Genomic DNA, 53783 nt, shown 5'->3' with positions numbered 1-53783 from the left:
TTATCACAAGCCGGAGACTACACGGGCCCTTATGTTCCGCCAACCAACACGCCACCGGAACGCTCCACTGGCTTGTCAGAAGCAGAACTTGAAGCCATCGCAGGGACGAACGGTGAGTTGCAGATATTGACCGCCCAGCAGAGACTCAATCGGGACTTAGCTGATGCAGAAACGAGCCGCGTGAGAAAGCAGGAACGGCAGGAGCAAGAGCGGGTGGATCAAGCTCGCGTGGATGCGGAGAACGCACCAGCGCCAAAAGCCAAAGCGAAAGCGAAGCCACCGCGCAAGGTCCAGCAATTCGAAGGGCTTCCCAAGGACATTGTTTAACCACAGGAGCAAGCTATGGCGGCAGGAATTCAATGTTGGGATGCGTCGGGAAACCTAGTGGTGGACTTCACTACTAGGTTGGCGCGAGTTATCGGTTCATTTCGTTGCGACGGAACTAATCAGTCACACCCTGACGGTAGATTAGCCGCAGGAACCCCGTTTTACGCATTCCAACCGGAGAACATTTGGGGTTTTATCAACATGGATGTCAGTCGCCCAATTTTTGCAATCGATAACAACGGCATCTCTTGGTCGTATTCACCGGGCGCAGGTGGCCATAACACAAAGATTAAAGGCACTGTGTTTTACGGCGTGTGGTGATGCCTGCTGGATTCCAACTCGCAGTTCAACTTTATTAGATAGGAATACATATGAAACGACGTCTACTTTCTCGGGCAATGCAAGCGGCGTTGTTCTATGCACGCAAGCAGCGTGCGGAGCGTGCGGCCTTGGCAGAAGCAGCCAAGTAAGCAGCAGTTTATTTTCACCAACCAACAGGAGTTTGTATGAGATACGAAAGCAGCAATTACGAAGATTACGATTCGCACCCGTTTGAGACCGAAGACGACGCAGGGCAGCGCGTGGCGAACGAAGAGGCAAGGATCGAGCGCAAGCAGCGTGACGCGAGTGCGGAGATGGTGCGGGATTACCTTTCCGTTCAGCTTGAGAATAACGCATGGGCTGCCGCCGCCCATGCGCAAGGCATTGGCAGGGAGCCTCAACAGCACATGAGTCCGCTTGACCAAGCGCTGCGTCACCGTCGTCCATCGCGCCGTGACTATCGCTAACACCAATCGCGCAAACGACAAAGCCGCATCCGATGAAGGGTGCGGCTTTTTATTTGACCACAGGCTGCACAGGCCGACGCTGCGTGCGGGTGCCGTGTTGGTAGCGGCAGTGTGGTGAGCGCAGGTTGTGGGGCCGCACGTTGCGCGCACGCTGGCGATCCCAACGTAGGCGGCTACGGTAGGTCAACGATGCGGCAGTACTTGTACAGATTGCTCTTATCAATAAACTTTGCTTTCAAACTTCCTTCTGCCGGGTTGGGAGCCCAAACGCCCCGTACCTCGTCTTGATCTGCAAAAGATGGACCTTTAAGGAACGCTGGGTGGATACCAAGATTCGCACGGTTCCATTCTTCTGTCCGCTCGTTGTACGTCACTGGCCCTGCACCTACGCGCGATACAGTACAAAGGGCGGCGAGGGCGACGCCCAGCTCTCGAAAGAACGCTCCTACGTTCGTTATCTCTACGCATGTGTCCGCACCGTCAATCCGAGACATTGCCTTTCGGCTTTTCTCACGGGACGCGCACCACACGTAACAGTCCGGATGGTCGATTGGCCGGACGATGGATAACCCGCTAAAGGTAGCGCTTGCACCCTCGGCAACTTTGAAGACACCTAGTTGGGCCATCGCGTCGCCGCTCGCGGCACCACCGACAAACGTTTCTGGCTCGTCAAAGCTTGCGCGGATTTCCTTCTTGCCTTCCTCGGGATCGGAGATCCCCGGTCCGTGTTCCAACGATCGGAAGTCATGCAACGTTCCGACGCGTGTGTTACCCACCGTGACCAGCGTATCTGCCCAACGGCGCGAAAGGTACTTGTACATACGGGGTGGCAGCGCCATCGGTGCGCGCGCGATTTGGGGTGTGCTACTTGTGAGACGCGGTTGCCGCGAGAGACCGTTCATCAGATCGCATGCCATCTCGGAGGGAGTTTTGCGCCCATTCTGATTCTTTGTCATTGTTTGCTCAGGACCGGAGGCAGCGAAAAGTTACAACCAAGTTACTTCTGGCTTTTAAAGCAAAAAGCCCAACCGCGAACGGTTAGGCTAAGTGCTTGATTCTACTGCAATATCTTTGGTAGGCCGTACGGGATTCGAACCTGTGACCAACGGATTAAAAGTCCGCTGCTCTACCAGCTGAGCTAACGACCCAAAGAGCCGAAATTATAGTCACATCGACCGTAAGTTGTCAACGGAGTGCGAAAACGCAGCGCATCACGAACCAACAAAACAACCCAAAGAAAAAGCCCGTAGCAACCACGCTACGGGCTTTTTCAACGAGAGGCGCGGAGATCTGCTTCGCTTACTTCACTTGCGACATTTTGCTTTCAGCCGACTGCGCGGCTTCCGTTCCGCCGTACTGCGAGATGACCTGATCCAGCGTCTTTTTCGCAGCGGCTTTTTGACCTTGCTCGATCTGGTTGTTCGCGATTGCGAGCAGCGCGTCGGGCGCTCGCGGATGCGTCGGGAAATTCTTCACCAGATTTTGCCAGGTTGCCGTCGAACTCTTGTAATCGCGCAGAGCATACTGCGCGTTGCCGAGCCAATACTGCGCGGTCGGCTGGTACGGGCTCTGCGGATACTTCGCCACGAACGTCTTGAACGACGCAGCGGCGTTCTTGAAATCGCCGCTTCGGAACTGAGTCGATGCCGCGTTGAACGCTTCAGTCTCGCCAGGCTGCACCGTACCTTGCACGCCATCCACCGTCTGCTGCTGCGGCTCGAACTTTTTCAGCCGGCCGTCGAGGTCGGTGTAATAGTCCTTCTGCTGCTTCTGCAACGTGGTCAACTGGTTGGCCATGTCCTCGTTCTGTCCCCGAAGCGTGGCGACCTGCTGATTCAACTGGTCGAGACGATTCGATTGATCGAGGATCGTGCGCTGAGCGGCGGACAACTGGCTAGCCAGGCTGTCCGTTTTCGTGCGCAAATCGAGCACCGCTTTACGCGCTTCATTGTCATCGAACAATGCCGCATGCGCCGTTCCGCCGACCACAGCCGAACCTAGCAAACAAGCAACTGCGACCGCGCGCAGCGAGGGGAAGCGATACCACATACGGCGACTCACCCGTGACTGGTTACGTTACTGTTGATAAGCGAGGTCAGCGCGGCGATTCTGCGCCCACGACGACTCGTCATGACCGGTAGCCTGCGGCTTTTCTTTGCCCAGGCTCACGGCTTCCATCTGCGTGTCGGCTACACCCAGCAACGACATTGCGCGACGCACCGCTTCAGCACGCTTCTGGCCCAGCGCCAGGTTGTACTCGCTCGTGCCGCGTTCGTCGGTGTTGCCCTGGATCAGCACGTGGCGATCCGGATGGCTCTTCAGATACTGCGCGTGTTGTTGCAGCAGCGGCTGGTAGTCGTCACGAACTGCGTAGCTGTCGAAGTCGAAGTAAATGCTGCGCTTCGCCAGCGGGCTGTTCGGATCGTTCAGCGGGTCGACATTGACCTGTTGAACTGCGTTCGCGTCGGGTTGCGTGCCGATCGCGCCTTTGTTTGCGCCTTCATCCAGCTTAACGCCTGAATGACATGCCGCCAATGCACCGACCATCGCCACTGCAAAGCCGATACGAATTTTAGACATCATGGTTACTCTCCTTGTGTGTTGCTGCTTAAGTTATTGCGTGAGGTTATTGCATGAACGGACCCCAGGACGGCTCGCGTACGCTGCCCCCCTGAAGCGACAAGACTTGCCGCGTACGACCGTCGGTCGACACAGCCGCCAACACGCCACGCCCGTTCACCTGGGTGGCGTAGAGGATGTACTGACCATTCGCCGCAAAACTGGGCGATTCGTCCTGCGTCGTGTCGGTCAGGCCGGTCGCCGTGCCGGACGAGAGGTCCAGCAAATACAGCTTGAAGCCGCCACCAACACGCGAAATGTACGCAATCTGCTTGCCGTCCGGGCTCACTCGCGGGCTTGTATTGTAATTGCCCGAGAATGTGACGCGCTGTGCCGAGCCGGCGCTTTCGCCGTTCGCCGACATCTTGTAAATCTGAGGCGCGCCGCCGCGGTCGCTCGTGAAATAAATCGAATTGCCATCGGGAGAGTAAGCCGGCTCGGTATCGATCGAGCTGCCCTGCGTCAGGCGACGCAAACCGCTACCGTCTGCGTTCACCTGGAAAATCTGCGTGTTGCCGGTAGTCGACAAGGCGACCGCAAGCTTGCGGCCGTCCGGCGACCACGCCGGTGCACTGTTATTGCCTTTCTGGTTCGACACGATCACACGCTTGCCTGTCGGCAGGTCGTGGATATAAACAACCGGTTTTTTCTTTTCGAATGAGACATACGCGACCTTGGTGCCGTCAGGCGACCAGGCCGGCGAGATGATCGGCTCGGGGCTCGACAGCGCGATGCGCGCGTCCTGGCCGTCGGAGTCCGAAATCTGCAACTGGTAACGGCCGCCGGTCTTGATCACGTAAGACAGGCGCGTCGCGAACACACCGCGGTCGCCCAGCAATTTGGCGTAGATGTAGTCGGCGACCTTGTGTGCGCTCATGCGCAAACCACTTTCCGGGCTGACGAGGGACAAGCCGCCCAGGCTTTCCTGCTTGACCGTATCGTAGAGACGGAAGCGCACTTCATACTGGCCGTTTGGCAGGCGATTCACGCTGCCGGACACAAATGCGTCGGCGCCTTTGGCTTTCCAGCTGCCGAGATCGACGGAATCGGTCTCAGACACCGGCGTTGAGCCCGCATCGATATTCGTAAACTTGCCGCTGCGCGCCAAGTCCTGGCGAACAATCGCGCTGATCTGCTGCGGCGAATTCGCTTCGTTGGCAAACGTGGCGGTGGCAATAGGAAACTGGGTCGAACCCACGCCTGTCACGAGCACATTCAACTGCGCCTGAGCGGCGGTACCCGCAGCGATCAGGCAGGATGCAACAAGCGTTTTCAGGCCAAGCTTCGTCATCAAACTCATGTATCTGGTTCCAGAAAAAGCGATTTTTAAACTATCGACGGCTGCAGAACAGACCGCCGGACGCACAATTCGTTCCCGTTAAGGCCCAATGCGCGCTGTCGTTTTACCATGTCCGTTCAACCGCCCGCCGGACGCAATGTGATCGTAAACGACGAAGGCGCCTGGCCGTTGGTGTCTACGGGCATCGGGTCCGAGCGCTGAACTGCGCGCAAGGCGGCCTGATCCCACTGCTCGTTGCTGCTGGAGCGCTGGATGGTTGCCGACAGCAACGTGCCCGTCGGCGAACAGCGCACCGCGACCACCGTCTCGAGTCCGGCCGTTTCCCCCGCCCACACGATATTCGGACGCACCCGGCGCTGCACCTTCTCGGCATATCCCGCCGATGTCGCCGTGCCGCCTGCGCCGCTGCCGGTGCCGCCCTTGGCCAGTCCATTGCCGCTCGATTCCGTGCCGCCGCCAGCCTGTCCCTGCAATTGCGCGAGCCGGGCGCTACGTTCCTTGTCGAGCTTGGCCTTCGCTTGCGCGTCGGCCTGAGCCTTGGCTTTCGCCTTGGCATCCGCCAGAGCCTTGGCCTTGGCATCTTCCTGGGCTTTCGCGTCAGCTTCCTTCTGCTGTTCCGCGGCTTTCGCTGCGTCAGCTTCCTTCTCTTTGGCCTGTTGCGCCTTCTGCTGGTCAAGCTTTTGCTGAGCCAGCAGCTTCTGCTTGTCGGCCTGTTTCTGTTTGTCCTGTATCGCTTTTTGCGCCGCTAAGGCGGCTTGCTGCGCGGCTTGTTGCGCAGCAAGTTGCTGACGCTTGGCCTCCGCTTCCTGCTCGGCCTGTTGCTGCGCACGCTGCTGCTCGGCGAGTTGCGCGGCACGCGCCGCCGCTTCCTGCTGTTTACGTTTCTTTTCCTGCAACGCGATGTCAGCTTCCTCATCCTTCGCCGGCGGCGGCGCAGGCTGCACCTTGAGCGGCGGCGCGGGGGGCGGAACAGGGCGCGGCGTAGGCGCCGACAGATCCGGGATCTCGGTCCACAACTCGGCCTCGGCGCCCGCCGGCGTGTTGTTCTGCCAGTTGACGCCGTGGTACAGCAGGATACCGAGCAGCACATGCATCAGCGCGGCGAGCGCAAACGCCTTCCATGTCCCGCGTTCACGCGGCGGACGGATGGGGCGCGCGCTGGTCCGCGCGCCAGGGTGCCCGCTGGGCTGCCGTTTCATCATTGCGATTTGACTAACAATCCGACCCGTTTGACGCCTCGCGCCTTCATATCGGACATCACGTTCATGACGACTTCATATTTCACTGTCTTGTCGGCGGCAATCACGACGGGCTGATCGGGATGCGATTCCTGCCGGTTCAGCACAAACGAGTTGAGTTCCGTCTTCGTCATGTTTTGCTGTTGCGCTGCGCCGCCGTCTTCCTTGTAGCGCACGTTCATGCTGCCGTCCGCCTTGATATTGACCACGACCGGCGGCGTTTGATCCTGCGGTTGCGCGTTGCCGACCGTTGGCAGGTTGATGATGGAAGGCGAGACGAGCGGCGCGGTCACCATGAAAATGACGAGCAGCACGAGCATCACGTCGATGTAAGGCACGACGTTGATGTCGGACATGGCGCGCCGTGAACTGCCGCGCATGCTGGAACGCATTGGACCTCCGGCCATACTAGACTCCTTAGTGGGCCTGGCGCTGCAGGATATTCGAGAACTCTTCGATAAACGTTTCGAAGCGAATCGCGAGGCGGTCGATATCGTGTGCGTAGCGGTTGTACGCAACCACCGCCGGAATCGCGGCGAACAGGCCGATTGCCGTAGCGACAAGCGCCTCGGCAATACCCGGCGCCACGTTCGCAAGCGTTGCCTGCTGCACGTTAGCGAGGCCGCGGAACGAATTCATGATCCCCCAGACCGTACCAAACAAACCGATATACGGACTGACCGAACCCACCGACGCGAGAAACGCGAGGTTGACCTCGAGCACATCCATTTCACGCTGGAACGCGGCGCGCATGGCGCGGCGGGAACCGTCGAGAATGGCCGCCGGGTCGCTCATGCGGCGCTCCTTGCCTTTCAGGAACTCGCGCATGCCCGATTCGAAGATCCGTTCCAGTGCACCGATGGTGTGACGGTTATTGGCAGCACTCTGATAAAGCGCCTGCAGGTCGCCGCCCGACCAGAAATCGCGCTCGAAGCGCTCGGTCTGAGCACGCGCGCGCCGAATCGCAAACCACTTGCGAATGATGTAAGTCCACGACAACAACGACAGTATCAGCAACAGCGCCATGACGGCCTGCGCCAGCAGGCTTGCATGGATGACGAGAGAAACGATCGACAGGTCTTGTGTAGTGTTCATAAAAGTCCGCTGTTACGTCCCAAAGGGGCGTCCGAGGTGCAACTGGCCGGAAATTGTCAGGCTTTCGACAAACGACTGAAAGCGTGGACAGGTCCTGCCAACTTTTGCTCGGTACTTCTGTGCCTGCAGGCCTTGAGGCACGCAGGCTCGATTCGGTTCAGTTCAGGTCTTGATGGAGCCAAAGGGTCTTTGTCTACATGGGTTTTTCTGAACAAGATGATTTAAACGGTACTGGCGTCGCCATGGTTGACGTATTGCTTGACACAGATGCTTGCGGTCCGCGGCGCAACCCGGTAAGCACCGATGCGGGAATCCCGACCGGGCGGATGGTGCCGAGACTGACCGACGCCACCTTGATGTCGCCGGAAGCCAGCAAGACGCCGTCCCGCCACGCTTCCTGATGAAAATCCACCGACGCGCGGCCGAGACGCTCGATCCGGCTTACCACGTGAATGAGGTCATCAAGGCGTGCGGGCGCCGAATAGTCCAGCGCCGTGCGCTTGACGACGAACAATACGCCGTCCGACTCGGCCAGCGTGCGCTGGTCGATGCCGCACGCGCGCAACCATTCAGTGCGCGCCCGTTCGAAAAACTTCAGGTAGTTCGCGTAGAAGACGATGCCGCCGGCGTCGGTGTCCTCGTAATAGACCCGGAGCGGCCAATCGAAGGTCAAGAGGCCGTTCGCCTGCTGAGGCTCGCTGGTGGACATGTTCATCCGCGCATTTTACCGGAAGCGGCAAAACGTCCGCCGAATCGTGCTTTCAGTTGCGGCTTTCTGGCAACCATCGGCTGGACGCTCTGGCGTAGTCACCGGCCTGGATCAGCCGCGATGCACGGTCAACGGACCGAACGATTGCGCGACCGGCATCATCTCGATGGTGTTGATGTTTACGTGGGCAGGGCGCGTGGCGATCCAGTAGATGGAGTCGGCAATGTCCTCGGCCGTCAGCGGTTGCACGTCCTTATAGACGTTGGCGGCCTTTGTGTCGTCGCCCTTGAAGCGCACGTTCGAGAATTCCGTGCCGCCACACAGGCCGGGTTCGATATCGGTTACGCGCAAGGCCGTGCCGGTCAAATCCGCCCGCAGGTTCAGGCTGAACTGGCGCACGAACGCTTTGGTCGCGCCGTAAACGTTGCCGCCCGGGTAGGGGTAGGACGCTGCGATCGAACTCAGATTGAACACGTGCCCGCGGTTGCGTTCGACCATTCCAGGCAGCAACGCGTGCGTGACCGTGACGAGACCCTTGCAGTTGGTATCGATCATGTTGTTCCAGTCGTCGAGGCTCGCGCGATGCGCCGGTTCCAGGCCGAGCGCCAGGCCGGCATTGTTGACCAGCACGTCGATCTGCGAAAAAGCCTCCGGCAGCGCGGCGACGGCCGACTTGATGGCCGCTTCGTCGCGAACGTCGAGTTCAACGGGCAGCAGCGCGTCGCCGAGTTCTTGCGACAGCGCCAGCAGCCGGTCTTTGCGGCGCGCGGTTGCAATTACGCGATGGCCGCCTTTTACAAACGTGCGGGCGATAGCTGCGCCGAAGCCGGCGGAAGCGCCAGTGACAAATACGATCATGTGCGGATTCCGGTTGTAATGTTGCTCGTCAGGTTACGGAAAGGGGGCTTTCGCGCGGCGCCGGGGCGTGCGCGGCAAAGCCGGACAGCGTACTTCCATTGCTGCGATGCGGCAAGTTGTCAGCGTTTATTGCAATCTGCTCGGGAAGATCGGCTACGCGGCGCAAACACCGCTCCCGCTGCGCAATTTTAGCGCCTGGGCGACGCCCGCACGCAACGGCCGGCCGCACTTTACGGCCTCGTGGCGCTCTGTTTCAGGCGTTTGCCCGCTGTTGCCTATTCTCAAGCAGCCCATTAAACTAGGCCTCTCCAGCCCTGCGTAACTGGCGACAAGGATCCTCGGATCCAAGGTGGATTAACCCACCGGGAAGCGCAGGGTGTCGTTTTGCCGTTCGCCTGGGCAGCTGAGATCCGCACGCGTTCGTTGCGTTGCCGGTGGCTGTCCGTCTCGCGTCAACGGAGCTTCTCTCTTCCGCCTCGCTTGGACCCATCGTGCTTCGCGCCCTTGCGGCGCAGTGCATATGCGCACGCGCGATCCGGTCAACTGGCACCCATTCAACGGAAAACGTATGTTTGATAAAGCCCAAAGCACCATCGCCCAAGTCGATCCGGAATTGTTTGCGGCGATCGAGCAGGAAAACCGGCGGCAGGAAGATCACATCGAGCTGATCGCGTCGGAAAATTACACGAGCCCGGCCGTCATGGCCGCCCAGGGCTCGCAACTCACCAATAAATACGCGGAAGGCTACCCCGGCAAGCGCTATTACGGCGGCTGCGAGTACGTCGATATTGTCGAGCAACTGGCGATCGACCGCGTGAAGCAGTTGTTTGGCGCGGAAGCTGCCAACGTGCAGCCGAATTCCGGCTCGCAAGCCAACCAAGGCGTGTTCTTCGCCATGCTCAAACCGGGCGACACCATCATGGGCATGAGCCTGGCCGAAGGCGGCCACCTCACGCATGGCTCGCCCGTGAACATGTCGGGCAAGTGGTTCAACGTGGTGAGCTATGGCCTGAACGAAGCCGAAGATATCGACTACGACAAGACCGAAGAGCTGGCTAAAACGCACAAGCCGAAGCTGATCGTGGGCGGTGCTTCGGCGTTTGCACTGAAGATCGATTTCGAACGGTTGTCGAAGATCGCCAAGAGCGTCGGCGCGTATTTCATGGTCGACATGGCGCATTACGCCGGCCTGATCGCAGCCGGTGTTTATCCGAATCCGGTGCCGTTCGCGGATTTCGTCACGACCACGACGCACAAGAGCCTGCGTGGCCCGCGCGGCGGCGTGATCCTGATGAAAGCCGAGTACGAGAAGCAGATCAACTCGGCGATTTTCCCGGGCATTCAGGGCGGTCCGCTGATGCACGTGATTGCCGGTAAGGCCGTCGCGTTCAAGGAAGCGTTGTCGCCGGAATTCAAGGCCTATCAGCAACAGGTCGCGGACAACGCGCGCGTGCTGGCCGAAACGCTGGTGAAGCGCGGCTTGCGGATCGTCTCGGGTCGCACCGAGAGCCACGTGATGCTGGTCGACCTGCGCGCCAAGCACATCACCGGCAAGGCAGCGGAAGCCGCACTTGGCAAGGCTCATATCACAGTCAACAAGAACGCCATTCCGAACGATCCGGAAAAGCCGTTCGTCACCAGCGGCGTGCGTCTCGGCTCGCCGGCCATGACCACGCGCGGTTTTGGCGTGGCTGAGGCCGAGCAGGTGGGTAACCTGATTGCCGACGTGCTGGATGCGCCGGAAGACGAAGCGAACCTCGAGCGCGTACGCGCGAAGGTAGCCGCGTTGACCAAGCAGTTCCCGGTCTACGGCTAAGCCATGCGCTGCCCCTTCTGCCGTCACGAGGACACGCAAGTGGCGGATTCGCGCGTGTCGGAAGATGGGGCGGCGATTCGCCGGCGGCGGCGTTGCCCCGCGTGCGATAAGCGTTTCACCACGTATGAGCGGGTGGAACTGGCGTTGCCATCGGTCGTAAAGAAGGACGGCAGCCGCACCGAGTTCGATCGCGCGAAGATTGTGGCGAGCATGCAACTGGCGCTGCGCAAGCGCCCTGTTGCCGCCGACGCTATTGATGCCGCCGTTGCGCGCATCGAATATCAGTTGCTTGGCAGCGGCGAGCGCGAAGTTCGCAGCGACCGTCTGGGCGAGCTTGTGATGAACGAGTTGCGCCAACTCGACACCATTGCCTACGTGCGTTTTGCTTCGGTCTACAAACGCTTTGAAGACGTGTCCGAATTCGAAGACGTGCTCGAGGAATTCCGGCGCGCCGCGCCGCGCAAATCCAGTCCCCGCAAACGCTGAGCGTTTCTGCATTTTCCCGTCTTTTCTCGCTTGAACTTCGTGATCGTTTCGACAGTATGTCGAGGCTTTCGCACGTCCGATACTCGACCGATCGGCTAATGGCGGAGATCGAAAATTCTCTTTAGATTGAGTGCTCGCCTGGCTCGATCGATGAGGGATGCAGATGAATTTACGATGTTTGTCAGGCTTCACGCTGATCGAGCTCGCCGTCGTGCTTGCAGTGATCGCGATCGTGGCGACCTTCTCCACGCCTTCGTTTGTCGTGTGGCATAAACGCGATCAGATCGATGCGCGGGCGCGCACGATGATGTTCACGCTCATGCCGGCGCGCTCGCAAGCGATCGGGCGTGGCGCACGCGTGACCTTGTGCCGGATCGATGCCGCGCGTGCGTGTCTGACGGCGGGCAAGCCCTGCGCAATCACAACTGGTTTCGAGATTGTTGCGGATTTTCGTGGTCCCGTCGAACGGCCGAAAGTGGCCGAAATTCGTCTTTCCCTGGTCAAGCTGCGTGGAGCAAAACATCAGGCCGGCCTCCGAATACCCTACGCCTCGTCAGGAGGACCAAGGCGCATTTTGCAAAACGATTCGGTACCCATCGAGATCCTCGAATGTTCGACCCGATACGTCCCAATAGGGATTGAACGACGTCACGCAAACGAATCCGTTCTCGATAAGGCGCTCACACGTCAACTGCCAAGCGTCTTGGTCCGGAACGTAAAACACCAGCAAATCCTCGGGCGTCGGAGTCGGCGATACCGGGTGTTCGCGACACTGGGTGAACTCGAAGTGATAGTCCATTCCGGAACGTCCGAGCATCACCCCATCAAAGCCCTGGTGATCTTGAAATCGTGCCAGCACGACCAGGTTTAGGGCTACGCAATACATGCTCTCTAGCCGGGGAAGATCGCTGACAGGTCTGGCAATTCTGAGTTGTGCTTGCATCAGGTGGTGTTATCGCGATCGGTGGTTAAAGGCGTCCGAACATCTGACCTGCGAGAATACGTCAACCGAAAATGGTCGACAAATCTCGTCGCCTTGTCGAATGGCCGGTTGTGTTGGCCGGATTCTGCCTGTCGCGGCCGATCGCGTTCGCATCCATGTCAGCCGATGGACCGACTGTCCAAAGCGACTTTGCAGGCCGTTGTCATCCCATTGTATAAGCGCGCACGGCCGCGTGTATGACCCGGACGTGCGCCGTTTCCCTAGTGATATTTACTGGCAGGTTTTCCCGTGATCGGCGTGGAAACCCTTTGCTTTTGCATTTGCCTCAGTCATGTATGCGCCATTCTTCGTCTTGCCGTAGTACTTGTCTCCCGAGCAATGGTAGACCTTGGTGCTTGTGTTGACCCATACCTGCCCGAGGCCGCCGCCGGCTGCCGTCGGTTTGGCGCTGCTGGCGACGGTCGGCGCGACGGCAGAGGCAGCCGCTACGGGAGCGCTGGCAGCGCCCGATGCGCCGTACCAGGTCTTGACGCCTTTATGACCAGCGCACGCGCCCTTCTTTGAAGCGCCCGAATAGAACGTGCCGTCCTTACATAGGCCCGTTGACCCAGCTGGCGCGCTAGCCGGGACCTGCGCGTAGCCAGAAGTTGCAGCGAGCAAGCAGGCCGCCACTGCCATGGAAAGAAAGGGAGTTTTCATTGCTGATCCTGTAGGTGGGAGGCGACGTGGTGTCGGTCAGTGTCATGCGAGTGCAGGGCACTGACCGATATAACGCAATGCTCGCGCATCCCGCTGACCTGTTCAGGCTCACAGTATTGTCAATTTTTGCAAAGTCAAACCAGCCGCACACCTATTTCCGGGTCTGAACTCCTTGCTGAGTACGGCTTTGCAATTATCCCATTTTGGGATATACTACCAGCCATGCACATAATTTCGAAGCCACCGCTCATAGCGTTCTGGACGAAGCACCCGGACGCGAAGTCGCCGCTACAGGCTTGGCTCAGAGTCATGCAAAACAAGGATTTCGTCGACTTCAATGACGTGAAGGCGACGTTCGGAGCTGCTGACTATGTGAAGCCGCATACGGTCTTTGATATCGGCGGCAACAAGTATCGACTGATTACCGCGATCCACTACAACGTCCACAAGGTGTACGTACGGCACGTTTTGACCCATGCCGAGTACGACACCGGTAAATGGAGAAAGCAATGATTGACACAGCCGAACGTCTCCCCGCGCCGAAAGCCATCCTGCAAGCGTGGGCGCCGTTTAAGAAACTGATCGGAGTAACGTCCGTGCGCACCGAGGCGGACTATGTAAAAGCAATGGCGCTGATCGACGAGCTGCTGGATGAAGTTGGCGACGACGAAGCTCATCCCCTCGCCGAGGTGCTCGACCTCATCTCTACTCAGGCGAAAGCATATGAGTACGAGCACGTGCAGATCCCTGAATCCGAGCCACGTGAAGTGCTGCGGTTCCTGATGGATCAGCATGACCTCAAGCAAGGAGATCTCGCAGACGTGGCGCCTCAGAACCGGATCTCCGAGATCCTCAACGGCACGCGCCCCATCAGCAAAGAGATCGCTAAGGGTCTCGCCAAGCGTTTTCACGTGCACGCGGATCTTTTCCTATGAAGCGCCGAATTCGGGATAACGACGTCGCAAAGGCCGTAGCGCAGAAGATCGCGCACACAGGATGGCTCGGCCGGATGAAAGGCCAGCCGATTACATCGACATCGTGAGCGTTGCATTGAATGGCGACGCTCCGGGACTGGGGAAACGGAAGCGGGCACAGAACAAATCGACGAAGCCAAGCTGCTTCGCGATCCTGACGCAAAGGCCGCGCGCTTGCTGCAACTATACGAGCCGCACGTTGCGCCGCTCACCGCCTTTGTAGAGGAACTGCGCTTGGAGTTACCCGATGCCGCCATTCCCTACTTTGATCCTTGGGACGGTGGCGTCGAAAAATGGAACTTCGAGAAATGCGCGATGCGGCTCAGTACGTCCACAGACAGATCGCCATCGAGGTTGGCATCGATGTAGGCGAGAACAGCGTCGAATCGCCTTGCGTAGGCGGCCGGAGCAACAGCGTCAGTTTGCATGGTCTGGATCGTGCGGATTTCCGTCATGGTCGCCCATCGTTGGACGGCATACCTAGCCACGCTTGCTCGATTCTGCCATTGGAGCTTTCTATCACCCTCTCTCGGTTAACAACGCCTTCTGGCAGCATGGCGCCTGGCGGGGTGCCGGATTGACGGACCACTTAAGCGGACGACCTGCCATACCGAGCCTGCACCTCAATGACCAGCACCTGAGCATAGTCGACGTTCGAATGTTCACCTGAGAGTGTTGGCGAACGGCCGCAACTGGCCCCGCACGCAGCCTTTCGCAACCGGCACAAGACGGGCCAATCTGAGCATCCGGCCGATCCAACTAAATCGCGTCGCAAATCCGGCAAATCTCACGAATTCGGATCCGCGTCGTCTGGCGCATTGCCGAATTCGTCAGCAAGCCACTGATTAGGCTGGATGGCCGGTCTCAACAATTCCGTTCCCCTGCATTTCGCAGCTTCGACTTCAGTGCACGCGAGAGCACGTTGACGTCGCTTGGCGTACGTGGACGCCGTCGTGTCCGGCGGGCTGCCGGCAGCCGGGCCCGGCTAACGCAAGGCGCGTGCGGAGCAACGGTATGGCGGCGATTATCGCGACGTTCGCGATGCCGGTTTATCCGCAACAGGTGGCGAAGCGGCATAGGCTGGACGCGGTGACAGCGCTTTATCGCGCCGCTCAATATGCGGAAAACGCGCGAACGGCGTCGAGCGATGACGCGGTCTTCAGGCTGCACAGCGGTTTCGACCAGGCGCCCGCGTTGGGTACAGCAATTTACGTGTTGCGGATGCTCGGCGAATCGGAGCAGAACGGCGGGTATTCGATCGAAGTGGAGCCGGCCGACGCCGCGGACGCGTGCGGCATTTTTTCTCTGGGCGCAACTGGCGTCAGGTCGAATCGACTGGTGGAAAAGCCGGAGAAATTCACGCCGCCAAAAGTGGCGGCGTGCTGGAGCGGCAAATGACCAAACGCCACGAACTAACCAGTCAGATATCCGGATCGAGCGCAACGTCGGCTGACGACGATTTGTCCGGACTCGACTTCATCTGTTGCCACACGCGATACGCCTCCCAGCCCAGCAAGCCCAGACCGCCCCACTTGAGCAGGGGTTTCGCGCTCGCGAGCAGGCGCGAGCGCACGGGCTTGGCGAGCACGAGCGAAGCGAGGGAGCTGACAACAGGGTATTGCTTGAGCAGCAGGCCCAGTCCGCTGGCGCTATTGAACACGCCGCTCAGCCCGCTCATGAACCCGCTGCCACCCGATGCCCGGCCGCGCTTGCGACGCCCCGGCATCAGCAAATTCAGGACGCTGAAATGCGAGACCTTGTAGCGCAGATCGGCGCTGGCCTGCGCGAGTTCCATGCGCTCGACATCCGCCCGCGCGATCAGCAGTTCCTTGCGCAACGCGCGCATGTGGGGCGTGCTCAGCTTGTGCGCGGTCGCTCGCTTCTGAGCTTTGAAGGTGTCGTCGTAGTGACTCATGGCGTGGCGGGCTCTTGGAAAGTCGTCGATGAATACGGTTGTGTCGAACTGCACGGGCATCGTCACGAAGCGAGCCCGCAGCGCGCATCAGTCGCGTCAGTTGAACGTGTCGCGGTCCTTCTTGAATTCGGCGAGCGTGCTGTCGAAGACATTGGGCGCGTTGGCCAGTCCGGCACGCGCGCGAATGGCGCACAGCACGGCGACCAGCACATACGCGAGCGTGATCGCCGCGAGCGATTGCCACCGGTACGTATCCCAGAACGCGATTGCGATCAGCACCGTGAGCGTGATCAGCGCCATCATGGTGAGCATCATTGCCGCAAGGCCTAAGAAGAGCACGCCGATCAGCCGCTCCTTTTCCTCCGCGAGTTCGATGCCGATCAGTTCCAGACGCGTCTCGAAGATGGCGAACACGGAACTGACAATGCGGCGCAACGGCCCTTGCGTATCGTGCTGAGATTGCCTTTCTTTCGTCATGGCTTGAGCGCGAGGAGCGCGTTATTTTTGGCGCGATGGTTTCCGGCCGGGTCGCGTAGCCGCCCCGGCCGGTCTTTTAAGCTTAAGCGCCGGACAGGAAAACTCCGGCGGCTCCAGGCGCTCGGGGGTTTCACCGGCGGGTGCCGCATGCAACAGCGCGGCACCCACTCAGCAAACCCGGCGCCCGGGACTGGCGAGGATTAACGGCGATTGATCAACAAGCCGACAACGACCCCTAGACCTGCGGCAATCCCGATCGATGCCCATGGGCGTTCGTGCACGAAGTCGTCGGTGGCACGCGCGGCTTTTTTGCCTTTTTCGATCACCACGACTTGTGCGTCGGCAGCCTTCTCCTTCGCTTGTTTCAAGCGGGTCAGAGCGGTCTCGCGCAACTCGGATGCACGCTCGCCAGTGGCGCTTGCGGCCTGTTTCAACAGGTCTTCGGCGTCTGCGAGAACGGTTTTGATATCCGACATGAATCGCTCCTTATTGATTTCTGACATTGATGGCTCCACACGGGTGAGGCTACGCCAATCGTACCAAAGAAGCGGTCGCTAATTGGCGTCCATCCGGCCCCGAGATCAAAGCCTGCAGTTTTTGTTCCTGCCGTCGCGAATGCACGGCTGCAAACGTGCCGAGCCGGCTTGGCGAGCGGCCGATGAAACGCACGGAGTACAACGGCGCATTCAGCGAAGGCACGCCGGCCCACGAAGTTTCTGCCTAAAGCTGAAAAATTACAAAAGTGCATGACGATGTGACGGAATGTTCGTTCGTTGTGCGGGTCTAGTCCCTTATGCTTTAATTTTTGGCGCCCCAGGGCTTGGTGGCATGAATTGAACGGCCTGGCGGATACAGGAGCTGCAACACCCCTGCACCGTGTGACGAAAAACGCGGTGCATCACTTCGAGGACACACATCATGAGCTTGCGTTTAGGCGACACAGCACCCGATTTCGAACAGGATTCCAGCGTCGGCCGTATCAAGTTTCACCAATGGCTTGGCGACAGTTGGGGCGTGCTGTTTTCCCATCCGGCGGACTTCACGCCGGTCTGCACCACGGAATTGGGCCTGACCGCGAAGCTGGCAAGCGAGTTCGAGAAGCGCAATGTGAAGGCGATTGCGTTGTCGGTCGATAACGTGGAGTCGCACAAGGAGTGGATCAAGGACATCAACGAAACGCAGGCGGCGAATGTCGGTTTTCCGATTCTGGCCGACGGCGACCGCAAAGTGTCCGAGCTCTACGACATGATTCATCCGAACGCGAATGCCACGTTGACGGTGCGTTCGCTTTTTGTCATCGATGCGCAAAAGAAGGTCCGCCTGACCATTACGTATCCGGCGAGCACGGGTCGAAACTTCGATGAAATCCTGCGCGTGATCGATTCGCTGCAACTGACCGACAGCCATCAGGTCGCGACGCCGGGTAACTGGAAGCAGGGTGACGATGTCGTGATCGTGCCGTCGCTGAAGGACGAGGAGGAGATCAAGCGCAAATTCCCGAAGGGCTACAAGGCCGTACGCCCGTATCTGCGTTTGACGCCTCAACCGAACAAGTAAGCTTTTGCTCTCAGAAGACAAAAAGCCAACGCCTGAAACGCGTTGGCTTTTTGTTTGCAGTCTGACAAGACGAACAACCCAAAGACCAACAAACCACGCTCAGAAAAACGCCTGAATGCCCGTCTGCGCGCGTCCGAGAATCAACGCGTGGATGTCGTGCGTGCCTTCATACGTATTCACCACTTCCAGATTCACCAGATGCCGAGCCACGCCGAATTCGTCTGAAATGCCGTTGCCGCCGAGCATGTCACGCGCCAGCCGCGCGATATCCAGCGCCTTGCCGCACGAATTGCGTTTCATGATCGACGTGATTTCGACGGCCGCCGTGCCTTCGTCCTTCATACGGCCCAGACGCAGAACACCTTGCAGCCCAAGCGTGATTTCCGTCTGCATGTCGGCGAGTTTCTTTTGAATCAACTGGTTAGCGGCAAGGGGCCGGCCGAACTGCTTGCGATCCAGCGTGTATTGCCGCGCCATATGCCAGCAGGCTTCCGCCGCGCCGAGCGCGCCCCAGGCAATGCCGTAACGCGCCGAATTCAGGCAAGTGAACGGGCCTTTGAGACCGCTCACGTTCGGCATCAGGTTTTCTTCGGGCACGAAAACCTCGTCCATCACGATCTCGCCGGTAATCGATGCCCGCAAGCCGACCTTGCCGTGGATCGCGGGCGCGCTCAGGCCCTTCCAGCCTTTCTCCAGGATGAAGCCGCGAATCAGATCGCGACCGTCTTCTTCCAGCTTCGCCCACACCACAAACACATCGGCGATAGGCGAATTCGAGATCCACATCTTCTGGCCGGAGATCGAAAAACCGCCGTCCACCTTTTTGGCGCGCGTCGTCATGCTGGCCGGATCGGAGCCGGCGTTCGGTTCGGTGAGCCCGAAGCAGCCGATCCACTCGCCGGTCGCCAGTTTCGGCAGGTACTTTTGCTTTTGCGCCTCGGTGCCGAATGCGTTGATCGGCACCATCACGAGCGACGACTGCACCGACATCATCGACCGGTAGCCCGAATCCACGCGCTCGACCTCGCGCGCGATCAGGCCATAGCTGACGTAGTTGAGACCGGGGCCGCCGTACTGTTCGGGAATGGTCGGACCGAGCAGGCCGAGTTCACCCATTTCACGGAAGATCGCCACGTCCGTGTGTTCGTTACGGAACGCGTCGAGCACGCGCGGCTGCAGCTTGTCCTGCGCGTAAGCGTGCGCGGCGTCGCGGATCATGCGTTCTTCGTTGCTGAGTTGCTGGTCGAGCAGCAACGGATCTTCCCAACTGAAGCGGGCGTCATCGGCCATGTTGTTTCTCCTGTTTCCTCGATTCCTGATGTTCGGACTTGACTGATGTTCCGCTAAGCGGAACAATGTTTTGCAAATGAACACCGAGTCTAGCATCCGATGCCAATAACTTCCATCCGGAATTCCGAGTCGCCGAAGCCGTCCGATTCTTTAGAAGAAATCGATGAGCGCAAGTTTGTTGTCGCGCTCGCCCGCGGCCTGGAATTGCTGCGGGCGTTTCGTCCAGGCGAGACCTTGCTGGGCAATCGCGATTTCGTCGATAGAACCGGTCTGCCCAAAGCCACGGTCAACCGTCTTGCCTACACGCTGACCACGCTCGGCTATCTGCGTTTTGACGAACCGGCTGGCAAATACGCGCTCGATACGGGCGTGTTGTCGCTGGGCTTCGCGTTGCTCGCCGGGGCCGATGCGCTGGAGCTCGCGCGCCCGCACATGCGGGTGCTGGCGCGGGAAATCGGGGCAGCGGTGTCGCTGGGATGCCGCGACGGGCTCGACATGATCTATCTGGAAACCATTCGCAGCGAGACGGCGCTGACGCTGGGCCTTGCTCCTGGTTCGCGGCTTTCCATGCTGACCAGTTCGATGGGGCGCGCGTACCTGGCGGTTCAGGAGCCGGAGCAGCGCGCGGCGTTGCTCGAAGAACTCGGCGCGGCGGCGGTGAAAAATGGCGAAGACGGCGCGCGCCTGGTGAAAGCGGCGCAGGAGGCAATCGACGATTACGCGCGCGATGGCTGTTGTTATTCGTTTCGCGACTGGCACGCCGACGTGAACGCGATCGCCGCGCCCTTGCGCGATGTCCGCAACGGGCGATGGCTGGTATTGAGCAGCAGCGGGCCGGCATCGTCGATGGACGAGAGCTATTTTCGCAACATCGTCGGGCCAAAGCTACGGGCGCTGGCGGCGCGATTGGCGTAAAGCAGCCCCGATTAAGCGCGAATCTGAGCCCTCACTAATTAAATCGGGTCGAAAACCATCAAAACGTGATTTAGAAATAACATCCCAAAACAGTGGCTCTTAGAACATAATTCGATGAAACAGCCGCAGGGAGACTAAAAAATGACCGGGTTCTCGCTGGACGCAACGGATTGCCGTATTTTGTCGGTGCTGCAAGAGGATGGACGTATCAGCAACCTCGATCTGGCGGAGCGGATTTCGCTCTCGCCGTCAGCCTGTCTGCGCCGCATGCGGCTGCTCGAGGAAGAAGGGGTGATCGCAAGCTATCGCGCATGCCTGGACCGGGAGCGGCTTGGCGTCGAGCTGGAGGCGTTCGTCCATGTGTCGATGCGCAACGACCAGGAAAACTGGCACGAGAAATTCGCGGCAGCCGTGCGTGAATGGCCGGAAGTCGTGGGCGCATTCGTTGTGACTGGCGACACCCACTACGTGCTGCGCGTGCTCGCACACAATCTCAAGCACTACTCTGACTTCATCCTGAGCAAGCTGTACAAGGCGCCGGGTGTCATCGACATCCGCTCGAACATCGTGCTTCAAACCATGAAGGACGAAGCGGGCGTGCCGGTCGCCTTGATCGACCGAACGGGCTGAGTCGTCTCAACCCGAACGCGCAGTCAAGTCCTTTACAGCGATCCAAGCGTATGAAATTGCCCCGCCTGAAACACGAGCGGGGCGATCTGCGCTGCGTCCTCGTGCACGCCGCATCGCTCCACCTGACCCACGAAGATCACGTGATCGCCTTCCTGATAGCGGCTGCGGTTGTGGCATTCGAACCACGCGAGTGCGCCGTCGAGCACGGGCATGCCGGTGTCGCTCGCTGCGTGTGACACACCGGCAAAACGGTCGCCCTTGACTGTGGCGAAACGCTTGCAAAGATCGACTTGCGTCGCCGCGAGCACGTTGACCACGTAGTGGCTATTGGCCTGGAATACCGGCATCGATGCGGATTTGGTCGCAAGGCTCCACAACACGAGCGGCGGATCGAGTGAAACGGAGTTGAACGAACTGGCGGTAATGCCGATCAACTGGCCGGATTCGGCGCGCGTGGTGATGACGGTGACGCCGGTGGCAAACTGGCTGAGCGCGTCGCGGAATGCAGCGACGTCGAAATTCGGTGGATTAGCGCGTTTCATCGGGATGGGTTCAGGTTCGACGGTATCGGCGAAATCCAGGCGGCGAACAATGGGAATTAATAAGCCGAATGAAGTTTTCGAAGTCATCGGAGGATTGGCGATTGTTGCGATTCTAGCGGAATCGGTTTGTTCGCCACTGTGCTAAAGGCCGTACAGGCAACGCGGACACACGAAAACCAGTAAGCTGGAAGGGTTGATTCACAGGGGTTCCGCCGCATCTCATTGCTCTCGCGGAACACGAACCAGGAGCCAGCATGACGCAACGTGACGAGCAGGCAAAGCGCGAAACCGCCACCATTGGCGGTGGATGTTTTTGGTGTACCGAAGCCGTGTTTCTTGGCGTGGAAGGGGTGTTGTCGGTGGAATCGGGCTACGCCGGCGGCAAGGTGAAGGATCCATCGTACGAACAAGTGTGCGACGGCACGACCGGGCATGCCGAAGTCATCAAGGTGGAATTCGATCCGTCGGTGATCGGGTATCGAGAAGTGCTGGAGATTTTCTTCGCCACGCACGACCCAACGCAGCTCAACCGGCAAGGCAATGACGTCGGAACGCAATACCGGTCGTCCGTCTTCACGCATTCCGACGAGCAACGGAAGATCGCGCTGGAAGTGATCGATGAACTGCAGAAAGAAGGCATTTTCGACGGCAAGATCGTCACCGAAGTCACGCCGTTGAACGGCAATTATTTTCCGGCCGAGGACTATCACCAGAACTACTTCGAGCAGCATCCGAACCAGGGATATTGCGCGTTTGTGGTCGCGCCGAAGGTGGCGAAGTTCAGGCAGAAGTTCGCTCATCGGCTGAAACGCTGAGTGTTTTCGATGGGACGTAGAGCAAGACGGGCCTCGCGGAATCGAAGCCCGTTTTTTTATTCCTGGGGCAGCAATGCAGCCATGTTTCGCGCGATCTTGAAGCACGTCAGCGGCGCCGAGCCCTCTGCCTTGTTGTTGACCGCGATCACCACCGGTTGCCCCGCAAGCGCGTAGCGCAAGGCGAGTTCGGCGAGTGCTTCGTGTGTATCCGGGTCGTCATCGACGAGTTTATCGAACGGCTCGTACTTCGCTTTTGCCTGCTCGTATTTGAAGCCGCCATGCAGGCTCCAGCGCACGATCAGCGGCCCGAGCCCACCTTCGTCGAGTAGCGCGAGCGCCTTTGCCTGACGCCGCGGGTCGGGCATGCGTGCGTGGATTCCGACGCAATAGCGGACCTTCGCGTCGCGCAGCACGCGGATGAAACGTGGCGTCAGCATGATGGCATCGCGTAATTCGACGGCGTAGCAGCTCTCGCCCGGCAGCAGCGGCAAGGCTTTCAGGAACTCGGAGAGGCGATCGAGGAACGCGGTCGGATCGACGACCATTGCGTCCGGCAACGGCGGAATCTGGAACACGAGCGCGCCGGCTTTTTCGCCCAGGCCGGCCATGCACGGCTGCACGAATTCATCGATGGCAATGCGCGCGTCGAGGAACGCGGGGTTGTCGCCCGCGGGAGCGCCTTTGTCGCCGCGGACGGTGGCATCGGTGACGGAGGCCGGCGCTTTGACGATGAACCGGAAATGCGCCGGCACCTGGTTGGCATAGCGCGCATAGTCAGCCACCGATAACGGCCCGTAGAACGAACGGTCTATCGAGACGCAGCGCAACAACGGATGCGCGCCGAGTGCTTTGAGGCCATCGCGGGAAAGCTTGGCGGAGGAGTACTCGTCGCCGTAGACAATGTCACGCCAGCCGGGAAACGACCACGTCGATGTCCCGAGATGAACGGTCGAGGGAAGACGTTCGGCGAGCGCCTGAAGTTCGGGTGCGGCGAGTGCGGGCAGAACGCCGCCGGGTGTTTTTGTGCGGGCCGCAGGTGCTTTGGCGGGTTTTGTTTCTATCGCTTGCGGTGCTTCTAGCGCGCCGAACAAGTCGACCTGCTGCGTAGGCGGAGCCTCGCCGTAAGGGGGCTTTTGCCGCGGTCGCAGTTCAGCACCCGCGTCCAGTTCATCACCGGACGCGGGTTGATCGGAAGCGGCGGAATCAGGCGTTGAACTCAGAGTGCTTTGTCGTAGATATACCGGCGCGACCACGGCAGCGTTTTCGCGCTGCGCCCGGCCTTGCGGCAGACGATCTGATAAATCGACACATCGTCATTTTCAAACGCGTATGCACAACCCGCGAGATACACGCGCCAGATGCGGAATTTTTCATCGTCGACGAGCGTCTTTGCCTGCTCCGAATTCGCCTCGAAATTCTCCGCCCAGATGTCGAGCGTGCGGGCGTAGTGACGGCGCAGGCTTTCCACATCGACCGCTTCCAGGCCGCCTTCCTGCAGCGCTTCGAGCGCGAGCCCGATGTGCGGCAGTTCACCGTCCGGGAACACATATCGGTCGATGAACTCGCCGCCGCCCAGCGCCGTTTCGCCGCTGTTGAAGTCGGTCGATGTGATGCCGTGGTTCATCGCGATGCCGTCGTCGACCAGCAGTTCGCGCACCTTGGCAAAGTAGCCGGGCAGGTTCTTCCGGCCCACATGCTCGAACATGCCGACGCTCGTGATCCGGTCGAACTGGCCTTGCACGTCGCGGTAATCCTGCAAGCGGATTTCGATCTGGCCTTCTAGCCCGGCGTCTTTCACGCGCTTCGTGGCAAGATCGAACTGGTTCTGCGAGAGCGTGACGCCCACGCATTTGGCGCCGAATTTCTGTGCTGCGCGCAAGACGAGCGCACCCCAGCCGCAGCCGATGTCGAGCAGACGCTGGCCCGGTTGCAACTGGATCTTCGTAAGAATGTGGTCGATCTTCTTGATCTGCGCGGTGGCAAGATCTTCATCGCCGTTTTCGAAATACGCGCACGAGTAGACCATGTTCTGGTCGAGCCACAGCTCGTAGAACTCGTTCGACACATCGTAGTGGTACTGAATGGCCTTCTTGTCCGACGCTTTCGTGTGGTTGAAGTAACGTCGCACCCGCGCCAGCTTGCCCGCGCTCGTGACCGTGTTCTTGGCCAGCCCGTAGCTAATGTTGATGATGTCCGACAGCTTGCCTTCAATGTCGATCTTGCCTTTCACATAGGCTTCACCGAGGTTGTCGAGACTCGGTTCGAGCAGATAGGGCAGAGCGGTCGCGCTCTTCACATGCAGCGTGACTTGCGGCGCCGCGAAACTTCCGAAGTCATGTTGCTGCCCATCCCACAGCACCAGCCGGGCGGGCAGGTTTGCCCGGTCCCGAATGTCCTGCACCCACTGCGTCAGCTTTTTCTCCCAAAACATGCTCGTTCTCCGCGCTCAGATGAAAATGAAGCTAAACCGGGTCGATTGCACTGCACGTTTCCACATTGTTCGCGATGCCTTTCTCCTTCCTCCTTCGTCGCCGGGACACGCCGCAACGAGACGCGATTTAACGCGGGTCCGGTCAATGCGGGTTCATCAGGAACCCGGCGAAGGTCGAAGTCTTGCTAAGGCTTAAGGCGATAAACGGACGATTTGCCATTGCTGGCCGTTACCGCCACGCGTATGTGCAGCACGTTTATAGACGACACGGTCATGCAACCGTGACGGTCGGCCCTGCCAGAATTCGATGGTGTCGGGAACGAGCCGGTAGCCGCCCCAATGTGGCGGACGCGGCGGGTTGTCACCGTATTTCGCAATCAATTCGCGCTCGCGGGCTTCAAGCACTTCGCGGCTCTCGATCACTTCACTTTGCTCCGACGCCCACGCGCCTATTCGCGATCCAAGCGGGCGCGACGCGAAATACGCATCGCTTTCTTCCGGACTTGTCTTGACGACGGAGCCCTCGATACGCACCTGGCGCTCGAGTTCGATCCAGTAAAACAGCAGACTCGCGGCGGGGTTGCTCGCGAGTTCGTGACCTTTGCGGCTGAGGTAGTTCGTGAAGAACACGAAGCCTCGGTCGTCGACACCCTTGATCAGCACGATGCGTGCCGAAGGGCGGCCGCGCTCGTCGACCGTGGCGAGTGTCATGGTGTTCGGTTCGGGTAATTGTGCGTCGAGCGCCTGCGCAAACCAGGTTTCGAATTGCCGAATCGGATTCGGATCCACGTCGGATGTGTCGAGCGATCCGACGGAATAATTCTTTCGAAGATCAGCGAGGGTCGTCATTTTTTATGCAAACGCTTCAGTCGCATTAGTATAGCCAACGTCGTCAAATTCCGCGCTTTACCGCCAATGTCCCTTTGACCTTCAGTGATTCAGATCAAGATCCCGGGCGGCAAAATTTGATGAGATCAAGCCAATTATTTTCATTTTGCTTTCAAAAATTGGACGGTAATCACTTACGTCCAATCTTCGATAAGGCAGAATACGCAATTCGGCGAAATCCTGCTGACATCCGCTTCTATCGTTGCGATAGCGCGTCAGTGCAGATCTGCGTCGCTCGCCGCGTGTTTGCCGCTTATTTGCCCCCTTCTTGCTTTGTTTTTGCGTGTCCCGCCTACCTCATCATGACCGCTTCTTCCGCCCCTGCCGACGCTTCGAATTTTACCCCTGCCACGCCGGAGTTTGAAGCCGCGGACCGTGCCCGGCGCTTCGGCGGCGTGGCCCGTTTGTACGGCCCCGCAGGGCTTGCCGCGTTCGAGCGCGCGCATGTCGCGGTGATCGGCATTGGCGGCGTGGGCTCGTGGGCGGTCGAAGCGCTGGCGCGCAATGCGATCGGACGCCTGACGCTGATCGATCTGGACAACGTGGCCGAAAGCAACACGAACCGCCAGGTGCACGCGCTAGATGGTAACTACGGCAAAGCCAAGGTCAGCGCGATGGCCGAGCGCATCCATCTGATCGATCCGGCCTGTCGCGTGGAGCAGGTCGAAGATTTTATCGAGCCCGCGAATTTCGAGTCGGTGCTGGGCGGCGGCTTCGATTTCGTGATCGATGCTATCGACAGCGTGCGTACGAAAACCGCGCTAATTGCGTGGTGCGTCGAGCACGCACAGCGGCTGATTACCGTTGGGGGCGCGGGTGGGCAACTCGATCCGACGCGGATTCGCATCGACGACCTCGCGCTCACGATCCAGGACCCGCTGCTCTCGAAGGTGCGCGGGCAACTGCGCAAACTGCACGGGTTCCCGCGCGGGCCGAAATCGAAGTTCAAGGTGAGCGCGGTCTATTCCGACGAGCCGCTGATTTACCCTGAGGCACCCGTTGCCGCTATGGGTGATACCGGTGATACCGGTGATACCGGCGAGGATGCCGCGCCCGGTATCACCGGACCGGTCGGACTTAACTGCGCAGGATTCGGATCGAGCGTCTGCGTCACGGCCAGCTTCGGATTCGCCGCTGCTGCTTACGTTTTAAGAGATCTCGCGAAAGGCGCTTAAACACTGACACTGCTCAAAGTAAAAAATGGCCGCTCTCAAGCGGCCATTTTATAAAGCACCTTTCCCCAATATCGATTTAATCGGTTTGAAAGGCTTTATTGCCGGGCATTATTTTATGCGTCAGTTTATTGCCGCGCTCAGTTTGCGACGCCATTGCGAAACTACTTCCGGCTGATGCGCGGCGAGGCCGAACACCGACAGCATGGTTTTACGGCCCACATCGTCCATGAACGAGCGGTCGCGCGTCACGATCGCAAACAGATGCTCCAGCGCGCCGTTGTAATCGCGGCCGGCGATCAGCCGGTTGGCCAGCGCAAAACGCGCTTCCAGGTCGTCGGGATTGGCGTTCACGGCGTCGATCAGCGCGTCGGCAGGCGGCAGGCTTGCGGCCGCATCGGCGGCGTCCAGCTCCGTTTTTAGTGCGTTATAGCGGGCGTCGATACCTTGCGTGGTTTTCGGCGACAGCAGTTTGTCTTCGGCGCGCGCTTCGTCCGTTCGGCCGGCCGCGAGCAGCCACTCGATCAGGTCCAGCCGGGCCTCGTCGTAACCGGGATCGAGCGCCAGCGTGGCCTTGATATGGCCGATGGCCAGATCGGTGTCGCCAGCCTCGTACGCCACATGCGCCGCGCGCCGTTCGGCTTCCGCGCCATCGGGCACGAGCTTGTCAATGAACTCACGCAACTGGCCTTCCGACAACACGCCGATAAATTGATCCACGGCACGGCCGTCCGCGAACGCGACCACGTGCGGAATGCTGCGCACCTGGAAGTGCTGCGCCAGCTCCGGATTCTCATCCACATTCACCTTCACCAGCTTCCACTTGCCCGCGCCTTCCGCCTCGAGCCGTTCGAGCATCGGGCCGAGCGTCTTGCAGGGACCGCACCACGGCGCCCAGAAATCGACGAGCACCGGCGCAAGCGTGGACGCGGCGATGACGTCCTGTTCGAACGTGGCGAGTGTTGTATCCATGGTGTTCCTCCAGAAACGCGTAAACGGGTGACCAATTATCTTGGGGCGGGGCGGCCGAGTTCAACCGCGCTGCATTATTCAAAGGCGCCCGCTTGATTCAGCGCTCGCCTTCGGCCCCGAGCCTCACGCTTTAAGCTTCGGGCGTATTGGCCTGACGGCGCGGCGGCGGCAACGGGATGAACTCTGTCTCGCCGGGCACCTGGCCCATGCGCTGTTCGTTCCACGCAAGTTTCGCCGCCTCGATTTTTTCCCTCGAACTCGATACGAAATTCCACTCGATGAAGCGCGGGCCGTCCAGCGGCGCGCCGCCGAGCAGCATCGCGATCGCGCCGCCCGTACTGCGCAGATCGGCTGCGACCCCTGTCTTCAGCACGGCCATCTGGCCGGCGTCCAGGGCCTCGCCGTCGATGGTGAGATCGCCTTCCAGCAGATAGACCCCGCGTTCGTCATGCTCAGTATCGAGCGTCACGGCGCTGTCCGCCGAAAACTGCGCCGCAACATAGAGGGTGGGCGAAAACGTGGTGGTCGGTGCCGTTGCGCCGAAGGCACTGCCGGCGATCACCCGCAGGTTCACGCCGTTGCGTTCGAGCTGCGGCAGCGTTGCAGCCGGATGGTGCTCGAAGGACGGCGCGCAGTCTTCTTCGGCTACGGGCAAGGCGACCCAGGTCTGGATGCCGTGCATGTTCTGCCCGGCGGCGCGTTCCTCGTGCGGTGTGCGTTCCGAATGCACGATGCCGCCGCCGGCCGTCATCCAGTTCACGTCGCCGGGCGCGATCTTCTGGACAGAGCCGACGCTGTCGCGATGCATGATCGCGCCTTCGAACAGATACGTCACGGTCGCGAGGCCGATATGCGGATGCGGGCGCACGTCGAGCCCTACACCGGGCGCGAGCGTTGCGGGACCGATGTGGTCGAAGAAAATGAACGGTCCGATCGTCCGGGCGGCCAGCGCGGGGAGTACCCGGCGCACGATGAGGCCGCCGACATCGTGCTGATGCGGCTTGAGAAACGCTTGAATTGTGGAAGACATAAGGACGTCCGGATTGCGTGCTCGGAACTGCAATTCTACTGGGCGTCGCGTGGAAGCATGCAAGCGCTATCCGGGCGGTATGCCATTCGAGCACATCCCGATCGGCCGGCCGTTCAACCGGATCATGGGGCCGCTGACAATCGGCCAACCCGAGCAGGACGCGGGCGATGGATGCGGGCGCACGTGGTGCCGCGACGCAGAACGGCCACAGCAAGCAGGTTGGCAGGTGCCTGGAAAAAGCAGAGCGGGAGTGCCTTGTCCGAATGGGCTATGGCGTGAGTTTGTACAACGCATTTGCAAAATCGGCCGCTACAGTGTCGAATTGCGTTCGATCTGATTTCGGGGCGTCCCAGCTTCGGGTCTGATCCAAAAACCCACTTTAAATAAAACTCACGGAGACGGCGATGTCGCCCAAGGATTTGTTGTCCGCGCTGATTGTGATTCTCGCCTGGGGCGTGAACTTCGTGGTGATCAAGGTGGGCCTGCACGGTGTGCCGCCCATGCTTCTTGGCGCGTTGCGCTTCACGCTGGTCGCTTTCCCGGCGGTGTTCTTCGTTAAGCGCCCGGCCATCCCGTTTCGCTGGCTGTTCGCCTACGGCGCGACCATCTCACTGGGCCAGTTCGTACTGCTTTTCTACGCCATGTCCGTTGGCATGCCTGCGGGCCTCGCGTCGCTGGTCTTGCAAGCGCAGGCGTTTTTTACGCTGATTTTCGCGGCCATGATTCTCGGTGAGGGCTTTCGTGGCCCGAACGTCGCGGGTTTGCTGATTGCGGCTTGCGGGCTTGCTGTGATCGGGGTGCAGGCCGGACACGCCATGACCGTTGCCGGGTTTCTGCTCACGCTCGCGGCGGCGGCCATGTGGGGTATGGGCAACGTGATAACGAAACGGATGGGCAAGGTCGAATTGCTGTCGCTCGTGGTGTGGGGAAGCCTGGTGCCGCCGCTGCCGTTCCTCGCGCTCTCGCTGATGCTGGAGGGGCCGGCGCGCATCTCGGCGAGCTTGTCGGATATCTCGCTCACCTCGATTCTCGCGATCGTCTATCTGGCGTTTGTCGCGACGATGCTGGGTTATACCTTGTGGGGGAAGCTGCTGGCGCGTTATCCCGCGAGTCAGGTTGCACCGTTTTCGTTGCTTGTCCCGGTCGTCGGGCTGGCTTCAGCGGCCTTGCTGCTCGATGAGGGGTTGAGCCCGGTGGAATTCGTCGGCGCGGTGCTGGTGATGGCGGGGCTGGTTGTGAATGTCTTTGGCGGATGGTTGAGGCAGCGGCTTTTATCGGCGGCCAGGTAGGGAGATAGGCCTGGGGTGGTTTCGCTCGCGCCATCCTGGTGGGAGCGAAACCGAAGCCCCTTAAGTTATCCGGCTTTAAGTCATCCAAGTCATCCGGCTCAAGTCATCCGGCTCTTTGCGAGCGGCGGATTCGCCGCAAAGTACCGCTTGATGCCCTTCATGATCGCGTTAGCCATCTTGTCGCGATAAGCGTCGTCGTTAAGGCGTTGTTCTTCTTCCGGGTTACTGATAAACGCCGTTTCCACCAGGATCGATGGAATGTCCGGCGCTTTCAACACCGCAAAACCGGCTTGTTCCACCGAGCCCTTGTGCAGCTTGTTGATGTCGCCAATCTCGTTCAGCACGAAGTTGCCATAGCGCATCGAGTCGCGAATCTGCGCGGTCGTCGACATGTCGAACAACGCCCGGTTGACGCTTGCATCCTGCGTCTTCACATTGATCCCGCCAATGGAATCCGACGAGTTCTCCTTGTTCGCCATCCAGCGCGCAGCCGCGCTCGAAGCGCCGTGATCGGAGAGTGCGAATACCGACGAACCGCGCGCCGAGGGCGTGGTGAACGCATCCGCGTGAATGGAAACGAACAGGTCCGCACCCACTCGACGCGCCTTCTGCACACGCACGTTGAGCGGCACGAAGAAGTCGGCGTCGCGCGTCATCATCGCGCGCATGTTTGGCTGGGCGTCGATCTTGGCGCGCAGCTTCTTCGCGACATCGAGGGCAATGTGCTTCTCGTACGTTCCGCCGCTGCCAATCGCACCCGGATCTTCGCCGCCGTGGCCGGGGTCGATCGCGACGGTGAGCAGGCGCGTCGTGCCGGACTTGTTGCTCTTCGGATTGGAAAAGCCGTAGTCGTCGCTGGTGCCGCTGTCGGATGAGTCGTCCTGCTGCGCCAAGGCCGTAGGGGGAGCCTGCTTGACCGTAGGCCGGGGCTTCGGGAGCGGCGCGACAGGCGGGACGGGCACCGTGGGCGCGGACGGCGACGGCGCGCGCGGCAGATCGGATTGCGCGTACTTCTGGAAAAACTCGTCGGTGTTGTCCGGCACGTTCGCTTTCGGCGGCGTGGCGGGGCCGCTCAACGCGGCGGGCGGCGGGGCCGGGTTGGGATTGGTCTGATCGAAGGCTTGCTGCTTGTGCTCGGACTGGGCCAGCAAATCCATCAGCGGATCGGGCGCGACGGCCGGATACAAATCGAAGACCAGCCGATACTTGTAGCTGCCAATCGGCGTCAGCGTGAACACCTGCGGTTTTACGGACCCCTTCAGGTCGAACACCATCCGCACCACGTGAGGCTGATATTGCCCGATGCGCACCGACTGGATCTGCGGGTCGTTCGGCGTGATCTTCGAGACGAGATCCTTCAGTTCCTGATCCAGGTCGAGTCCGTTCAGGTCGACCACCAGCCGGTCCGGACCCTGCAGCAATTGCTGGCTGTTTTGCAGCGGCTGATCGGACTCGATTGTGACCCGGGTGTAATCGCGAGCAGGCCACACGCGCACGCCGAGCACCGAACTCGCATGCGCGAGCTTCGGTCCGAGCAGCGCGAGCGCGATGGTCGACGCGCCCGCGCGCAGCACTTGGCGCCGCCGCCAGTTGTGCGAGGCCGTGGCGGTCGATTCGATCGAATGAAACGGCTTGATCAACAGCTTTCGAGACATGACTTTCCTGTTTCGCTAAACGCGCGCGCTGTCAGCACGCGGCCTTCGCCTTCCTGTTCCAGCGTGAATTCGAGGTCCGGCACACCCAGCAATCCGCCAGCGCGTTGTGGCCATTCGACCAGGCAGATCGCGCCTGCGTCGAAGTATTCGCGAAAGCCGGCATCGGCCCATTCGGCTGGATCGGCAAAGCGATAAAGATCGAAGTGATAGAGCTCGAGCGGACCCGTGTCGGTCGCAAGCGAATAGGGTTCAACGAGCGTGTAAGTGGGACTGCGCACCCGGCCCGCATGACCGAGCGCCCGAAGCGTCGCACGCACGAGCGTGGTTTTGCCCGCGCCCAGGTCGCCGATCAACTGGACCTGCAAACCGGGAAAACGTTCGTTCGAGGTGTCTGATTTAGCGAGACGGACCTTGAGAATCGCCTGCGCGAAGCGGCCACCGAAGGCGAGCGTCGCGTCTTCGTCGGGCAACTCGAAGCGGCGTTCGAGCAGCGCGGCGGGAAGGTTTGCAAACGATCGAGTGAGGCTGTCGGGCATTCTCGTAAAATGTCGTGATGAACCGTTTGCCGGAACACCCTGTGGAACGCGGGAGCGCGTCAGACGACGCCACCGCGAACACGCGCCACTTCAGTATTGACGACGAAGCCGCGCTGGCTGAACTCGCGTTGCGCATCAAGGCGTGGGGGCGCGAGCTGGGGTTCGGTGCAGTCGGCGTCAGCGACGCCGACTTGACGGAAGCCGAAGAAGGCCTGGCTTCATGGCTCGAAGCAGGCTATCACGGCGAGATGGATTATATGGCCAAACATGCGATGAAACGCGCAAGGCCAGCCGAGCTTGTGGCCGGCACGCGACGTGTTATTACAGTTCGAATGGCCTATTTGCCGGCATCGACACTCAGCGGCAAGGCACAAGAAAGTGCCGCGACAGCCGACGGTCAGGCAAGCGACTGGCGCGCGGCCGAATGGGCGCGCATTGACGACCCCGCAGCGGCGGTCGTGTCGGTTTATGCGCGCGGCCGTGATTATCACAAGGTCATGCGCAGCCGGTTGCAGCAATTGGCCGATCGCATAGATGCCGAAATAGGCGCGTACGGGTATCGCGTGTTCACGGATTCAGCGCCTGTTCTGGAGGTCGAACTGGCGCAAAAGGCGGGGACCGGCTGGCGCGGAAAACACACGTTGTTGCTGCAGCGCGACGCCGGATCGCTGTTTTTTATCGGTGAGATCCTGGTGGATATTCCGCTTCCCGCCGACGCTCTGACCCATCCCGAGCACGCGCCTGAGCACGACGGTTCGCATTGCGGAAGCTGCACGCGCTGTATCGATGTTTGCCCGACAGGGGCGATCGTTGCGCCGTATCGGGTGGATGCGCGCCGGTGCATTTCGTACCTGACCATCGAGTTGAAAGGCAGTATTCCCGAAGAAATGCGGCCGCTGATCGGCAATCGGGTCTATGGCTGCGACGATTGCCAGCTCGTGTGTCCGTGGAACAAATTCGCGCAGGCCGCGCCGGTCGCGGATTTCGATGTACGTCACGGCCTCGATCGCGCCTCGCTCGTCGCGCTGTTCGGCTGGAGCGCCCTTGATTTCGATGAACGCATGCAGGGCAGCGCGATTCGCCGTATCGGACACGAGCGATGGTTGCGTAATATTGCGGTGGCGATGGGCAACGCGTTGCGCTCACCCGCGCTGGACGCTAACGAGCGCCTGGAAATACACAACGCGTTAAACGCCCGCGCCGCGGATGCGTCGGAGTTGGTCCGCGAGCACGTCGAATGGGCGCTGCGCCAGGAAGCATGACCTCACGCTCACAGGAAAAATCAATGGAAGTGACCGAGGCAGAACGCGCGCCGGAACTCGTGTCGAGCGGCGCATCGATCGATCTCTTTTGCGACGCGCTCTGGCTCGAGCATGGTCTCGCCAAAAATTCGCTCGAAGCGTACCGGCGGGATTTGCGCTTGTTCGCCGAGTGGTTGTCGAAGACGCGCGGCGCGACCGTCGATACCGCTACCGAAGCCGACATGAACGGCTATCTCGCCGCCCGCCGCGCGGACAAAGCGACCTCGGCGAATCGCCGGTTATCGGTGTTTCGACGCTACTACGGGTGGGCGTTGCGAGAACATCGCGCACCCGCCGATCCCACCTTGAAGCTGCGCTCGGCCAAACAGGCGCCGCGCTTTCCCAAGACCTTGAACGAAACCCAGGTCGAAGCGTTGCTGAACGCGCCCGATGTGGAGACCGCGCTCGGTCTGCGCGACCGGACCATGCTCGAGCTGATGTACGCGAGCGGCCTGCGTGTGACCGAGCTCGTGACGTTGAAGACCGTGGAAGTCGGCCTGAACGAAGGTGTGGTGCGCGTGATGGGCAAGGGTTCGAAGGAGCGGCTGATCCCGTTCGGTGCGATCGCGCACGACTGGATCGAGCGATATTTGCGCGAATCGCGACCGGCGTTGCTAGGCGCTCGCGCCGCCGACGCGCTGTTCATCACCACGCGCGGCGAAGGCATGACGCGTCAGCAGTTCTGGAACATCATCAAGCGCCACGCGCTCACCGGCGACGTGCGCGCGCCGCTCTCGCCGCATACGTTGCGCCACGCGTTTGCCACGCACTTGCTCAATCACGGGGCCGATCTGCGCGTGGTGCAAATGCTGCTCGGCCACACGGATATCTCCACGACGCAGATCTACACCCACGTCGCACGCGAGCGCTTGAGGATTCTGCACAAGGAGCATCATCCGCGCGGTTGAGGGGGTAGAGGTTAAAGCTCGTCCCGGAGCTTGTGTTTCAACACCTTCCCCGTCGATGCCGCCGGCAGCGCGGCGAGCACCCGGATCTCGGCGGGACGCTTATACGGTGCGAGACGCGCTTCGCACCATTCGACGATATCGTCAGGCAGCGCATGCACCGACGGCACCAGTTCGACGAACGCAATCACTTCCTCGTTGCCCTCGACCGCCCGGCCGATCACCGCCGATTGCAGCACGTCCGGGTGTGAGTTCAGCACGTTCTCGACTTCAGCCGGATACACGTTGAAGCCCGAACGGATAATCAGTTCCTTGTTGCGCCCCACGATATACAGCGCACCATCGGCCGCCTGACGCGCGAGATCACCGGTCCGCAGCCAGCCGTCTTCCGTGACCGTTGCGCGCGTCTGCGCTTCATTGCGGTAATAACCGAGCATCACGTTCGGCCCGCGCACCCACAATTCGCCGACCTCGCCCGGCGCCGCATCCACGCCATCCAGCGTGACAAAACGCAGTTCGATACCGGGTATCGGGTCGCCTGCGGAGCAGTCCTCGCGCGGTGCGTCGAGCATGGTCTGCGATATGGTCGGACTGCTTTCCGTCATGCCATAACCGTTGTGCAGCGGCACCTCGTACAAGCTTTCGACGCGCGCCTTCAGCGCGGCATCGAGAGGAGATCCGCCGGAATAGGCGAAGCGCAACGCGGGTGCGCGCCATGGTGTGCCGCTCGCTTGCACCTGTTCGACGAGTTTCGCGTGCATGGCCGGCACGCCCTGGAAGATCGATACGTTCTCCTCGGCCAATGCCCGTCGCACGGCGTCCGGCGCGAAACGTGGCGCGAGCCTGAGCGTCGCACCGGCGTACAAACTGCCAAGACACACCGACGCCAGCCCGTAGATGTGCGTAATCGGCAGGACGGCGTACACCACGTCGTCGGGCGTCACACGCCGCAATGTGCTGGACATTGCCGCGATAAACAGCACGTTGCGATGCGACAGCATCACGCCTTTCGGCGCACCGGTCGTGCCGGTGGTGTAGATCAGCGCCGCACATTGACAGGCGGGATCGCTTTCCACGGGTTCCGGCGAGACGGATTCATCGACGATAAAACGCCAGGCATCAGCGGTTGATACAGCGTGCAATCGATCGGCGTGACTCGCCGCGTCCTTCGATGCGCCGACGGTAAACGCCACCACACGCGGCTTCGCGTGATCGCGGATCGCATCGACTTCGCTTGCCGAAAGGCGCGCGTTCGTGAGCAAACACCACGCGTCGAGCTTCGCCGTGGCGAACATCAGCACGACCTGCGCGATGCAATTCTCACTCACGATCATCACGCGATCGCCGCCGCGCACGCCCAGATTGGCAAGCTGCCGGGCGGTGTCGTCGATGGCTTGCACGAGTTGCGCCGCGCTCAGACGCCGCCCGTCTTCGATCAACACAATATGCTGCGGATCGCGGGCCGCGATGCGTGCGGGAATCTCCGAAATGCGCGAGGGCAGTGCGGCGAGCAGGGCATCGACGTCAATTTCCATGTCAAATCTCCGTGCCGCGCATCAACCCGCGAGCGATGATCACTTGTTGGATCTGCGACGTGCCTTCGTAGAGCCTGAACAGCCGCACGTCGCGATAAAAACGTTCGATGCCGTACTCCGAGATATAACCCGCACCACCGTGCACCTGCACCGCGCGATCGGCCACGCGGCCGCACATCTCGGTCGCGAAGTACTTGGCGCAGGAGGCTTCTATCGATACATCGCGGCCCTCGTCGCGGCGGCGCGCGGCGTCGAGCACCATGCATTCGGCGGCATAGATCTCGGTCTTGCTGTCGGCGAGCATGGCCTGGACCAGCTGGAACTCAACGATCGGCTGGCCGAACTGCTTGCGCTCCATGGCGTAGGCGAGGGCGTCGCGCAGCATCCGTTTGGCTGCGCCGATAGCCACGGCCGCAATGTGCAAGCGCCCTTTATCGAGCACTTTCATGGCCGTCTTGAACCCGACGCCTTCCACGCCGCCGATCAATTGCCCGGCCGGAATGCGGCAATTCTCGAAGATCACGTCGCAAGTGTGCGCGCCGCGCTGCCCCATTTTCTTGTCGGGCTTGCCGAGCGATAGTCCCGGCGATTCCCGCTCCACGATGAACGCCGAAATGCCGCTCGCACCTTTTGCGTCGCTCGTGCGTGCCATCACCGTGAAGATGCCGGCTTCGGGCGCGTTCGTGATGAAGCGCTTCGTGCCGTTCAGCACGTAGTGATCGCCGTCCTTGCGCGCCGTGGTTTTCAGCGACGCCGCGTCCGACCCCGAGTCCGGCTCGGTCAGGCAAAACGACCCGATCAGGTCACCCGCGGCGAGCTTCGGCAGATAGTGCTGCTTCTGCTCCTCGCTGCCGTCGAGCAGAATGCCGATCGAACCGATGCCATTGTTCGTCCCGATCACCGACCTGAATGCCGGGGATGTCTGGCCGAGTTCGAACGCCACGCGCACTTCCTCTTCCATGGTCAGGCCGAGGCCGCCGTAAGCCTCCGGAATGGTCAGCCCGAACAGGCCGATCTCGCGCATGGCGGCGAGCACATCGGTGGGAATCTGATCGGTTTCGTCCACCTCGGCCTCGCGCGGCACGAGCGTCTCGCGCACAAAACGGCGAATGGCATCTTCAAGCAGTGTCTGGGTTTCTGCATCGCGAATCACGTTGAGTCTCCTGTGTCGACCAGAGTTGGCGCTTTAGCGCTTACTCTGGTCCCATGCAAGATGGTTGCTGAGTCATACACGCCGGATGAGCATTTGCGAACGATCGTGCCACAGTAAATCGGCTTGCACAATTGGCCGTTCGGCCGATGGTGGCCATGCTTTCGCGCCGCTACAATGCCGTCATGTCCAAGGTAAAACACATTTCTGAAACGCCGGCCACGCAGTTTTTGCGTCGGCACAAGGTCGTATTCGGGGAGCATCCTTATGAGTATGTCGAGCATGGCGGCACGGAGGAATCGGCGCGCCAGCTTGGAGTAGATGAACATCGCGTGGTCAAGACGCTCGTGATGGAAGACGAGCACGCGAAGCCGCTGATCGTGCTCATGCATGGCGATAAAACCGTCTCGACCAAGAATCTTGCGAGGCAAATTGGCGTGAAGCGCGTCGAGCCGTGCAAGCCGGAAGTGGCGAACCGGCATTCGGGGTTCTTGATCGGTGGCACATCGCCATTCGGCACGAGAAAGGCGATGCCGGTGTACGTGGAATCGAGCATCTTCGAGCTCGACACAATCTATCTGAACGGCGGGCGGCGCGGGTATCTGGTGAGCATCGCGCCGCCGGTCCTGACCGAACTGCTGAAGGCTACGCCCGTGAGTTGCGCGAGCGTCGATTAAAATGCGTGTCCCGCAAGTTTCGCTCACGCTTGCGTTCTCGAAGATAAGAAGAAGTCAATGAACAATGTGATTGTCGCTGTGGTGGCTTACCTGATCGGTTCGATCTCGTTTGCTGTGGTGGTCAGTTCGGCCATGGGTCTCGCGGACCCGCGTTCGTACGGCTCGGGCAACCCGGGCGCGACGAATGTGCTGCGTACTGGCAACAAGCGGGCAGCCGTTCTGACGCTGGTCGGCGACGCCTTCAAAGGTTGGCTGCCGGTGTGGATTGTCGTGCATTTCGGTGCACGTTTCGGGCTGGATTCCACGGCGGTCGCGCTGGCTGCCATCGCCGTGTTTCTTGGGCATCTGTTCCCGATATTCTTCAAGTTTCAAGGCGGCAAAGGCGTTGCGACCGCGGCGGGCGTGCTGCTCGCCATCAATCCGGTGCTCGGGCTGGCCACTTTGCTGACGTGGGTGATCATCGCGTTTTTCTTCCGCTATTCGTCGCTGGCGGCGTTGGTATCGGCGGTATTCGCGCCGTTCTTCGATATCTTTCTTTTCGGCCCCAGCCGTATCTCGCTGGCCGTCGCCGCGATGAGCGCGCTGCTTATCTGGCGGCATCGGGGGAACATCAAGAAGCTGCTGGATGGGAAGGAGAGCCGGATCGGGGAGAAGAAGCGGGCGGCTGAAGCGGTTAAATAAACTGCTGCCGCAAACCACCGCCGCCAAAGTGAGAAAGCCGCCCTGAAGGCGGCTCTCTTATTCGCTGCGATGCTCGATTCAACGAATTGACTCAGCGCGACCCGATCACACTCAATCGCGGAAATTATTAAAATCCAGCGGCGTATCCGTCACGTCCTTCTTCAGCAACGCGATGGCGCTTTGCAGGTCATCGCGCTTCGTGCCGTTGATACGCACCGCGTCGCCCTGAATGCTCGCCTGGACCTTGATCTTGCTGTCCTTGATCATCTTGACGATCTTCTTCGCGAGGTCGCCGGTTACGCCTTTCTTGATCTCGACGACCTGCTTGAGCTTGTCGCCGCCAATCTTCTCGATCTTGCCGTAATCAAGAAAACGCACGTCCACATTGCGTTTCGCGAGCTTCGACAACACCACGTCCTTCACCTGGCTGAGTTTGAAATCGTCGTCGGCAAAAAGCGTCAGTTCACGATCTTTTTGCTCGACGCGCGCGTCCGAACCCTTGAAGTCGAAACGCGTGGCAATTTCCTTGTTCGATTGTTCGATGGCGTTTTTCACCTCGATCATGTTTGCTTCGCTGACGACGTCAAACGATGGCATCTGTATTCCCCTTCGTTGAGGCGAGGCGTAAGACATGCACGCACTCGCTATAATCACGGACCAACATCATTCTACCGATGCCGTCCCGGTTTGCCCAAGGCCACCTCTGATCCTGACCCAAGCGCTTCCTCAATGTCCGAGTTCGAACTTCTCTTCGATTACCCGCTGCTCGCGCATAACACGTTCGGCTTCGACGTCCGCGCCAAGTATGCCGTTCGGCTGACGGAAGAAGCGCAGATCCCGGCGCTTGCCCGCGACACGCGCATTGAGGGCGTGTCGCGATTAGTGCTTGGCGGTGGCAGCAACGTCGTGCTGACGCGCAATTTCGATGGTGTCGCGTTGCTCGTCGAATTGCGCGGCCGCCACGTGATTGGCGAAGATCATGACGCCGTTTTTGTAGAAGCCGGTGCGGGTGAGAACTGGCACGAATTCGTTGCGTGGACCTTATCGCAAGGCTTGCCCGGGCTCGAAAACCTCGCGTTGATTCCGGGTACGGTGGGCGCGGCGCCGATCCAGAACATCGGCGCCTATGGGTTGGAAATGGGCGAGCGCTTCGAGCGTTTGCGAGCGATCGAATTATCGACGGGGGAAACGCGGGAATTCGATCGCGACGCGTGCGCGTTCGGTTACCGCGACAGTTTTTTCAAGCGAGAAGGGCGCGGGCGTTTTGTGATCGTATCGGTGACGTTTCGTCTGCCGAAAGCGTGGACGCCGCGCGCGGATTATGCGGATATCGCGCGGGTGCTGGAGACAAGCGGCGCGAACGATCCACAAGCTATCTTCGATGCCGTCGTCGCCGTGCGGCAGGCAAAGCTGCCTGACTGGCGCGTGCTTGGGAACGCGGGAAGCTTCTTCAAGAACCCGGTGGTGAGCGCGACCGCCTTCGGGGCATTGAAAGCGCGCGAACCCGAGGTGGTGTCCTATAAGCAGCCGGACGGCCAGTTCAAGCTTGCTGCAGGCTGGCTAATTGACCGATGCGGCTGGAAAGGCCGCGCGATCGGTGCCGCCGCTGTGCACGACCGGCAGGCGTTGGTGCTGGTGAACCGCGGAGGCGCGTCGGGCGCACAGATTCTCGAACTCGCGGACGCAATCAAACGCGACGTACACGCGCGCTTCGCGATCGAGCTGGAAGCGGAGCCGGTGTGTCTTTGATTTAAAGCCGCCGCACCAACAAAAAACCCGCCTGAAAGGCGGGTTTTTCAATGAAACCGAGGCGACTCAACCCCCACGCTTGCGACGCGCATTCTCCGCAATCCGCATCCGCAGCGCGTTCAGCTTAATGAAACCACCAGCATCCGCCTGATCGTACGCACCGCCGTCGTCATCGAACGTGGCGATGTTCTTGTCGAACAGCGTTTCCTTCGAATCGCGCGCAACCACCGTCACGCTGCCCTTGTACAGCTTCACGCGCGTCCAGCCGTTCACCTTGTCCTGCGTGTGATCGATCAGCACTTGCAGCGCGCGCCGCTCCGGGCTCCACCAGTAGCCGTTGTAAATCAGCGCGGCGTAACGCGGCATCAGATCGTCCTTCAGATGCGCCACTTCGCGATCCAGCGTGATCGACTCAATTCCGCGATGCGCCTTGAGCATGATCGTGCCGCCCGGCGTTTCATAACAGCCGCGCGATTTCATGCCGACATAGCGGTTCTCGACCAGATCCAGCCGCCCGATGCCATGTTTTCCGCCAATCGCGTTCAATTCGGTCAGCATTTCCGCCGGCGACAAACGCTTGCCGTTCAGCGCAACCGGATCACCCTTCTCGTACTCGATATCCAGATATTCCGGCTGATCAGGCGCATCTTCGGGCGCGACCGTCCAGCGCCACATATCGGGCTCGGCCTCGGCCTTCGGATCTTCCAGGTGACGCCCTTCGAACGAAATGTGCAGCAGGTTCGCGTCCATGGAGTAGGGCGCACCGCCTTGCTTGTGCTTCATTTCGATAGGAATGCCCGCTTTTTCCGCATAAGCCAGCAGCTTTTCACGCGACAGCAGATCCCACTCGCGCCACGGCGCGATCACCTTGATACCCGGCTCGAGCGAGTAATACCCCAGCTCGAAACGCACCTGATCGTTGCCTTTGCCGGTCGCGCCGTGCGACACGGATTGTGCGCCGACCGCACGCGCGATCTCGATCTGACGCTTCGCGATCAGCGGACGCGCGATCGACGTGCCGAGCAGGTACTCGCCTTCATAAATGGTATTGGCGCGGAACATCGGGAACACGAAGTCGCGGACAAATTCCTCACGCAGATCTTCGATAAAGATGTTTTCCTGCTTGATGCCGAGCTGCAGCGCTTTCTTGCGTGCCGGCTCGAGTTCTTCGCCCTGACCGATGTCAGCGGTGAACGTCACGACTTCGGCGTCGTAGTTGTCTTGCAACCACTTCAGGATGACGGAGGTATCGAGGCCGCCTGAGTAGGCGAGCACGACTTTTTTGATATCGCTCATGGTGAACTCGTATGGCTTGAAAACGGTGTGCGCCGGGCCTTCAGCGCGCGGAAAACCGCTATTTTGACATCAAATGGCGGGCGTTCCGCATTTTCGGGGCGACGCAGCGTTTCCAGGGAAACGCCGCGCGTTTAGCAACCAGGGCACAGCAAGCTCAATGATTGAGTTTGCCGAGCAGCAGATATTCCATCAACGCCTTCTGAACGTGCAGACGGTTTTCAGCTTCGTCCCAGACCACACTCTGCGGACCGTCGATCACGTCCGCGCTCACTTCCTCACCCCGGTGTGCCGGCAGGCAATGCATGAAGAGGGCGTCCGGATGGGCGAGCGCCATCATGTCCGAGTCGACGCACCAGTCGGCGAAAGCCTTCTTGCGCACTTCGTTCTCGGCTTCGAAACCCATGCTGGTCCACACGTCCGTGGTGACGAGATCCGCGCCCGTGCAAGCGTCGTTCGGATCGGCGAATTCTTCGTAGAACGGGGCGCTGTCGGGAGAAACCAGTGCGTGGTCGAGCGTGTAACCGGGCGGCGTGGACAGGCGCAATTTGAAGCCGAGAATCTGCGCGGCTTCAATCCACGTGTAGAGCATGTTGTTTGCGTCGCCCACCCAGGCTACGGTTTTCCCCGCGATCGGTCCGCGGAGTTCGTAGTAGGTGAAGACGTCGGCGAGGACCTGACACGGGTGATATTCGTTTGTCAGGCCGTTGATCACCGGCACGCGCGAATTTTCAGCGAAGCGCTCGATGATGTGCTGCCCGAATGTACGGATCATGATGATGTCCACCATTCGCGAGACCACTTGCGCCGCATCCTCGATCGGTTCGCCGCGGCCGAGTTGCGTGTCGCGCGTGCTGAGGAATACGGCGTGGCCGCCAAGCTGGAAGATGCCCGCTTCGAACGAGAGCCGCGTACGCGTTGAATTCTTCTCGAAGATCATCGCCAGCGTGCGGTCGTGCAGCGGATGGTAGGTCTCGTAGCTCTTGAACTTGCGCTTGAGAATACGTGCGCGTTCGAGCACGTAGTCATAGTCGTCGAGAGAGAAATCCTTGAACTGCAGATAGTGGCGAATTTTTTTTTCGGTCATGAAAATGCGTACGGCGGCTTCAGCCGGCAACTGTGCCGGACGGCGCCGCCGTCGTGGTGGTATTGAATTTCAGCATAAAGGAATTTGCGCCGTTTGACGAGGTGGCCAAATAGCCGATGCGCGCCGCCATAGACCGTCCGGCGCGGTTTAGAGGCTTTGTGTGCAGTGCGGAAAAAGGGCCTCTGCTGTATAATCCGCGAGGTTTCTCCGGCAGTCCTGACACCTTTCGACTGCTTTGCAGCGGACTCGGCGTGCAGGTTCAATGCGCAGTTTTCGTGGCAGTCAGCGTAGTTCGTGGCCTAGTTCGCGGCCGCGCGAGTGCGTCTCGCCGCCATGTGCCGCAAGGCAGTCGCGAACGGCGTCGACCATGGGTTTATTACGCGCTCAAGGTGACCCAGGCGACGTCGCGATCGGGTCGTAGCGCTCGGCCGCAGCGCTGCCGGACGAGGCAGAGTTCAGTGCCGGAGGTTGCAGCCGATGACTTTACGGTTCACCTTGCCAACCATGCATGCGCGTTCGCCGGCGTTCTCCGCCGGTCGTCAAACAGGTATTCCTACATGGCCGAAACAGTTCCAACCGAATACTTCATCCAGGGCGTCACGTCGAGCGGCAAGACCTTTCGGCCGAGCGACTGGTGCGAGCGGCTTTGCGGCGTGATGTCGGGGTTCGGCCCGGGAAAGCGCGGCCCGAATGCCCGGCTGCAGTATTCCATCTATGTTCGCCCGACCTTGCTCGGCAACGTGAAGACGGTGATCCTCGACTCGCGCTTACGTGACATCGAGCCTATGGCTTTCGATTTCGTGATGAACTTCGCCAAAGACAACGATCTGCTGGTGACGGAGGCGTGCGAATTGCCGCCGCATCACGGCACACAGCAGCAGGTCTGAGGGAAGAGCGAGCCTCTTTTCGATGTCGATGCACACGACAAAAAACCCGCCGACGGCGGGTTTTTCTATTACTGCCTTCTGCTACCGTTCGCTGTTTTAAGAACGTCAGGGCAAAAAGCAGCAGCCTGTCATGCGTCTGTCAAACCAGTGACGCGCAATGGGCGGCAACCAGAATCTTTAAGCAGCAGGTGCTTGCAGACCCTTGATCGCAGCCGACAGACGGCTCTTATGGCGAGCTGCCTTGTTCTTGTGAACGATGCGCTTGTCGGCAATGATGTCGATGGTCTTGACCGACGTCTTGTAGATTTCCGCAGCCTTGGCTTGGTCGCCGGCATCGATCGCTTTGCGAACGGCCTTGATGGCGGTGCGGAACTTCGAGCGCAGCGCCGAGTTGTGCGAGTTTGCCTTCGCGCTTTGACGGGCGCGCTTGCGGGCTTGTGCGGTATTTGCCATGACGGTTCCTTATCCTGTTCCAGCTATGTGTTTCAGCGCTTCCCGTTTAGCTTCTGGATCGAATCCAGCTCAATGCTGGCCCGGCTCCACACAAGATAAAACGAGGTCAATCCGATGCGCTGTTTATGATCAAACTCTCGGGATCGATTGCCCGAAAGCGCAAAAACGTCGAAAGAAGACGCGAAACCGCCGTGCCTAGGGGGTGCCTAGTAGTGCCGAAAGCGGATTCAGGAGCTTCGAAACCAGCGATTATAGCAACGAAATCATGGGACTGGCAAGCCCGGCTGGTTTTTGCCGCAGGGGTTGCGCACGAAGGCCCGCATCAATAAAGGGACGCAGCGGTTGTAAACAATCAGCGCGTCAGGTTTTACTCTTGTTTTTTGCCAGAACGAGAGATGGCCTCGATCATGGACGCATGTGCCGATTTGCGGGCTCCGCGCTGCCGTACCTGTCGTTATCCGTTACCGGAAATCCTGTTCGCGGCATTGAGCGCGGTGTTGTGCGGCGTGGAGGATTGGGAGACGACCACCCTCTGTGGGCCCGTACCCAACTGGCCTGGTTGCGACCCACCTGCCATACGAGAGCCGTATTGCCTCGCCCGATACCTTTGCGCGCGTGTTCGGTGCGCTAAGCGCGAAGGCCTTCGAGCAGTGCTTCATCAACTGGGCCGGATGGGATACTCCTTGAGCTTGAATGTAAGGTGAAAACGCCTTACTATATATCTTTCGAGAGGGCATGATGAGTACGCTAACCGTGACATCGAAAGGGCAGGTCACCTTACGTAAGGATGTTCTGGACCATCTGGGCGTTCAACCAGGGCAGCGGATCTCGGTCGATAAGCTTCCAGACGGTCGGGTGATGGTAAGTGCTGAGCGCGCCAGCGAGCCGATCAGTGCGGTTTTCAACCTTCTAAAAAAAGAAAACCGTCCCGCGCTGTCGATCGACGACATGAATGACTTGGCTGCGAAAGGTTGGGCTGGCGAGCGATGAAGATTACGGCCGATACGAACGTTCTTGTGCGGGCGATGATTGGTGACGACGAGCAGCAAAGCGCGCTCGCGCAATCGGAGCTCGCGGCGGCCGAACTTGTCGCGATCGCGCTTCCGTCGTTATGCGAGTTGGTGTGGGTGCTCTCACAGGGTTACAAAATCGCGTCCGATGAAATTGCCGACGCTGTGCGGCGCCTGACCAATGCCGCAAATGTTGTTGTAAACCGTCCAGCTGTCGAAGCCGGACTTGCGCTGCTGGACGCTGGCGGCGATTTCGCGGATGGGGTGATTGCCTACGAGGGGCGATGGCTGGGCGGCGAAACCTTCGTGTCATTCGACAAAAAGGCGGTGAAGCGCCTTATGGCACAGAGCAAGGCAGCTCGTCTTCTCGAGTGAGAGGGCAGGCAGGGCTTCCGCACGAAGGCCCCTGTCAGGCAAGGCCGAGAGCGGAGTCACGCAGAGCGGTATCCCATGCGGCGAGGTTGCGGATGTTCTTGAGGCTGATCTTTTTCGGCTGGCGGCTCTGCTCAAGTCGAGCAAGGTTCAGCGTGATCTCGCGCAGGCTGGCCATGTTCTGCGCGGCCACCTTGTCGCGGATCAGACTGGCACCCTCACCCCAGGACACATCGAGTACCCAGTGCAACTGGTTTTCGATGCCCCAATGCGCCCGGATGAGTCGAGCCATCTCCGCAGCCTTCACGGCTTTCGAACTGATGTAATAGCAGCGCTCAGCGCTCAGTGCTCGTCTTGCCACCTTGCTCACGGGTACGCTCAAGCATGACCAGACGCTCAAGGCCGGCCCAGTGCTGCCCTGTCGCGGCCAGCGCCACGCGAGGTCATCCGGTCACGCGGCAGACTCGTGTTTCCAGCCGCCCGTGCCCCTTGTCGTGTTCGACATGTTCCCAGTACGAACTCTCCAGCCCTCCACGCCGCACAACACCGTGCTCAATGCCGCGAACAGGATTTCCGGTAACGGATAACGACAGGTACGGCAGCGCGGATCCCGCAAATCGGCAAATGCGTCCATGATCGAGGCCATCTCTCGTTCTGGCAAAAAACAAGAGTAAAACCTGACCCGCTGATTGTTTACAACCGCTGCGTCCCTTTATTGATGCGGGTCTTCGTGCGCAACCCCTGGTTTTTGCCGGGGTTTGGCAGCCAGGATCACGCGGGGATCACGCGACTGGCGGGACCAGGCCTGTGGAAACCGGGCGCAGTGAAGGACCAAACGCCGTTGCAAATTCTAACGATTCGCCAAATGTTGCAACGCGTCGCATTCATCATGCCGACCGTATAATAAGCGCCCCATGAATCTATTCCGAGCCCTACTGACGGTCAGCGGCTTCACGCTGCTTTCCCGCGTGACCGGCCTGATCCGCGAAACGCTGATCGCGCGAGCCTTCGGCGCCAGTCAATTCACCGACGCATTCTACGTCGCCTTTCGCATACCGAACCTGTTGCGGCGCTTGTCTGCAGAAGGGGCGTTCTCGCAGGCATTCGTGCCCATCCTCGCCGAGTTCAAGAACACCGAGGGTCACGATGCCACCAAGGCCCTGGTCGACGCCATGTCGACGGTGCTCGCGTGGGCGCTCGCCGCCGTATCGCTGGCAGGTGTGGCGGGTGCGTCCTGGGTCGTGTTCGCGGTGGCATCGGGGCTCGAGCACGACGACCACGCGTTCGGCCTCGCGGTGACGATGACCCAGATCATGTTCCCGTACATCATCTTCATCTCGCTGACATCGCTGGCGTCCGGGGTGCTCAATACCTACCGGCAATTCTCGCTGCCCGCGTTCGCGCCCGTGCTGCTCAACGTGTCCTTCATCGCGGCCGCCATCTTTCTCGCGCCGCATCTGAAAGTGCCGGTCTACGCGCTGGCGTATGCGGTAATCGTTGGCGGAATCTTGCAGTTTCTCGTGCAGTTGCCCGGCCTCAAGAAGATCGACATGATCCCGCGCATCGGCCTGAATTTTCTGCGGGCGTTGCGGCATCCGGGCGTCAAGCGCGTGCTGATCAAGATGGTGCCCATGACGTTCGGCGTGTCTGTCGCGCAACTGAGCCTGATCATCAACACGAACATCGCGTCGCGTCTCGGCCCGGGCGCTGTGTCGTGGATCAATTATTCCGACCGCCTGATGGAGTTTCCTACCGCGCTGCTCGGCGCGGCGCTTGGCACGATCCTGTTGCCGAGCCTGTCGAAGGCGCACGTGGACGCCGATCCGGTCGAATATTCGGCGCTCCTCGACTGGGGTCTGCGCATCACGTTCCTGATGGCCGCGCCCAGCGCCTGCGCACTGTTTTTCTTCGCGGAGCCGCTGACGGCCACGCTGTTCCACTACGGTAAATTCGATGCGCATTCCGTCCTGATGGTCGGCCGCGCGTTGTCGGCGTATGGCGTCGGGCTGATCGGGCTGATTCTGATCAAGATCCTCACGCCCGGCTTCTACGCGAAGCAGGACATCAAGACGCCGGTGATCATCGGCATTATCGTGTTGATCGCCATCCAGATCAGCAACGTGATTTTCGTACCAATCTTCGCTCACGCCGGATTGACGCTGTCCATCGGGCTCGGTGCGTGCGTGAACGCCACGCTTTTGTTCATCGGCTTGAGGAAACGCGGGATTTACCAGCCATCGGCGGGATGGGCGCGGTTCTTCGTGCAATTGCTTGGCGCGTGCCTCGTGCTCGCCGGCGTGATGCATTGGGTGGCCGGCAATTTCGACTGGATTGGCATGCGCGCCACACCACTGGAGCGAATTGTGCTTCTCGGTGCAAGCCTGGTTGTATTCGGTGCGCTATATTTCGGTATGCTCTCTGCGATGGGTTTTAAATACGCGTATTTCAGAAGGCGAACGCTGTGATGACGACGACGCGCATCCTCGACTATTTCACCTCGCTTGTGGCGGAGGACGAGAGTCTGCCGCTCACCGAGGCGGCGTTGTCGCTTGCCCAGGACGCGTATCCGGATCTCGATTTGCAGGGCGTACTGGCTGAGATCGACGAGCTGGTTTTGCGTGTGCGCCGCCGTATGCCCGAAGATGCCGATATCAAGCAGAAAGTCGGCGTGCTGAATCGTTTTTTCTTCCGCGAGCTGGGTTTTACCAGCAATCACAACGATTACTACGATCCCGATAACAGCCACCTGAACATGGTGCTGAAGCGGCGCCGCGGGATTCCGATTTCGCTGGCGGTCGTGTACCTGGAGATGAGCGAGCAGCTTGGCATTCCGGTGCGCGGTGTGTCGTTTCCGGCGCACTTTCTGCTGCGGGTGACAACGCCCGATGGCGACGTGATGCTCGATCCGACTACGGGCCATTCACTGTCCGAATCGGCGATGGTCGAGATGCTCGAGCCGTATGTGCAGCGGGTAGGGGAATCGATTGGCAGCGCGCTGAAGATCCTGTTGCAACCCGCCACGCGCCGGGAAATCATCGGACGAATGCTGCGGAATTTGAAGAGCATTTACTTGCAGACGGAGCGCTGGCAACGGCTGCTTGCCGTGCAGCAGCGGCTGGTGATCCTGATGCCGGGGAGTATTGAAGAAGTGCGCGATCGTGGCTTTGCTTATGCGCGTCTCGATTATTTGCGCCCGGCGATGGAAGACTTGCGTCGTTATCTCGATGACCGGCCGGATGCCGAGGACGCGACCGTTGTGGAAACGGAATTGCATGAACTGAGGCAGCGCACGCAGCACAACGGCGAGTGATCTAGTAGCCCTGTAAAGCGCAAAAAACGGCGGCACATCTAACGCGATGACCGCCGTTTTTCATTACGCGCGCGCTAAAAACTTACTTCGGCTGCATCCGGATGGCACCGTCAAGACGAATCACCTCGCCGTTGAGCATCGGGTTATCGAAGATCTGTTTGACGAGCATCGCGTACTCGTTCGGTTTGCCGAGTCGCGACGGGAACGGCACCATTGCACCTAGCGCATCCTGCACTTCCTGCGGCATGCCGAGCAGCATGGGTGTTTCGAAGAGGCCCGGCGCAATCGTCATCACGCGAATGCCGTTGCGCGACAAATCACGGGCGATGGGCAGCGTCATGCCGACCACGCCGCCCTTCGATGCCGCGTACGCAGCTTGTCCGATCTGGCCATCGTAAGCCGCCACCGACGCAGTGCTCACGATCACGCCACGTTCACCCGCCGCATTCGGTTCGTTCTTCGACATGGCCGCTGCCGCCAGCCGGATCATGTTGAAGGTGCCGATCAGATTCACGCCGATGGTCTTGGCGAACAGATCAAGCGCGTGCGGACCATCCTTGCCCACGGTCTTCGCGGCCGGCGCGATGCCCGCGCAATTGACCAGCCCGCACAGGCTGCCGAGCTGCGTCGCGGCTTCCACGGCGCGCTGGCCGTCTTCCTCGCGGCTCACATCGCACTTCACGAACACACCGCCGAGTTCCTTCGCGAGCTTCTCGCCGCCCGCTTCGTTCATGTCGGCGAGCACGACCTTGCCACCGTGGTCGCGGATCAGTTGCGCGGTGGCGGCGCCGAGGCCCGATGCGCCGCCGGTGACGAGAAAAACGTTGTCCTGGATGTCCATGCTGTGTGCTCCTTGATGATGGTTATACGTAATCTGGTTATACGTAATCGTGCTCGTCCCAAGGATCGCTCAGAACGAAAAACCCGCTCGGCCGATGGAGCACGAGCGGGTTTCGGAAGGCGTGTCCCCGGCGCTTAGGTGTGAGCGCCGGGTGACGATCAGCTCAACGCATCGAACACGCGGGTGCGGATTTCATCGACGGTACCGAGGCCCGAGATCCGCCGATACTCCGGCGCCTTCAAACCGTTGTTGTCGCCGTGCTTCGACCACGTGTTGTAGTACTCGATCAGCGGCTTGGTCTGCGCGACATACACGTCGAGCCGCTTCTTCACGGTCTCTTCCTTGTCGTCGTCGCGCTGGATCAGCGGCTCGCCGGTGACGTCGTCACGGCCTTCCTGCTTCGGCGGATTGAACTTGACGTGATAGGTGCGGCCCGAGGCCGCATGCACGCGCCGCCCGCTCATGCGTTCGATGATGTCCTCGAACGGCACGTCGATCTCAAGCACATAGTCGATAACAACGCCAGCTTGCTTCATGGCGTCGGCTTGCGGAAGCGTGCGCGGGAAACCGTCGAAGAGATAACCGTTCGCGCAGTCCGCTTCCTGCAGGCGTTCTTTCACGAGGTTGATGATGAGCGTGTCCGGCACGAGTTCGCCGGCGTCCATGAAGCGCTTGGCTTCAACGCCGAGCGGCGAACCCGCTTTCACGGCGGCGCGCAGCATGTCGCCCGTCGAGATCTGCGGGATGCCGAACTTTTCCTTGATGAAGGTGGCCTGGGTGCCCTTGCCGGCGCCGGGGGCGCCCAACAGGATCAAACGCATGGTGATATCTCCGAATCGAATAGAAACCGCTGCGCTGCGAGGCTTATTCTCGCATCCGGTCGCTATGGCGCATCGCCCGGTTGAAGCCGCAAACGAGGCGCGACGAGCCGAATTCGGGAGACGGCGCGGCACCAGTCGACACGGGCGCTCAGGAGCGTTGGCGCTGACCGGAAGGCTCGCGCTACCAATCGATTATGCCATGCATCGTCACAATCGCGGCCCGAATCCGCGGCTGGAAAGCCCGGCAAGTGGGGCGCAGCGGGGGTTAACGCGAGTTGATCGAAAGGGGGCTGCCGCGCTAGGAGGCGTTGAAAACGAGCCGATTTCGAGAGGAGTGTCGCTTCGGGGCACAGCGGAAATGCCGGCGATCGGCGCGTGTGTCCGGCGCGACGACAACAGAACTGCCGGAAGCGCATTGCTGCAGCATGCAGATGGCTCACGCGCGGCGATCAGACGCAGGCCGCAGCGGTGAATTGCGGCCGGAACGCGTTCGCCGGCCGCTTCCTGCCTCGTTATGCCGAAGCACCAAACAACGCGCGGACACGCTCGAGATCGGTGGGGGTATCGACACCCGGCGGGGGCGCGTCGTTCGTCGTCAGCACTGCGATGCGCTCGCCGTGCCAGAGCGCGCGCAGCTGCTCGAGCGCCTCGCCTTCTTCGATCGGAGCCACGGACAGCGTGGGGTAAATCCGCAAGAACTTCGCGCGATATGCATACAGGCCGATGTGCCGCAGCACATTGGAGGGAACGGACGGGCGTGCGCCGAGCGCGGCGACATTCGGCCAGTCCTTCTGCCACGCGTCACGCGACCACGGAATCGGTGCGCGCGAAAAATACAGCGCAACGCTCTTCGAATCCAGCACGACTTTCACCACGTTCGGATTGAAGACATCGGCGGGATCATGGATGGGATGCGCCGCGGTCGCGATCGCGCACGACGGATGCGCCGCCAGATGCGCCGCCACGTTGCGCACGAGCGCCGGGTCGATCAACGGTTCGTCGCCCTGTACATTGACCACGATGGTCTCGTCGCTCCAGCCGAAATGCGTCGCGACTTCGGCGAGCCGGTCCGTGCCGTTCGGATGATCGGCGCGGGTGAGCAAGGCGTCGAAGCCATGTTCCTTCGCGACTTCGACCACGCGCTGCGAATCGGTTGCGATCAGCACTTGCAGCGCGCCCGATAAACGCGCGCGCTCGGCCACGCGCACGACCATCGGTTTGCCGCCGATATCCGCCAGTGGCTTGTCCGGCAGCCGCGTGGACGCGAGCCGCGCGGGCACGACTGCTATGAAGGGCGGCGCGACCGGAACGTGTGCGTTCATAAAACCTCGATTTAAAGCCTCAATTCCCGCCGGCAGGTTTCAACGGCTCGACGGGCGTGCCTTCCACGGTCTGGCGGGCTTCGTCCGGCAGCATGATGGGAATGCCGTCGCGGATGGGGTAAGCGAGCTTGTCGACATTGCAGATGAGTTCCTGCGCCGCGCGGTCATACGTGAGCTGGGTCTTGCAAATCGGGCAGACAAGGATTTCAAGCAGGCGTGCGTCCACGGAGTTTCTCCACAACTAATGCGATGAGGCGGGGGCTGAGCACGGCTTCGACTGGAACCACCCAGATGCGCGCGTCACGCCAGGCCCCGAATTTTACTGCATCCTTCTCGGTGATCAGGATCGAATCGGCGTCGATGCCGGCGAACGGATTGTCGCGATATTCGTAGTGATCCGGAAACGCGCGCGTGGCCGGCGTGAGTCCAGCCGCGCGCAGCGACGCGAAGAACCGCTCCGGCGAGCCGATACCTGCCGCAGCCGCGACCCGTTCGCCCTTGAACGCGCTGAGAGGGCGGCGCACGGCCGGGTCATCGAGCAGCCAGGCGTCGCCGGTCGTCAAATCCAGCGAGAAGGTGTTCGGCCACGGCGGCAACGTGCGGTCGTAGGGGCTGTTGATGAGCGTGGCGTCGCGGTGCCGGGACATCGATTCACGCAGCGGTCCCGCCGGCAGCAGGAAACCATTGCCGCCGAGACGGTCGTCGAAGACCACGAGTTCGAAGGCGCGCGCGAGGCGGTAGTGTTGCAGGCCGTCGTCGCTGACGATCACATCCACCGATGGATTCGCTTTCAGCAACGCCTGCGCCGCCGCCACGCGATCCGGTGACACCATCACCGGCGCATGCGTGCGGCGGGCGATCAGCAGGGGTTCGTCGCCGACTTCGGATGGCTGGCTCGTCGGGCTCACGCGCGTGGTTTCGTGGATCTTCGCGCCGTAACCGCGCGAGACGACGCCCGGCTGGAAGCCGGCGGCGCGCAGCGCTTCGACGAGGGCGATCACGGTCGGCGTCTTGCCCGTGCCGCCCACGGTCACGTTGCCAACCACGACGACCGGCACCCCCACATTCACCTGCTTGATCCAGCCGAGCGCGAAGAAGGCGCGGCGAATCGCTGCAATCAAGCCGAACACGCACGCGAACGGCGTCAGCGACCACGCGACCCAGCCGCGCTTGCGCCACTCGCGGGCGAGGAAGTTTTCGATCGGCGGCTTGAAATCAGACATGGCGCGCCTTGGCCTTGTATTCAGGAGCGAACGATGCGCGCGCTTGGACGGACAGCAACGTAGGGCGGTGTAGCGGCGAGGGGAAGGGCAATGTCAGTGATAACGGCCGGCACCTTGGCATCGGGGCGGATCTCCAGAATGAGCGAATGTAAGCGGACGATAAGCGGTCGGTGGACGACAGAGCGCAATGATTGCGCTGGCCCTCGAACCCGGCACTCTAGCGCGGCGCTGCCCGGGGCGCCAGTTTAAGGGCAAACCGGACCTCGCCGTCCGGCGTTGAAGTGCCTTCGAGTGCAGCCCGAAAATAGGTAGATTCGATGCGAGATTTTGCACGCAAGCCGCCTGTGGATAACTCTGTGAACAACTTGGGCTCCCGCAGCCTGAAATCGGCTTCAGGAAAGCCTTGCATCGGCTTTGTGGCGATTTTGAGATGAAAAATATAATAAAAACAATGACTTAAACTGAGTTCATCAGGATTTGACGAGAGTTTCCGTCAGCTTCCGGTAACGCGTGCATTGTGGACACTTGCTACACTTCGCACGCTGATCGGGCTTGTCGTCCATGCCTTGTTCACCGGCCGCACGGCGCTGTCAGGACGGCCCATTTGTCCACTCTCAAGCCAGCGTGTTGTTAACCTCAACCGACCACCATTTTCCTCGATGAGCAGCGACCCTTTCACTCCCTCCGGTCAACTCGGCAGCGCCGATGCCGTCATCCCCGTTTCGGCGCTCAATCGCGCGATCGGGTCGATGCTCGAACGCTCGTTTCCGCTCGTCTGGGTATCGGGGGAAGTATCGAATTTTACGAAAGCGGCGAGTGGCCACTGGTACTTCTCGATCAAGGACGCGCAGGCGCAGATGCGCTGCGTGATGTTCCGCGGCCGCGCACAGTACGCCGAGTTCACGCCGCGAGAAGGGGACCGGATCGAAGTGCGCGGGCTGGTCACCCTGTACGAACCGCGCGGCGAGTTGCAACTCGGCGTGGAAGCGGTGCGCCGGACCGGGCAGGGGCGCTTGTACGAAGCCTTTTTGAAGCTGAAGGCGAAACTTGAAGCCGAGGGGCTGTTCGCCGCCGAGCGCAAGCGGCCGCTGCCGCACCATCCGCGCGCGATTGGCATTGTGACGTCGTTGCAGGCGGCGGCGTTGCGCGATGTGCTTACCACGCTCTCGCGGCGCGCGCCGCACGTGCCGGTGATCGTCT

The 53783-nt window shown here is 60.4% G+C and carries 60 protein-coding genes, 1 tRNA gene, 2 pseudogenes and 1 riboswitch (1 of these 64 running past the window's edge); of the genes and pseudogenes, 25 read left to right on the top strand and 38 right to left on the bottom strand.

Annotation, left to right across the window (positions count from 1 at the left end):
* Window positions 1–327, top strand: the 3' portion of a protein-coding gene (locus tag EOS_RS03420; protein ID WP_047845198.1) for a hypothetical protein. Its footprint begins 321 nt before the window's first position; the window shows 327 of its 648 coding nt (coding positions 322–648); its start codon lies beyond the left edge, outside the window; its stop codon occupies window positions 325–327.
* A 506-nt stretch (window positions 328–833) separates the two neighbouring features.
* Complete coding sequence (locus EOS_RS03415; RefSeq protein WP_047845197.1) at window positions 834–1115, top strand: hypothetical protein; 282 nt, start codon at window positions 834–836, stop codon at window positions 1113–1115.
* 173 nt (window positions 1116–1288) lie between these two features.
* Here EOS_RS03415 and EOS_RS03410 read toward each other — a convergent pair whose 3' ends face one another.
* From EOS_RS03410 to ydfG, 10 genes are all read right to left on the bottom strand, one after another.
* Window positions 1289–2071, bottom strand: a complete 783-nt coding sequence (locus EOS_RS03410) for a hypothetical protein (protein ID WP_152693068.1) — start codon at window positions 2069–2071, stop codon at window positions 1289–1291.
* Between the two features lie 116 nt (window positions 2072–2187).
* Window positions 2188–2263, bottom strand: a tRNA-Lys gene (locus EOS_RS03405).
* A gap of 151 nt (window positions 2264–2414) precedes the next feature.
* Complete coding sequence (gene ybgF, locus EOS_RS03400) at window positions 2415–3164, bottom strand: tol-pal system protein YbgF (protein ID WP_047845195.1); 750 nt, start codon at window positions 3162–3164, stop codon at window positions 2415–2417.
* A 27-nt stretch (window positions 3165–3191) separates the two neighbouring features.
* Window positions 3192–3698 carry a peptidoglycan-associated lipoprotein Pal gene (gene pal, locus EOS_RS03395; RefSeq protein WP_047845194.1) on the bottom strand — a complete coding sequence of 169 codons (507 nt, stop codon included), beginning with the start codon at window positions 3696–3698 and terminating at the stop codon, window positions 3192–3194.
* A 43-nt stretch (window positions 3699–3741) separates the two neighbouring features.
* Window positions 3742–5034: a Tol-Pal system beta propeller repeat protein TolB gene (tolB, locus tag EOS_RS03390; RefSeq protein WP_047845193.1), complete on the bottom strand. Its 1293-nt coding sequence runs from the start codon at window positions 5032–5034 to the stop codon at window positions 3742–3744.
* Window positions 5035–5150: 116 nt separating this feature from the next.
* Window positions 5151–6233 (bottom strand): cell envelope integrity protein TolA, encoded by a 1083-nt coding sequence (tolA, locus tag EOS_RS03385; protein ID WP_407639102.1) that lies wholly within the window; start codon window positions 6231–6233, stop codon window positions 5151–5153.
* Window positions 6233–6679: a protein TolR gene (tolR, locus tag EOS_RS03380; protein ID WP_047845191.1), complete on the bottom strand. Its 447-nt coding sequence runs from the start codon at window positions 6677–6679 to the stop codon at window positions 6233–6235. The genes tolA and tolR overlap by 1 nt, the downstream gene beginning before the upstream one ends.
* Window positions 6680–6689: 10 nt before the next feature.
* Complete coding sequence (gene tolQ / locus EOS_RS03375; protein ID WP_047845190.1) at window positions 6690–7367, bottom strand: protein TolQ; 678 nt, start codon at window positions 7365–7367, stop codon at window positions 6690–6692.
* Window positions 7368–7560: 193 nt separating this feature from the next.
* On the bottom strand, window positions 7561–8076 hold the full coding sequence (gene ybgC / locus EOS_RS03370) for a tol-pal system-associated acyl-CoA thioesterase (protein WP_047845217.1): 516 nt from the start codon (window positions 8074–8076) through the stop codon (window positions 7561–7563).
* 111 nt (window positions 8077–8187) lie between these two features.
* Window positions 8188–8934 (bottom strand): bifunctional NADP-dependent 3-hydroxy acid dehydrogenase/3-hydroxypropionate dehydrogenase YdfG, encoded by a 747-nt coding sequence (gene ydfG, locus EOS_RS03365; protein WP_047845189.1) that lies wholly within the window; start codon window positions 8932–8934, stop codon window positions 8188–8190.
* Between the two features lie 308 nt (window positions 8935–9242).
* A riboswitch (ZMP/ZTP riboswitch) is annotated at window positions 9243–9342 on the top strand.
* Window positions 9343–9502: 160 nt separating this feature from the next.
* Here ydfG and glyA point away from each other — a divergent pair.
* The 3 genes and pseudogenes from glyA to EOS_RS49130 form a co-directional block, all read left to right on the top strand.
* On the top strand, window positions 9503–10750 hold the full coding sequence (gene glyA, locus EOS_RS03360) for a serine hydroxymethyltransferase (protein ID WP_047845216.1): 1248 nt from the start codon (window positions 9503–9505) through the stop codon (window positions 10748–10750).
* A gap of 3 nt (window positions 10751–10753) precedes the next feature.
* Window positions 10754–11236 (top strand): transcriptional regulator NrdR, encoded by a 483-nt coding sequence (gene nrdR, locus EOS_RS03355; RefSeq protein WP_047845188.1) that lies wholly within the window; start codon window positions 10754–10756, stop codon window positions 11234–11236.
* 157 nt (window positions 11237–11393) lie between these two features.
* A pseudogene (locus EOS_RS49130) lies at window positions 11394–11477 on the top strand (prepilin-type N-terminal cleavage/methylation domain-containing protein); the annotation flags it as partial.
* Window positions 11478–11789: 312 nt separating this feature from the next.
* On the opposite strand, the gene EOS_RS48910 reads toward EOS_RS49130, so the two are convergent.
* Window positions 11790–12122, bottom strand: a complete 333-nt coding sequence (locus EOS_RS48910; protein ID WP_326972897.1) for a VOC family protein — start codon at window positions 12120–12122, stop codon at window positions 11790–11792.
* 327 nt (window positions 12123–12449) lie between these two features.
* Window positions 12450–12878, bottom strand: coding sequence for a DUF3761 domain-containing protein (locus EOS_RS03345; protein ID WP_047845187.1), 429 nt, complete (start codon window positions 12876–12878; stop codon window positions 12450–12452).
* Window positions 12879–13100: 222 nt separating this feature from the next.
* Here EOS_RS03345 and EOS_RS03340 point away from each other — a divergent pair, with 222 nt between their 5' ends.
* Together EOS_RS03340 and EOS_RS03335 are read left to right on the top strand one after the other, a co-directional pair.
* Window positions 13101–13391: a type II toxin-antitoxin system HigB family toxin gene (locus EOS_RS03340; RefSeq protein WP_047845186.1), complete on the top strand. Its 291-nt coding sequence runs from the start codon at window positions 13101–13103 to the stop codon at window positions 13389–13391.
* Window positions 13388–13813, top strand: a complete 426-nt coding sequence (locus EOS_RS03335; protein ID WP_053063740.1) for a helix-turn-helix domain-containing protein — start codon at window positions 13388–13390, stop codon at window positions 13811–13813. Before EOS_RS03340 ends, EOS_RS03335 begins: the two co-directional genes overlap by 4 nt.
* A gap of 299 nt (window positions 13814–14112) precedes the next feature.
* Here the strand turns inward: EOS_RS03335 and EOS_RS03325 are convergent, their stop codons facing one another.
* A complete protein-coding gene (locus EOS_RS03325) occupies window positions 14113–14307 on the bottom strand; it encodes a helix-turn-helix transcriptional regulator (RefSeq protein ID WP_047845184.1) in 195 nt (64 codons plus the stop codon).
* A 559-nt stretch (window positions 14308–14866) separates the two neighbouring features.
* Between EOS_RS03325 and EOS_RS03320 the strand changes: the two genes are divergently transcribed.
* Complete coding sequence (locus EOS_RS03320; protein ID WP_047845183.1) at window positions 14867–15250, top strand: type IV pilin protein; 384 nt, start codon at window positions 14867–14869, stop codon at window positions 15248–15250.
* 22 nt (window positions 15251–15272) lie between these two features.
* On the opposite strand, the gene EOS_RS03315 is transcribed toward EOS_RS03320, so the two are convergent.
* The 3 genes from EOS_RS03315 to EOS_RS03305 all read right to left on the bottom strand — a co-directional run bounded on the left by EOS_RS03315 (window position 15273) and on the right by EOS_RS03305 (window position 16747).
* Entirely contained in the window at window positions 15273–15767 is a 495-nt protein-coding gene (locus tag EOS_RS03315) for a DUF3318 domain-containing protein (RefSeq protein WP_047845213.1), read from the bottom strand.
* Between the two features lie 96 nt (window positions 15768–15863).
* Window positions 15864–16244 (bottom strand): phage holin family protein, encoded by a 381-nt coding sequence (locus EOS_RS03310; protein WP_047845182.1) that lies wholly within the window; start codon window positions 16242–16244, stop codon window positions 15864–15866.
* A gap of 200 nt (window positions 16245–16444) precedes the next feature.
* Entirely contained in the window at window positions 16445–16747 is a 303-nt protein-coding gene (locus tag EOS_RS03305; protein ID WP_047845181.1) for a DUF883 family protein, read from the bottom strand.
* A 415-nt stretch (window positions 16748–17162) separates the two neighbouring features.
* On the opposite strand from EOS_RS03305, the gene EOS_RS03300 reads away from it, so the two are divergent.
* Window positions 17163–17801, top strand: coding sequence for a peroxiredoxin (locus EOS_RS03300; protein ID WP_047845180.1), 639 nt, complete (start codon window positions 17163–17165; stop codon window positions 17799–17801).
* 99 nt (window positions 17802–17900) lie between these two features.
* On the opposite strand, the gene EOS_RS03295 is transcribed toward EOS_RS03300, so the two are convergent.
* Window positions 17901–19091, bottom strand: a complete 1191-nt coding sequence (locus EOS_RS03295) for an acyl-CoA dehydrogenase (protein ID WP_047845179.1) — start codon at window positions 19089–19091, stop codon at window positions 17901–17903.
* A 99-nt stretch (window positions 19092–19190) separates the two neighbouring features.
* Between EOS_RS03295 and EOS_RS03290 the strand changes: the two genes are divergently transcribed.
* A complete protein-coding gene (locus EOS_RS03290; RefSeq protein ID WP_047845178.1) occupies window positions 19191–20006 on the top strand; it encodes an IclR family transcriptional regulator in 816 nt (271 codons plus the stop codon).
* Between the two features lie 141 nt (window positions 20007–20147).
* The gene (locus tag EOS_RS03285) at window positions 20148–20636 is read left to right on the top strand and encodes an Lrp/AsnC family transcriptional regulator (protein ID WP_047845177.1); all 489 of its coding nucleotides are present in this window, start codon (window positions 20148–20150) and stop codon (window positions 20634–20636) included.
* A gap of 32 nt (window positions 20637–20668) precedes the next feature.
* Here EOS_RS03285 and EOS_RS03280 read toward each other — a convergent pair whose 3' ends face one another.
* On the bottom strand, window positions 20669–21178 hold the full coding sequence (locus EOS_RS03280; RefSeq protein WP_047845212.1) for a flavin reductase family protein: 510 nt from the start codon (window positions 21176–21178) through the stop codon (window positions 20669–20671).
* A gap of 254 nt (window positions 21179–21432) precedes the next feature.
* On the opposite strand from EOS_RS03280, the gene msrA reads away from it, so the two are divergent.
* Entirely contained in the window at window positions 21433–21993 is a 561-nt protein-coding gene (msrA, locus tag EOS_RS03275; protein ID WP_047845176.1) for a peptide-methionine (S)-S-oxide reductase MsrA, read from the top strand.
* A 56-nt stretch (window positions 21994–22049) separates the two neighbouring features.
* Here msrA and EOS_RS03270 read toward each other — a convergent pair whose 3' ends face one another.
* The 3 genes from EOS_RS03270 to pdxH form a co-directional block, all read right to left on the bottom strand.
* Entirely contained in the window at window positions 22050–23246 is a 1197-nt protein-coding gene (locus tag EOS_RS03270; protein WP_235442690.1) for a DUF72 domain-containing protein, read from the bottom strand.
* Complete coding sequence (locus tag EOS_RS03265) at window positions 23210–24424, bottom strand: SAM-dependent methyltransferase (protein ID WP_047845175.1); 1215 nt, start codon at window positions 24422–24424, stop codon at window positions 23210–23212. Before EOS_RS03265 ends, EOS_RS03270 begins: the two co-directional genes overlap by 37 nt.
* Window positions 24425–24616: 192 nt before the next feature.
* Window positions 24617–25273 carry a pyridoxamine 5'-phosphate oxidase gene (pdxH, locus tag EOS_RS03260; RefSeq protein WP_047845174.1) on the bottom strand — a complete coding sequence of 219 codons (657 nt, stop codon included), beginning with the start codon at window positions 25271–25273 and terminating at the stop codon, window positions 24617–24619.
* Between the two features lie 341 nt (window positions 25274–25614).
* On the opposite strand from pdxH, the gene EOS_RS03255 reads away from it, so the two are divergent.
* The gene (locus EOS_RS03255) at window positions 25615–26487 is read left to right on the top strand and encodes a tRNA threonylcarbamoyladenosine dehydratase (RefSeq protein WP_047845173.1); all 873 of its coding nucleotides are present in this window, start codon (window positions 25615–25617) and stop codon (window positions 26485–26487) included.
* A gap of 120 nt (window positions 26488–26607) precedes the next feature.
* Here EOS_RS03255 and trxA read toward each other — a convergent pair whose 3' ends face one another.
* Together trxA and EOS_RS03245 are read right to left on the bottom strand one after the other, a co-directional pair.
* The gene (gene trxA / locus EOS_RS03250; RefSeq protein WP_047845172.1) at window positions 26608–27456 is read right to left on the bottom strand and encodes a thioredoxin; all 849 of its coding nucleotides are present in this window, start codon (window positions 27454–27456) and stop codon (window positions 26608–26610) included.
* A 130-nt stretch (window positions 27457–27586) separates the two neighbouring features.
* Window positions 27587–28486, bottom strand: a complete 900-nt coding sequence (locus EOS_RS03245; RefSeq protein ID WP_047845171.1) for a pirin family protein — start codon at window positions 28484–28486, stop codon at window positions 27587–27589.
* 404 nt (window positions 28487–28890) lie between these two features.
* Between EOS_RS03245 and EOS_RS03235 the strand changes: the two genes are divergently transcribed.
* Entirely contained in the window at window positions 28891–29775 is an 885-nt protein-coding gene (locus EOS_RS03235) for an EamA family transporter (RefSeq protein ID WP_047845169.1), read from the top strand.
* A gap of 98 nt (window positions 29776–29873) precedes the next feature.
* Here the strand turns inward: EOS_RS03235 and EOS_RS03230 are convergent, their stop codons facing one another.
* Together EOS_RS03230 and tsaE are read right to left on the bottom strand one after the other, a co-directional pair.
* Complete coding sequence (locus EOS_RS03230; RefSeq protein ID WP_047845168.1) at window positions 29874–31430, bottom strand: N-acetylmuramoyl-L-alanine amidase; 1557 nt, start codon at window positions 31428–31430, stop codon at window positions 29874–29876.
* Window positions 31412–31966: a tRNA (adenosine(37)-N6)-threonylcarbamoyltransferase complex ATPase subunit type 1 TsaE gene (tsaE, locus tag EOS_RS03225; RefSeq protein ID WP_047845167.1), complete on the bottom strand. Its 555-nt coding sequence runs from the start codon at window positions 31964–31966 to the stop codon at window positions 31412–31414. The genes EOS_RS03230 and tsaE overlap by 19 nt, the downstream gene beginning before the upstream one ends.
* Before the next feature lie 17 nt (window positions 31967–31983).
* Here tsaE and queG point away from each other — a divergent pair, with 17 nt between their 5' ends.
* Window positions 31984–33228, top strand: a complete 1245-nt coding sequence (gene queG, locus EOS_RS03220; protein ID WP_047845166.1) for a tRNA epoxyqueuosine(34) reductase QueG — start codon at window positions 31984–31986, stop codon at window positions 33226–33228.
* A gap of 23 nt (window positions 33229–33251) precedes the next feature.
* Window positions 33252–34175 carry a site-specific tyrosine recombinase XerD gene (gene xerD, locus EOS_RS03215; RefSeq protein WP_087881874.1) on the top strand — a complete coding sequence of 308 codons (924 nt, stop codon included), beginning with the start codon at window positions 33252–33254 and terminating at the stop codon, window positions 34173–34175.
* A gap of 11 nt (window positions 34176–34186) precedes the next feature.
* On the opposite strand, the gene EOS_RS03210 is transcribed toward xerD, so the two are convergent.
* Complete coding sequence (locus tag EOS_RS03210) at window positions 34187–35707, bottom strand: class I adenylate-forming enzyme family protein (protein WP_047845164.1); 1521 nt, start codon at window positions 35705–35707, stop codon at window positions 34187–34189.
* A gap of 1 nt (window position 35708) precedes the next feature.
* Entirely contained in the window at window positions 35709–36860 is a 1152-nt protein-coding gene (locus tag EOS_RS03205; protein ID WP_047845163.1) for an acyl-CoA dehydrogenase family protein, read from the bottom strand.
* Window positions 36861–37042: 182 nt separating this feature from the next.
* On the opposite strand from EOS_RS03205, the gene EOS_RS03200 reads away from it, so the two are divergent.
* Together EOS_RS03200 and plsY are read left to right on the top strand one after the other, a co-directional pair.
* Window positions 37043–37534 carry an aminoacyl-tRNA deacylase gene (locus EOS_RS03200; protein WP_047845210.1) on the top strand — a complete coding sequence of 164 codons (492 nt, stop codon included), beginning with the start codon at window positions 37043–37045 and terminating at the stop codon, window positions 37532–37534.
* 57 nt (window positions 37535–37591) lie between these two features.
* On the top strand, window positions 37592–38215 hold the full coding sequence (gene plsY, locus EOS_RS03195; protein ID WP_047845162.1) for a glycerol-3-phosphate 1-O-acyltransferase PlsY: 624 nt from the start codon (window positions 37592–37594) through the stop codon (window positions 38213–38215).
* 111 nt (window positions 38216–38326) lie between these two features.
* Here the strand turns inward: plsY and EOS_RS03190 are convergent, their stop codons facing one another.
* Complete coding sequence (locus EOS_RS03190; RefSeq protein WP_047845161.1) at window positions 38327–38812, bottom strand: YajQ family cyclic di-GMP-binding protein; 486 nt, start codon at window positions 38810–38812, stop codon at window positions 38327–38329.
* Between the two features lie 132 nt (window positions 38813–38944).
* Between EOS_RS03190 and murB the strand changes: the two genes are divergently transcribed.
* Window positions 38945–39964 carry a UDP-N-acetylmuramate dehydrogenase gene (murB, locus tag EOS_RS03185; protein ID WP_047845160.1) on the top strand — a complete coding sequence of 340 codons (1020 nt, stop codon included), beginning with the start codon at window positions 38945–38947 and terminating at the stop codon, window positions 39962–39964.
* A 66-nt stretch (window positions 39965–40030) separates the two neighbouring features.
* Here the strand turns inward: murB and EOS_RS03180 are convergent, their stop codons facing one another.
* Both EOS_RS03180 and argF read right to left on the bottom strand, forming a co-directional pair.
* On the bottom strand, window positions 40031–41260 hold the full coding sequence (locus tag EOS_RS03180; RefSeq protein ID WP_047845159.1) for an argininosuccinate synthase: 1230 nt from the start codon (window positions 41258–41260) through the stop codon (window positions 40031–40033).
* 154 nt (window positions 41261–41414) lie between these two features.
* Entirely contained in the window at window positions 41415–42344 is a 930-nt protein-coding gene (argF, locus tag EOS_RS03175) for an ornithine carbamoyltransferase (protein ID WP_047845209.1), read from the bottom strand.
* A 557-nt stretch (window positions 42345–42901) separates the two neighbouring features.
* On the opposite strand from argF, the gene EOS_RS03170 reads away from it, so the two are divergent.
* Window positions 42902–43231: a DUF3579 domain-containing protein gene (locus EOS_RS03170; protein ID WP_047845208.1), complete on the top strand. Its 330-nt coding sequence runs from the start codon at window positions 42902–42904 to the stop codon at window positions 43229–43231.
* Window positions 43232–43408: 177 nt separating this feature from the next.
* On the opposite strand, the gene rpsT is transcribed toward EOS_RS03170, so the two are convergent.
* On the bottom strand, window positions 43409–43684 hold the full coding sequence (gene rpsT / locus EOS_RS03165) for a 30S ribosomal protein S20 (RefSeq protein WP_047845158.1): 276 nt from the start codon (window positions 43682–43684) through the stop codon (window positions 43409–43411).
* A gap of 735 nt (window positions 43685–44419) precedes the next feature.
* Here rpsT and EOS_RS03160 point away from each other — a divergent pair.
* The gene (locus EOS_RS03160; RefSeq protein WP_200908606.1) at window positions 44420–44674 is read left to right on the top strand and encodes an AbrB/MazE/SpoVT family DNA-binding domain-containing protein; all 255 of its coding nucleotides are present in this window, start codon (window positions 44420–44422) and stop codon (window positions 44672–44674) included.
* Window positions 44671–45069, top strand: coding sequence for a type II toxin-antitoxin system VapC family toxin (locus EOS_RS03155; protein WP_047845157.1), 399 nt, complete (start codon window positions 44671–44673; stop codon window positions 45067–45069). The genes EOS_RS03160 and EOS_RS03155 overlap by 4 nt, the downstream gene beginning before the upstream one ends.
* Window positions 45070–45103: 34 nt before the next feature.
* Here EOS_RS03155 and EOS_RS44115 read toward each other — a convergent pair whose 3' ends face one another.
* Complete coding sequence (locus EOS_RS44115; RefSeq protein ID WP_235442689.1) at window positions 45104–45436, bottom strand: ISAs1 family transposase; 333 nt, start codon at window positions 45434–45436, stop codon at window positions 45104–45106.
* Between the two features lie 81 nt (window positions 45437–45517).
* Window positions 45518–45700: a transposase family protein gene (locus EOS_RS45550; RefSeq protein ID WP_160312464.1), complete on the bottom strand. Its 183-nt coding sequence runs from the start codon at window positions 45698–45700 to the stop codon at window positions 45518–45520.
* A 226-nt stretch (window positions 45701–45926) separates the two neighbouring features.
* Here EOS_RS45550 and murJ point away from each other — a divergent pair.
* Window positions 45927–47531: pseudogene (gene murJ, locus EOS_RS03135) on the top strand (murein biosynthesis integral membrane protein MurJ); the annotation flags it as partial.
* Window positions 47531–48376: a SirB1 family protein gene (locus EOS_RS03130; protein ID WP_047845153.1), complete on the top strand. Its 846-nt coding sequence runs from the start codon at window positions 47531–47533 to the stop codon at window positions 48374–48376. The pseudogene murJ and the gene EOS_RS03130, both read left to right, overlap by 1 nt.
* A gap of 82 nt (window positions 48377–48458) precedes the next feature.
* Here the strand turns inward: EOS_RS03130 and EOS_RS03125 are convergent, their stop codons facing one another.
* The 5 genes from EOS_RS03125 to lpxK form a co-directional block, all read right to left on the bottom strand.
* On the bottom strand, window positions 48459–49217 hold the full coding sequence (locus tag EOS_RS03125) for a 3-hydroxyacyl-CoA dehydrogenase (protein WP_047845152.1): 759 nt from the start codon (window positions 49215–49217) through the stop codon (window positions 48459–48461).
* A 158-nt stretch (window positions 49218–49375) separates the two neighbouring features.
* Window positions 49376–50038: an adenylate kinase gene (adk, locus tag EOS_RS03120; protein ID WP_047845151.1), complete on the bottom strand. Its 663-nt coding sequence runs from the start codon at window positions 50036–50038 to the stop codon at window positions 49376–49378.
* A gap of 512 nt (window positions 50039–50550) precedes the next feature.
* Entirely contained in the window at window positions 50551–51360 is an 810-nt protein-coding gene (kdsB, locus tag EOS_RS03115) for a 3-deoxy-manno-octulosonate cytidylyltransferase (protein WP_047845150.1), read from the bottom strand.
* Between the two features lie 19 nt (window positions 51361–51379).
* On the bottom strand, window positions 51380–51586 hold the full coding sequence (locus EOS_RS03110) for a Trm112 family protein (protein ID WP_047845149.1): 207 nt from the start codon (window positions 51584–51586) through the stop codon (window positions 51380–51382).
* The gene (gene lpxK, locus EOS_RS03105; RefSeq protein WP_047845148.1) at window positions 51567–52583 is read right to left on the bottom strand and encodes a tetraacyldisaccharide 4'-kinase; all 1017 of its coding nucleotides are present in this window, start codon (window positions 52581–52583) and stop codon (window positions 51567–51569) included. Before lpxK ends, EOS_RS03110 begins: the two co-directional genes overlap by 20 nt.
* Window positions 52584–53242: 659 nt before the next feature.
* On the opposite strand from lpxK, the gene xseA reads away from it, so the two are divergent.
* Window positions 53243–53783: exodeoxyribonuclease VII large subunit (gene xseA, locus EOS_RS03100; RefSeq protein WP_047845147.1), on the top strand; the 541-nt coding region annotated here is incomplete at its 3' end.

It is taken from the genome of Caballeronia mineralivorans PML1(12) (assembly GCF_001028175.1).
Lineage (GTDB): Bacteria > Pseudomonadota > Gammaproteobacteria > Burkholderiales > Burkholderiaceae > Caballeronia > Caballeronia mineralivorans.
Note: the sequence above shows the minus strand (reverse complement) of the source record. Positions and strands in the feature narration are given on the sequence as shown.

What these genes read in the sequence shown, in the direction of transcription:
- EOS_RS03415 (WP_047845197.1), top strand. Translation starts at nt 834, where the DNA reads ATGAGATACGAAAGCAGCAATTACGAAGATTACGATTCGCACCCGTTT.
- EOS_RS03410 (WP_152693068.1), bottom strand. Translation starts at nt 2,071, where the DNA reads ATGACAAAGAATCAGAATGGGCGCAAAACTCCCTCCGAGATGGCATGC.
- ybgF (WP_047845195.1), bottom strand. Translation starts at nt 3,164, where the DNA reads ATGTGGTATCGCTTCCCCTCGCTGCGCGCGGTCGCAGTTGCTTGTTTG.
- pal (WP_047845194.1), bottom strand. Translation starts at nt 3,698, where the DNA reads ATGATGTCTAAAATTCGTATCGGCTTTGCAGTGGCGATGGTCGGTGCA.
- tolB (WP_047845193.1), bottom strand. Translation starts at nt 5,034, where the DNA reads ATGAGTTTGATGACGAAGCTTGGCCTGAAAACGCTTGTTGCATCCTGC.
- tolA (WP_407639102.1), bottom strand. Translation starts at nt 6,233, where the DNA reads ATGAAACGGCAGCCCAGCGGGCACCCTGGCGCGCGGACCAGCGCGCGC.
- tolR (WP_047845191.1), bottom strand. Translation starts at nt 6,679, where the DNA reads ATGGCCGGAGGTCCAATGCGTTCCAGCATGCGCGGCAGTTCACGGCGC.
- tolQ (WP_047845190.1), bottom strand. Translation starts at nt 7,367, where the DNA reads ATGAACACTACACAAGACCTGTCGATCGTTTCTCTCGTCATCCATGCA.
- ybgC (WP_047845217.1), bottom strand. Translation starts at nt 8,076, where the DNA reads ATGTCCACCAGCGAGCCTCAGCAGGCGAACGGCCTCTTGACCTTCGAT.
- ydfG (WP_047845189.1), bottom strand. Translation starts at nt 8,934, where the DNA reads ATGATCGTATTTGTCACTGGCGCTTCCGCCGGCTTCGGCGCAGCTATC.
- glyA (WP_047845216.1), top strand. Translation starts at nt 9,503, where the DNA reads ATGTTTGATAAAGCCCAAAGCACCATCGCCCAAGTCGATCCGGAATTG.
- nrdR (WP_047845188.1), top strand. Translation starts at nt 10,754, where the DNA reads ATGCGCTGCCCCTTCTGCCGTCACGAGGACACGCAAGTGGCGGATTCG.
- EOS_RS48910 (WP_326972897.1), bottom strand. Translation starts at nt 12,122, where the DNA reads ATGTATTGCGTAGCCCTAAACCTGGTCGTGCTGGCACGATTTCAAGAT.
- EOS_RS03345 (WP_047845187.1), bottom strand. Translation starts at nt 12,878, where the DNA reads ATGAAAACTCCCTTTCTTTCCATGGCAGTGGCGGCCTGCTTGCTCGCT.
- EOS_RS03340 (WP_047845186.1), top strand. Translation starts at nt 13,101, where the DNA reads ATGCACATAATTTCGAAGCCACCGCTCATAGCGTTCTGGACGAAGCAC.
- EOS_RS03335 (WP_053063740.1), top strand. Translation starts at nt 13,388, where the DNA reads ATGATTGACACAGCCGAACGTCTCCCCGCGCCGAAAGCCATCCTGCAA.
- EOS_RS03325 (WP_047845184.1), bottom strand. Translation starts at nt 14,307, where the DNA reads ATGACGGAAATCCGCACGATCCAGACCATGCAAACTGACGCTGTTGCT.
- EOS_RS03320 (WP_047845183.1), top strand. Translation starts at nt 14,867, where the DNA reads ATGGCGGCGATTATCGCGACGTTCGCGATGCCGGTTTATCCGCAACAG.
- EOS_RS03315 (WP_047845213.1), bottom strand. Translation starts at nt 15,767, where the DNA reads ATGAGTCACTACGACGACACCTTCAAAGCTCAGAAGCGAGCGACCGCG.
- EOS_RS03310 (WP_047845182.1), bottom strand. Translation starts at nt 16,244, where the DNA reads ATGACGAAAGAAAGGCAATCTCAGCACGATACGCAAGGGCCGTTGCGC.
- EOS_RS03305 (WP_047845181.1), bottom strand. Translation starts at nt 16,747, where the DNA reads ATGTCAGAAATCAATAAGGAGCGATTCATGTCGGATATCAAAACCGTT.
- EOS_RS03300 (WP_047845180.1), top strand. Translation starts at nt 17,163, where the DNA reads ATGAGCTTGCGTTTAGGCGACACAGCACCCGATTTCGAACAGGATTCC.
- EOS_RS03295 (WP_047845179.1), bottom strand. Translation starts at nt 19,091, where the DNA reads ATGGCCGATGACGCCCGCTTCAGTTGGGAAGATCCGTTGCTGCTCGAC.
- EOS_RS03290 (WP_047845178.1), top strand. Translation starts at nt 19,191, where the DNA reads ATGCCAATAACTTCCATCCGGAATTCCGAGTCGCCGAAGCCGTCCGAT.
- EOS_RS03285 (WP_047845177.1), top strand. Translation starts at nt 20,148, where the DNA reads ATGACCGGGTTCTCGCTGGACGCAACGGATTGCCGTATTTTGTCGGTG.
- EOS_RS03280 (WP_047845212.1), bottom strand. Translation starts at nt 21,178, where the DNA reads ATGAAACGCGCTAATCCACCGAATTTCGACGTCGCTGCATTCCGCGAC.
- msrA (WP_047845176.1), top strand. Translation starts at nt 21,433, where the DNA reads ATGACGCAACGTGACGAGCAGGCAAAGCGCGAAACCGCCACCATTGGC.
- EOS_RS03265 (WP_047845175.1), bottom strand. Translation starts at nt 24,424, where the DNA reads ATGTTTTGGGAGAAAAAGCTGACGCAGTGGGTGCAGGACATTCGGGAC.
- pdxH (WP_047845174.1), bottom strand. Translation starts at nt 25,273, where the DNA reads ATGACGACCCTCGCTGATCTTCGAAAGAATTATTCCGTCGGATCGCTC.
- EOS_RS03255 (WP_047845173.1), top strand. Translation starts at nt 25,615, where the DNA reads ATGACCGCTTCTTCCGCCCCTGCCGACGCTTCGAATTTTACCCCTGCC.
- trxA (WP_047845172.1), bottom strand. Translation starts at nt 27,456, where the DNA reads ATGGATACAACACTCGCCACGTTCGAACAGGACGTCATCGCCGCGTCC.
- EOS_RS03245 (WP_047845171.1), bottom strand. Translation starts at nt 28,486, where the DNA reads ATGTCTTCCACAATTCAAGCGTTTCTCAAGCCGCATCAGCACGATGTC.
- EOS_RS03235 (WP_047845169.1), top strand. Translation starts at nt 28,891, where the DNA reads ATGTCGCCCAAGGATTTGTTGTCCGCGCTGATTGTGATTCTCGCCTGG.
- EOS_RS03230 (WP_047845168.1), bottom strand. Translation starts at nt 31,430, where the DNA reads ATGTCTCGAAAGCTGTTGATCAAGCCGTTTCATTCGATCGAATCGACC.
- tsaE (WP_047845167.1), bottom strand. Translation starts at nt 31,966, where the DNA reads ATGCCCGACAGCCTCACTCGATCGTTTGCAAACCTTCCCGCCGCGCTG.
- queG (WP_047845166.1), top strand. Translation starts at nt 31,984, where the DNA reads ATGAACCGTTTGCCGGAACACCCTGTGGAACGCGGGAGCGCGTCAGAC.
- xerD (WP_087881874.1), top strand. Translation starts at nt 33,252, where the DNA reads ATGGAAGTGACCGAGGCAGAACGCGCGCCGGAACTCGTGTCGAGCGGC.
- EOS_RS03210 (WP_047845164.1), bottom strand. Translation starts at nt 35,707, where the DNA reads ATGGAAATTGACGTCGATGCCCTGCTCGCCGCACTGCCCTCGCGCATT.
- EOS_RS03200 (WP_047845210.1), top strand. Translation starts at nt 37,043, where the DNA reads ATGTCCAAGGTAAAACACATTTCTGAAACGCCGGCCACGCAGTTTTTG.
- plsY (WP_047845162.1), top strand. Translation starts at nt 37,592, where the DNA reads ATGAACAATGTGATTGTCGCTGTGGTGGCTTACCTGATCGGTTCGATC.
- EOS_RS03190 (WP_047845161.1), bottom strand. Translation starts at nt 38,812, where the DNA reads ATGCCATCGTTTGACGTCGTCAGCGAAGCAAACATGATCGAGGTGAAA.
- murB (WP_047845160.1), top strand. Translation starts at nt 38,945, where the DNA reads ATGTCCGAGTTCGAACTTCTCTTCGATTACCCGCTGCTCGCGCATAAC.
- EOS_RS03180 (WP_047845159.1), bottom strand. Translation starts at nt 41,260, where the DNA reads ATGAGCGATATCAAAAAAGTCGTGCTCGCCTACTCAGGCGGCCTCGAT.
- argF (WP_047845209.1), bottom strand. Translation starts at nt 42,344, where the DNA reads ATGACCGAAAAAAAAATTCGCCACTATCTGCAGTTCAAGGATTTCTCT.
- EOS_RS03170 (WP_047845208.1), top strand. Translation starts at nt 42,902, where the DNA reads ATGGCCGAAACAGTTCCAACCGAATACTTCATCCAGGGCGTCACGTCG.
- rpsT (WP_047845158.1), bottom strand. Translation starts at nt 43,684, where the DNA reads ATGGCAAATACCGCACAAGCCCGCAAGCGCGCCCGTCAAAGCGCGAAG.
- EOS_RS03160 (WP_200908606.1), top strand. Translation starts at nt 44,420, where the DNA reads ATGATGAGTACGCTAACCGTGACATCGAAAGGGCAGGTCACCTTACGT.
- EOS_RS03155 (WP_047845157.1), top strand. Translation starts at nt 44,671, where the DNA reads ATGAAGATTACGGCCGATACGAACGTTCTTGTGCGGGCGATGATTGGT.
- EOS_RS45550 (WP_160312464.1), bottom strand. Translation starts at nt 45,700, where the DNA reads ATGGACGCATTTGCCGATTTGCGGGATCCGCGCTGCCGTACCTGTCGT.
- EOS_RS03130 (WP_047845153.1), top strand. Translation starts at nt 47,531, where the DNA reads ATGACGACGACGCGCATCCTCGACTATTTCACCTCGCTTGTGGCGGAG.
- EOS_RS03125 (WP_047845152.1), bottom strand. Translation starts at nt 49,217, where the DNA reads ATGGACATCCAGGACAACGTTTTTCTCGTCACCGGCGGCGCATCGGGC.
- adk (WP_047845151.1), bottom strand. Translation starts at nt 50,038, where the DNA reads ATGCGTTTGATCCTGTTGGGCGCCCCCGGCGCCGGCAAGGGCACCCAG.
- kdsB (WP_047845150.1), bottom strand. Translation starts at nt 51,360, where the DNA reads ATGAACGCACACGTTCCGGTCGCGCCGCCCTTCATAGCAGTCGTGCCC.
- lpxK (WP_047845148.1), bottom strand. Translation starts at nt 52,583, where the DNA reads ATGTCTGATTTCAAGCCGCCGATCGAAAACTTCCTCGCCCGCGAGTGG.